This is a genomic window from Arthrobacter rhombi, assembly GCF_900163545.1.
In the GTDB taxonomy this organism is placed as follows: domain Bacteria; phylum Actinomycetota; class Actinomycetes; order Actinomycetales; family Micrococcaceae; genus Arthrobacter_H; species Arthrobacter_H rhombi_A.
In genome coordinates this window covers 1-56,115 of sequence record NZ_FUHW01000014.1, presented here as the reverse complement: position 1 = coordinate 56,115, position 56,115 = coordinate 1, and the positions used below count along the sequence as shown (strand labels likewise).

At 64.9% G+C, this 56,115-nt stretch carries 53 protein-coding genes and 1 riboswitch (1 of these 54 only partly in view); of the genes, 26 read left to right on the top strand and 27 right to left on the bottom strand.

Annotated elements, in window-relative coordinates:
* The 3 genes from galT to FM101_RS03000 all read left to right on the top strand — a co-directional run.
* Window positions 1–907, top strand: the 3' portion of a protein-coding gene (galT, locus tag FM101_RS03010; protein WP_086995423.1) for a galactose-1-phosphate uridylyltransferase. It extends 242 nt beyond the left edge of the window; 907 of the gene's 1,149 nt are visible here — the last part of the coding sequence; its start codon lies beyond the left edge, outside the window; it ends in the stop codon at window positions 905–907.
* Complete coding sequence (gene galK / locus FM101_RS03005; RefSeq protein WP_086995251.1) at window positions 904–2,118, top strand: galactokinase; 1,215 nt, start codon at window positions 904–906, stop codon at window positions 2,116–2,118. The genes galT and galK overlap by 4 nt, the downstream gene beginning before the upstream one ends.
* A gap of 232 nt (window positions 2,119–2,350) precedes the next feature.
* A complete protein-coding gene (locus FM101_RS03000; RefSeq protein ID WP_086995420.1) occupies window positions 2,351–3,670 on the top strand; it encodes a short-chain fatty acid transporter in 1,320 nt (439 codons plus the stop codon).
* 168 nt (window positions 3,671–3,838) lie between these two features.
* Here FM101_RS03000 and FM101_RS02995 read toward each other — a convergent pair whose 3' ends face one another.
* From FM101_RS02995 to FM101_RS02975, 5 genes are all read right to left on the bottom strand, one after another.
* Window positions 3,839–5,047: an AI-2E family transporter gene (locus FM101_RS02995; RefSeq protein WP_086995248.1), complete on the bottom strand. Its 1,209-nt coding sequence runs from the start codon at window positions 5,045–5,047 to the stop codon at window positions 3,839–3,841.
* Window positions 5,048–5,104: 57 nt separating this feature from the next.
* Window positions 5,105–6,523 carry an NAD-dependent succinate-semialdehyde dehydrogenase gene (locus FM101_RS02990; protein ID WP_086995245.1) on the bottom strand — a complete coding sequence of 473 codons (1,419 nt, stop codon included), beginning with the start codon at window positions 6,521–6,523 and terminating at the stop codon, window positions 5,105–5,107.
* 140 nt (window positions 6,524–6,663) lie between these two features.
* On the bottom strand, window positions 6,664–8,160 hold the full coding sequence (locus tag FM101_RS02985) for a DUF5129 domain-containing protein (protein WP_158225974.1): 1,497 nt from the start codon (window positions 8,158–8,160) through the stop codon (window positions 6,664–6,666).
* A 40-nt stretch (window positions 8,161–8,200) separates the two neighbouring features.
* Entirely contained in the window at window positions 8,201–9,262 is a 1,062-nt protein-coding gene (gene mgrA / locus FM101_RS02980) for an L-glyceraldehyde 3-phosphate reductase (protein ID WP_086995239.1), read from the bottom strand.
* Between the two features lie 93 nt (window positions 9,263–9,355).
* Entirely contained in the window at window positions 9,356–9,985 is a 630-nt protein-coding gene (locus FM101_RS02975; RefSeq protein WP_086995235.1) for a hypothetical protein, read from the bottom strand.
* 209 nt (window positions 9,986–10,194) lie between these two features.
* On the opposite strand from FM101_RS02975, the gene FM101_RS02970 reads away from it, so the two are divergent.
* From FM101_RS02970 to FM101_RS02960, 3 genes are all read left to right on the top strand, one after another.
* A complete protein-coding gene (locus FM101_RS02970) occupies window positions 10,195–10,539 on the top strand; it encodes a DUF6507 family protein (RefSeq protein ID WP_256382363.1) in 345 nt (114 codons plus the stop codon).
* A complete protein-coding gene (locus FM101_RS02965; protein WP_086995230.1) occupies window positions 10,539–11,843 on the top strand; it encodes a hypothetical protein in 1,305 nt (434 codons plus the stop codon). The genes FM101_RS02970 and FM101_RS02965 overlap by 1 nt, the downstream gene beginning before the upstream one ends.
* A 283-nt stretch (window positions 11,844–12,126) precedes the next feature.
* Window positions 12,127–13,221, top strand: coding sequence for a hypothetical protein (locus tag FM101_RS02960; RefSeq protein ID WP_143269184.1), 1,095 nt, complete (start codon window positions 12,127–12,129; stop codon window positions 13,219–13,221).
* 171 nt (window positions 13,222–13,392) lie between these two features.
* Here FM101_RS02960 and FM101_RS15695 read toward each other — a convergent pair whose 3' ends face one another.
* Window positions 13,393–13,563, bottom strand: a complete 171-nt coding sequence (locus FM101_RS15695) for a hypothetical protein (RefSeq protein ID WP_179204209.1) — start codon at window positions 13,561–13,563, stop codon at window positions 13,393–13,395.
* Window positions 13,564–13,838: 275 nt separating this feature from the next.
* Between FM101_RS15695 and FM101_RS02955 the strand changes: the two genes are divergently transcribed.
* The gene (locus tag FM101_RS02955) at window positions 13,839–14,615 is read left to right on the top strand and encodes an alpha/beta fold hydrolase (RefSeq protein ID WP_086995224.1); all 777 of its coding nucleotides are present in this window, start codon (window positions 13,839–13,841) and stop codon (window positions 14,613–14,615) included.
* Here the strand turns inward: FM101_RS02955 and FM101_RS02950 are convergent.
* From FM101_RS02950 to FM101_RS02930, 5 genes are all read right to left on the bottom strand, one after another.
* Window positions 14,605–15,825 (bottom strand): acyl-CoA dehydrogenase family protein, encoded by a 1,221-nt coding sequence (locus FM101_RS02950; protein WP_086995417.1) that lies wholly within the window; start codon window positions 15,823–15,825, stop codon window positions 14,605–14,607. The genes FM101_RS02955 and FM101_RS02950 overlap by 11 nt on opposite strands.
* Window positions 15,826–15,981: 156 nt before the next feature.
* A complete protein-coding gene (locus tag FM101_RS02945; protein ID WP_086995222.1) occupies window positions 15,982–16,695 on the bottom strand; it encodes a TetR/AcrR family transcriptional regulator in 714 nt (237 codons plus the stop codon).
* Window positions 16,696–16,721: 26 nt separating this feature from the next.
* Window positions 16,722–18,164 carry a DHA2 family efflux MFS transporter permease subunit gene (locus tag FM101_RS02940; RefSeq protein ID WP_241895482.1) on the bottom strand — a complete coding sequence of 481 codons (1,443 nt, stop codon included), beginning with the start codon at window positions 18,162–18,164 and terminating at the stop codon, window positions 16,722–16,724.
* A gap of 124 nt (window positions 18,165–18,288) precedes the next feature.
* Window positions 18,289–19,266 carry a PhzF family phenazine biosynthesis protein gene (locus FM101_RS02935; protein ID WP_086995216.1) on the bottom strand — a complete coding sequence of 326 codons (978 nt, stop codon included), beginning with the start codon at window positions 19,264–19,266 and terminating at the stop codon, window positions 18,289–18,291.
* An 80-nt stretch (window positions 19,267–19,346) separates the two neighbouring features.
* Window positions 19,347–19,889: an AMIN-like domain-containing (lipo)protein gene (locus tag FM101_RS02930; protein WP_086995213.1), complete on the bottom strand. Its 543-nt coding sequence runs from the start codon at window positions 19,887–19,889 to the stop codon at window positions 19,347–19,349.
* A gap of 453 nt (window positions 19,890–20,342) precedes the next feature.
* Between FM101_RS02930 and FM101_RS02925 the strand changes: the two genes are divergently transcribed.
* The 5 genes from FM101_RS02925 to FM101_RS02905 all read left to right on the top strand — a co-directional run bounded on the left by FM101_RS02925 (window position 20,343) and on the right by FM101_RS02905 (window position 25,874).
* Window positions 20,343–21,317, top strand: a complete 975-nt coding sequence (locus tag FM101_RS02925; protein ID WP_086995210.1) for a siderophore ABC transporter substrate-binding protein — start codon at window positions 20,343–20,345, stop codon at window positions 21,315–21,317.
* 15 nt (window positions 21,318–21,332) lie between these two features.
* Window positions 21,333–22,319 carry an ABC transporter permease gene (locus tag FM101_RS02920; protein ID WP_086995207.1) on the top strand — a complete coding sequence of 329 codons (987 nt, stop codon included), beginning with the start codon at window positions 21,333–21,335 and terminating at the stop codon, window positions 22,317–22,319.
* Window positions 22,312–23,379, top strand: a complete 1,068-nt coding sequence (locus FM101_RS02915) for an iron chelate uptake ABC transporter family permease subunit (protein ID WP_086995205.1) — start codon at window positions 22,312–22,314, stop codon at window positions 23,377–23,379. The genes FM101_RS02920 and FM101_RS02915 overlap by 8 nt, the downstream gene beginning before the upstream one ends.
* Window positions 23,376–24,131 (top strand): ABC transporter ATP-binding protein, encoded by a 756-nt coding sequence (locus tag FM101_RS02910; protein ID WP_086995202.1) that lies wholly within the window; start codon window positions 23,376–23,378, stop codon window positions 24,129–24,131. The genes FM101_RS02915 and FM101_RS02910 overlap by 4 nt, the downstream gene beginning before the upstream one ends.
* A gap of 264 nt (window positions 24,132–24,395) precedes the next feature.
* Complete coding sequence (locus FM101_RS02905; RefSeq protein WP_086995199.1) at window positions 24,396–25,874, top strand: S8 family peptidase; 1,479 nt, start codon at window positions 24,396–24,398, stop codon at window positions 25,872–25,874.
* Window positions 25,875–25,964: 90 nt separating this feature from the next.
* On the opposite strand, the gene FM101_RS02900 is transcribed toward FM101_RS02905, so the two are convergent.
* Together FM101_RS02900 and FM101_RS02895 are read right to left on the bottom strand one after the other, a co-directional pair.
* On the bottom strand, window positions 25,965–26,768 hold the full coding sequence (locus FM101_RS02900; protein ID WP_086995196.1) for an SDR family NAD(P)-dependent oxidoreductase: 804 nt from the start codon (window positions 26,766–26,768) through the stop codon (window positions 25,965–25,967).
* A 249-nt stretch (window positions 26,769–27,017) separates the two neighbouring features.
* Window positions 27,018–27,836, bottom strand: coding sequence for an MBL fold metallo-hydrolase (locus FM101_RS02895; RefSeq protein WP_086995193.1), 819 nt, complete (start codon window positions 27,834–27,836; stop codon window positions 27,018–27,020).
* A gap of 77 nt (window positions 27,837–27,913) precedes the next feature.
* Here FM101_RS02895 and FM101_RS02890 point away from each other — a divergent pair, with 77 nt between their 5' ends.
* Window positions 27,914–29,647 carry an SIP domain-containing protein gene (locus FM101_RS02890; RefSeq protein WP_086995190.1) on the top strand — a complete coding sequence of 578 codons (1,734 nt, stop codon included), beginning with the start codon at window positions 27,914–27,916 and terminating at the stop codon, window positions 29,645–29,647.
* A gap of 66 nt (window positions 29,648–29,713) precedes the next feature.
* Window positions 29,714–30,220 carry a GNAT family N-acetyltransferase gene (locus FM101_RS02885; RefSeq protein ID WP_158225973.1) on the top strand — a complete coding sequence of 169 codons (507 nt, stop codon included), beginning with the start codon at window positions 29,714–29,716 and terminating at the stop codon, window positions 30,218–30,220.
* Between the two features lie 32 nt (window positions 30,221–30,252).
* Here FM101_RS02885 and FM101_RS02880 read toward each other — a convergent pair whose 3' ends face one another.
* Window positions 30,253–31,206 carry an oxidoreductase gene (locus FM101_RS02880; RefSeq protein ID WP_086995184.1) on the bottom strand — a complete coding sequence of 318 codons (954 nt, stop codon included), beginning with the start codon at window positions 31,204–31,206 and terminating at the stop codon, window positions 30,253–30,255.
* A gap of 118 nt (window positions 31,207–31,324) precedes the next feature.
* On the opposite strand from FM101_RS02880, the gene FM101_RS02875 reads away from it, so the two are divergent.
* Together FM101_RS02875 and FM101_RS02870 are read left to right on the top strand one after the other, a co-directional pair.
* Complete coding sequence (locus FM101_RS02875; RefSeq protein WP_086995182.1) at window positions 31,325–31,891, top strand: DUF488 family protein; 567 nt, start codon at window positions 31,325–31,327, stop codon at window positions 31,889–31,891.
* A gap of 145 nt (window positions 31,892–32,036) precedes the next feature.
* Entirely contained in the window at window positions 32,037–32,378 is a 342-nt protein-coding gene (locus tag FM101_RS02870; RefSeq protein ID WP_086995179.1) for a carboxymuconolactone decarboxylase family protein, read from the top strand.
* A 42-nt stretch (window positions 32,379–32,420) separates the two neighbouring features.
* Here the strand turns inward: FM101_RS02870 and FM101_RS02865 are convergent, their stop codons facing one another.
* Window positions 32,421–32,921, bottom strand: a complete 501-nt coding sequence (locus tag FM101_RS02865; protein WP_086995176.1) for a MarR family winged helix-turn-helix transcriptional regulator — start codon at window positions 32,919–32,921, stop codon at window positions 32,421–32,423.
* A 101-nt stretch (window positions 32,922–33,022) separates the two neighbouring features.
* Here FM101_RS02865 and FM101_RS02860 point away from each other — a divergent pair, with 101 nt between their 5' ends.
* Window positions 33,023–34,918: an ABC transporter ATP-binding protein gene (locus FM101_RS02860; protein WP_086995173.1), complete on the top strand. Its 1,896-nt coding sequence runs from the start codon at window positions 33,023–33,025 to the stop codon at window positions 34,916–34,918.
* Between the two features lie 156 nt (window positions 34,919–35,074).
* Here the strand turns inward: FM101_RS02860 and FM101_RS02855 are convergent, their stop codons facing one another.
* Window positions 35,075–36,325: a phospholipase D-like domain-containing protein gene (locus FM101_RS02855; RefSeq protein ID WP_241895450.1), complete on the bottom strand. Its 1,251-nt coding sequence runs from the start codon at window positions 36,323–36,325 to the stop codon at window positions 35,075–35,077.
* Window positions 36,326–36,651: 326 nt separating this feature from the next.
* Here FM101_RS02855 and FM101_RS02850 point away from each other — a divergent pair, with 326 nt between their 5' ends.
* Window positions 36,652–38,037, top strand: coding sequence for an MFS transporter (locus FM101_RS02850; RefSeq protein WP_086995168.1), 1,386 nt, complete (start codon window positions 36,652–36,654; stop codon window positions 38,035–38,037).
* Window positions 38,038–38,083: 46 nt separating this feature from the next.
* On the opposite strand, the gene FM101_RS02845 is transcribed toward FM101_RS02850, so the two are convergent.
* From FM101_RS02845 to FM101_RS02830, 4 genes are read right to left on the bottom strand one after another with little or no spacing between them, the layout of a single operon-like run.
* Entirely contained in the window at window positions 38,084–38,761 is a 678-nt protein-coding gene (locus tag FM101_RS02845; protein WP_086995165.1) for a cation transporter, read from the bottom strand.
* Window positions 38,755–39,087: an ArsR/SmtB family transcription factor gene (locus tag FM101_RS02840; protein WP_198962448.1), complete on the bottom strand. Its 333-nt coding sequence runs from the start codon at window positions 39,085–39,087 to the stop codon at window positions 38,755–38,757. The genes FM101_RS02845 and FM101_RS02840 overlap by 7 nt, the downstream gene beginning before the upstream one ends.
* Before the next feature lie 54 nt (window positions 39,088–39,141).
* Entirely contained in the window at window positions 39,142–39,792 is a 651-nt protein-coding gene (locus tag FM101_RS02835; protein ID WP_241895449.1) for a metal-dependent transcriptional regulator, read from the bottom strand.
* Between the two features lie 53 nt (window positions 39,793–39,845).
* A complete protein-coding gene (locus FM101_RS02830) occupies window positions 39,846–41,108 on the bottom strand; it encodes an Nramp family divalent metal transporter (RefSeq protein ID WP_086995159.1) in 1,263 nt (420 codons plus the stop codon).
* Between the two features lie 93 nt (window positions 41,109–41,201).
* Here FM101_RS02830 and FM101_RS02825 point away from each other — a divergent pair, with 93 nt between their 5' ends.
* Window positions 41,202–42,314 (top strand): glutathione S-transferase C-terminal domain-containing protein, encoded by a 1,113-nt coding sequence (locus FM101_RS02825; RefSeq protein ID WP_086995156.1) that lies wholly within the window; start codon window positions 41,202–41,204, stop codon window positions 42,312–42,314.
* A 7-nt stretch (window positions 42,315–42,321) separates the two neighbouring features.
* Here FM101_RS02825 and FM101_RS02820 read toward each other — a convergent pair whose 3' ends face one another.
* The 3 genes from FM101_RS02820 to FM101_RS02810 form a co-directional block, all read right to left on the bottom strand.
* Entirely contained in the window at window positions 42,322–42,777 is a 456-nt protein-coding gene (locus tag FM101_RS02820; RefSeq protein ID WP_086995153.1) for a hypothetical protein, read from the bottom strand.
* Between the two features lie 32 nt (window positions 42,778–42,809).
* Window positions 42,810–43,268: a hypothetical protein gene (locus FM101_RS02815; protein ID WP_143269182.1), complete on the bottom strand. Its 459-nt coding sequence runs from the start codon at window positions 43,266–43,268 to the stop codon at window positions 42,810–42,812.
* 89 nt (window positions 43,269–43,357) lie between these two features.
* Window positions 43,358–43,750: a VOC family protein gene (locus FM101_RS02810; RefSeq protein WP_086995148.1), complete on the bottom strand. Its 393-nt coding sequence runs from the start codon at window positions 43,748–43,750 to the stop codon at window positions 43,358–43,360.
* A gap of 100 nt (window positions 43,751–43,850) precedes the next feature.
* Here FM101_RS02810 and FM101_RS02805 point away from each other — a divergent pair, with 100 nt between their 5' ends.
* Together FM101_RS02805 and FM101_RS02800 are read left to right on the top strand one after the other, a co-directional pair.
* Window positions 43,851–44,879, top strand: coding sequence for a ribonuclease HI family protein (locus tag FM101_RS02805; protein ID WP_086995145.1), 1,029 nt, complete (start codon window positions 43,851–43,853; stop codon window positions 44,877–44,879).
* Window positions 44,880–44,933: 54 nt separating this feature from the next.
* Window positions 44,934–46,079 carry a serine hydrolase domain-containing protein gene (locus tag FM101_RS02800; RefSeq protein ID WP_086995142.1) on the top strand — a complete coding sequence of 382 codons (1,146 nt, stop codon included), beginning with the start codon at window positions 44,934–44,936 and terminating at the stop codon, window positions 46,077–46,079.
* A gap of 15 nt (window positions 46,080–46,094) precedes the next feature.
* Here the strand turns inward: FM101_RS02800 and FM101_RS02795 are convergent, their stop codons facing one another.
* Together FM101_RS02795 and FM101_RS15690 are read right to left on the bottom strand one after the other, a co-directional pair.
* A complete protein-coding gene (locus FM101_RS02795; RefSeq protein ID WP_158225972.1) occupies window positions 46,095–46,910 on the bottom strand; it encodes an FAD:protein FMN transferase in 816 nt (271 codons plus the stop codon).
* Window positions 46,907–47,185: a hypothetical protein gene (locus tag FM101_RS15690; RefSeq protein ID WP_158225971.1), complete on the bottom strand. Its 279-nt coding sequence runs from the start codon at window positions 47,183–47,185 to the stop codon at window positions 46,907–46,909. The genes FM101_RS02795 and FM101_RS15690 overlap by 4 nt, the downstream gene beginning before the upstream one ends.
* A 180-nt stretch (window positions 47,186–47,365) precedes the next feature.
* Between FM101_RS15690 and FM101_RS02790 the strand changes: the two genes are divergently transcribed.
* Entirely contained in the window at window positions 47,366–48,127 is a 762-nt protein-coding gene (locus FM101_RS02790) for an SGNH/GDSL hydrolase family protein (protein ID WP_086995137.1), read from the top strand.
* 28 nt (window positions 48,128–48,155) lie between these two features.
* Complete coding sequence (locus tag FM101_RS02785; protein ID WP_241895448.1) at window positions 48,156–48,890, top strand: VIT1/CCC1 transporter family protein; 735 nt, start codon at window positions 48,156–48,158, stop codon at window positions 48,888–48,890.
* Window positions 48,891–48,895: 5 nt separating this feature from the next.
* Here the strand turns inward: FM101_RS02785 and FM101_RS02780 are convergent, their stop codons facing one another.
* Together FM101_RS02780 and FM101_RS02775 are read right to left on the bottom strand one after the other, a co-directional pair.
* Window positions 48,896–49,450, bottom strand: coding sequence for an RDD family protein (locus tag FM101_RS02780; protein WP_198962447.1), 555 nt, complete (start codon window positions 49,448–49,450; stop codon window positions 48,896–48,898).
* A 71-nt stretch (window positions 49,451–49,521) separates the two neighbouring features.
* Window positions 49,522–51,063: an amino acid permease gene (locus FM101_RS02775; protein ID WP_428844136.1), complete on the bottom strand. Its 1,542-nt coding sequence runs from the start codon at window positions 51,061–51,063 to the stop codon at window positions 49,522–49,524.
* 205 nt (window positions 51,064–51,268) lie between these two features.
* Window positions 51,269–51,367: riboswitch (glycine riboswitch) on the top strand.
* 188 nt (window positions 51,368–51,555) lie between these two features.
* Here FM101_RS02775 and gcvP point away from each other — a divergent pair.
* From gcvP to gcvH, 3 genes are read left to right on the top strand one after another with little or no spacing between them, the layout of a single operon-like run.
* Window positions 51,556–54,441: an aminomethyl-transferring glycine dehydrogenase gene (gene gcvP / locus FM101_RS02770; RefSeq protein ID WP_086995131.1), complete on the top strand. Its 2,886-nt coding sequence runs from the start codon at window positions 51,556–51,558 to the stop codon at window positions 54,439–54,441.
* A gap of 38 nt (window positions 54,442–54,479) precedes the next feature.
* On the top strand, window positions 54,480–55,607 hold the full coding sequence (gcvT, locus tag FM101_RS02765; RefSeq protein ID WP_086995129.1) for a glycine cleavage system aminomethyltransferase GcvT: 1,128 nt from the start codon (window positions 54,480–54,482) through the stop codon (window positions 55,605–55,607).
* Between the two features lie 39 nt (window positions 55,608–55,646).
* On the top strand, window positions 55,647–56,027 hold the full coding sequence (gene gcvH, locus FM101_RS02760) for a glycine cleavage system protein GcvH (protein WP_086995126.1): 381 nt from the start codon (window positions 55,647–55,649) through the stop codon (window positions 56,025–56,027).
* Window positions 56,028–56,115 lie beyond the last annotated feature (88 nt).

The window sequence follows — 56,115 nt, the reverse complement described above, 5'->3', positions numbered from 1 at the left end:
CCCTGCCGACGAATGCCCGCTCTGCGCTTCGGCCCCCGACCGGTCCACCGAGGTTGCTGCAGCACAATACGACGTCGTCGTCTTCGAGAACCGTTTCCCCTCCTTCGGTCCGGGGCAGCACGAACACGATCGCTCCGATGCGCTGGGTGCCACCTACCCCGCTGAAGGCCGCTGCGAGGTGATCGCCTTTGGTGCCGATCATGAGGACTCCTTCGGCGACTTGGGTCCACAACGGGCCCGGACCGTCGTGGAAGCCTGGGCCCAGCGCACCGCAGAACTTTCGGCACTGCCGGGTGTCGAGCAGGTCTTCGCCTTCGAGAACCGGGGCGCCCAGATCGGGGTGACCCTGCACCATCCACATGGGCAGATCTATTCCTACCCCTATGTCACCCCGCGGACCCTCACCCAACTGGAGCAGGCACAACGGCACCGTGCAAAAACGGGGCGCAACCTCATGCAGGACGTGTTGGACTTTGAAGTGGGAGAAGGAACCCGGGTGGTGGAGCGGACCGAGCATTTCACCGTTTTTGTGCCCTTCGCCGCCCGCATGCCCATCGAGGTCCACGTGGTTCCGAACCGGCACGTGGCGGACCTGGCGGGACTGACCGGCGAAGAACGGGCCGATCTGGCAGAGGTCTACTTGCGTCTGATCCGTGGCGTCGACGCCCTCTACTTGACCCCTACCCCGTATATCGCCGCATGGTTCCAAGCCCCCGTCAGGCATCCGGGCGCCGAGGAACTGCGTCTGCACCTGCAGCTGACGTCCCCGCGTCGGGCGGAAGACAAACTGAAATACCTGGCAGGATCGGAAGCCGCGATGGGGGCCTTCATCGCCGACGTCACTCCCGAGACCACTGCAGAACGCCTGCGCGTGGCGCTCGGAACACTGAACGGAGCCACCTCATGAGCCAGCCGGACACCGAGGTCCTTGAGGCCCTTTCGGCGGCCTTCTCCACCCTCTTTGGCGGCCGACCAGATGGCGTGTGGGCGGCGCCCGGTCGGGTGAACCTGATGGGGGAACATACCGACTACAACGAAGGCTTTGTGCTTCCTTTTGCCTTGGAGAATAGTGCCCGGGTCGCCGTGACCCTGCGGCCCACGGGGCCGGCACGGCTGCGGGCAGCCTCCCTGCAGGGGGCAGATCCTGCCGGAACCGGGCAGGCGGCCCTGGCCGGCGAAATTGCCGAGGTGGATCTGACCGATCTTCACCCCGCAGGCGTCGCCCCCTGGGCCAGATATTTGGCAGGGGTCATGTGGGCCCTCCAACAGCGGGGGCACCCCGTGCCCGGGCTGGATATCCTGCTGGATTCGGACGTCCCGTCGGGGGCCGGGCTCTCTTCCTCGGCGGCCATTGAATGCGCGGTGGCCCTGGCCCTGGACGAACTGCTGGAGATCGGCATCGAACGCGAAGAACTGGTGTTGGTTTGCCAGCAGGCGGAGAACGACTTCGTGGGGGCGCCCACCGGGATCCTGGATCAGTCGGCTTCCCTGCTGGGCACTTCGGGCCACGCATTGTTTTTGGACTGCCGCAGCAGGGTCTCCCGGCAGGTGCCGCTGGATCTGGTGGCCGAATCCCTGGTGTTGCTGGTCATCGACACCCGCGTCGTCCACGCGCACGAGTCCGGCGGGTACAAGGATCTTGTTGCGGCCTGCGCCCGCGGTGCTGCAGGGCTGGGGGTGGCCGCACTGCGTGATGTGGGTCCCGAGCGGCTGCCGGAGGCCGCCGAGGTCCTGGACGCCCCGACCTTTTCCAGGGTGCGCCATATTGTGACCGAGAACCAACGGGTCCTGGAGACGGTGGCGGCATTGGAGGCCGAGGGGCCGCGAACCATCGGTGCCCTGTTGAACGCCAGCCACGCTTCGATGCGTGATGACTTCGGGATCTCCTGCGTCGAACTCGATGCTGCCGTCGAGGCCGCCCAGCAGGCCGGGGCGCTCGGAGCCCGGATGACCGGGGGCGGATTCGGTGGTTCGGCGATCGCCCTCGTCGATGCCGCCGCAGCGCAGACGGTGGGGGACGCGGTCCGTGAGCGCTTCGCCGCCGATGGGTACGGGAGTCCGGAGATCTTCGCCGTCCTGCCCGGCGCCGGCGCCCGGAGGCGGGACGGGCGGGCATGAAGAAGGCCCCGGCTTTCGGGGGGAGAAAGCCGGGGCCGGATTCATCACTCGCACCTGATGAGGTACTTAAAACACTAAGGTCCGAACCTAGTTGTTCGCTGTGCGTGCGGTGGGGGTTGACTGCAAACCACGGGTAATGTGGCGAGCGTCACCCACTCCTGAAACCCGCGAGGTGTTTTTAGTGCGCAACCGCACCGCTACCGATCAGCAAGGCACGGTCCTGTCACGGGCCATGCGTCCGGTCAACCATCTGGTCGAAAAGTTCATTCCCTCGGCGCTGGTCTTCGCCATCGTGCTGACCTTCATCGTCGCCGTCCTGGCGTTGGCCCTGACCGGTTCCTCCCCGGTACTGATTATCAAAAGCTGGGGTGACGGGCTGGCCGGGTTGCTGGCCTTCATGACCCAGATGGCTCTGGTGCTCCTGCTGGGATATATCCTGGCCAACACCCGTCCGGTCCGCAGGCTTCTGGGGTTTCTGGGCGGGATCCCCCGTTCGCCGATCCAGGCCTACCTCTTCGTCTTCCTCGTGGCGGCCGTCGCCTCGCTGATCACCTGGGGCCTCGGGCTCGTCGTGGGAGCCCTGCTCGCCAAGGAGGTCGCAGCCCAGGGACGCGAACGCGGAATGAAACTGCATTTCCCGATGCTGGTGGCCTGCGGGTTCGCCGGATTCGTTGTCTGGCATATGGGCTACTCGGGTTCGGGGCCGTTGACAGCAGCCACCCCCGACTCCTTCATTGCCGAGGAGTTGGGTGCACCGCTGCCGATCTCGGAGACCACGTTCTCGAGCTGGAACATGATTGCTGCCGTCATCACGATCGCCGTCGTCGCCCTGGCCCTGTTCTTGATTGCGCCCCGACAGTCGGACAAGATCGTGGAGCTGACCCGTGATGCTCGTGAAGCGGGGGTGGTCGTCGAGGAGGAGGTCCTCACACCCGCGGACCGTGTCGATGCCAGCCGGCTGCCCACCTTGCTGTTGGGCATCATGCTGGTGGCCTACCTGGTCATCCATTTCGCCCAGGGTGGGAGCCTGACCCTGGACATCGTGAACTGGTCTTTCCTGGCACTGATCTTGTTGTTGGTGCGCCACCCGTTCGAGCTGGTGGCCCTCACCAAGGACGCTGCCTCGAACGTCGGGGAGATCCTGCTGCAGTTCCCGCTCTATGCGGGCATTCTGGGCATCATGCAGGGGAGCGGGTTGATTGTGCTGGTCTCCAACGCCTTCGTGGCGATCTCGACGCCCCAGACCTTCGGGGTCTTGGCGTTCCTCAGCGCCGGAGTGGTGAACTTCTTCGTCCCCTCAGGCGGCGGCCAATTCGCCGTTCAAGCCCCGATCATGCTCACGGCGGCCGAACAACTGGGAGTGGACCCCTCGGTCCCGATCATGGCCGTGGCCTACGGGGATCAGTGGACCAACATGATCCAGCCGTTCTGGGCGTTGCCGCTGCTGGCCATCGCGGGGCTGAAGATGCGTGACATTCTCGGATACACCACGATCGTGCTGATCGCTTCCGGGCTGGTCTTCGCCGCGACACTGGTGATCGTCTCGCTCTAGGCGGGGGAAAGCGCGGAACATGATGAAGGCCCCAGTCCGGGCAGGACTGGGGCCTTGCTGTTTCATCACTCGCACCTGATGAGGTACTGATAACTCTAGGGGCCGAAACTTTGAGCTACCTGTATGCCGCGTGGGTATTGCCCGGGATCGGTGTCTCCGGCCGGGAGGCTACTCCCCGTCGGCCGTCGCGGGCTTGTATTCCTCGACGGCTTCCGGGTCCCGTCCGGTCCAGATCTTCACGATGGCCCAGCCGACGGCGGTCAGCGGGACCGACAGTACTGCGCCGACGACGCCACTGAGCACGGTGCCGACGGTCAATGCGAGCAGGATGACCAGCGCGTGCAGGTGCAGGGCCTGACCCATGACGACGGGCTGGAGGAAGTTGCCTTCGAGCTGGTTCACCAGGATCACCACGCCGAGCACGATCAGGGCGACCACGGGGCCATTGGCCACCAAGGCGACCAACGAGGCCAGGATGCCGGCGAAGGTGGCTCCGACGATCGGGATGAAGGCGGTGATGAAGACGATGGCCGCCAAGGGCAGGGCCAAGGGAACCTGCAGGATCCACAAGGCGATTCCGATACCTGAGGCGTCAACGAAGGCGACGATGGCCGTGCCGCGGATGTAGCCACCCAGGGTGTGGATGGTGCGGTATCCGCTGGCGCGCCAGTGGGCGTCATGGCTGCGCGGGACCCAGGACAGGAAGAAGGCCCAGATCTTGTCGCCGTCCTTCAGGAAGAAGAACAGGATCACCAGCAGGAGGACCAGCCCGGTGAAGAAGCTCCCGGCAGCCGAGATCCCCGACAGTGCGCCGGCGCCGAACTGCTTGCTGGTCAGGAAATCGGTGACGACACTGACGCCTTCATCGATCTGCTTTTGGCCGATCTGAATGGGGAGGTCCTTGGCCAGGTCCTGCAGTTGACCGAAACCCTCGACGGCCTGATCCACGAGCCCCGACCATTCGGCGCGCACGGCGAAGACAATGGCCGTGCCGATCCCGCCCAGGACCACCAAGGACCCCAGGAAGACCGTCCAGGCGGCCAGCATCGAGGAGAGGTGTCGACGCATGAACATCACCAGTGGCCACATGGCACTGGTGAGGATCAGGGCGATCAACAACGGAAGCACCACGACGCTCACCTGGGCCAACCCGACGACTGCCACACCGGTCAGAACGAGCACCAGCAGGATCTGAGCGGCCCGGGTGGCGTTGCGGCCCAACGCGTTGGACCACAGCAGAGCCACCCGGTCGGCGGGGGCCACCCGGGAATCCGCGGGCCCCAGCGCATCGAGCTGGGCGTGGCGCGCGCCGGGACTGACGGGAAGTGCCGGGGCAGAGCTGCGCCCGGAGCGGCGGCGGAATAATCGAAGACTCATCGGATGACCTCTGGTTTCATGACCACCACTCTAGGCGAGCAAACGGGCGCTGACCTGCTAATCCGCGATGTAGAACAGACGTTTGTTCACGAATTCGTCCATTCCTAGTGGGCCCAGCTCGCGACCGTAGCCCGAACGCTTGACCCCGCCGAACGGCAAGTCGGCGTCCTCGCCGATGCCGTTCACGTTGGCCATGCCGACCTGCAGCCGGTGAGCGAGCTTGCGGGCCCGCTCTTCATCGGTGCTGAAGACCGCGCCGCCGAGACCATATTGGGTATCATTCGCGAGCTTGATGGCCTCTTCGTCGGAGGAGACCTTATAGACGACGGCGACCGGGCCGAAGAGCTCTTCGCGGTAGGCCCGCATATCCTTGGTGATGCCGGTCAATACGGCAGGGGAGTAGTAGCAGGATGGTCCGTCATGGAGGGTTCCGCCGGCGTGCAGGGTGGCGCCCTTGGACACGGCGTCCTGCACCTGCTCGTGCACTGCCTCGGCTGCGGCGCGGGAAGACAGTGGGCCGAACGTACCAGCATCCTCCGTGGCCGGGTCCCCGGGAACCAGACCGTTGGCCTGCTCGGTGAGACCGGCCACGAAATCGTCGTAGATATCCTCCATGACGATCATGCGCTTATTGGAGTTGCAGGCCTGGCCGGTGTTTTCGATCCGGGTGTCCCAGGCCAGCTTGGCCGCTGCCTTGACGTCCTCGGAGTCCAGCACCACGTAGGGATCTGAACCGCCGAGCTCGAGCACGGCCTTCTTGAGGTTTTGTCCGGCCAACTGGCCGATGATGGCCCCGGCTCGCTCGGAACCGGTCAGTGAGACCCCCTGGATCCGCGGGTCGGCGATGATGTCGGCAATCTGATCATGGGTGGCGAACAAGTTCACGTAAGCACCTGCCGGAACGCCGGCATCGTCCATGATCTGGGCGATGGCCATGGCCGAACGGGGGCAGGTTTCGGCGTGTTTGAGCACGATGGTGTTGCCGAGCATCAGGTTGGGTGCCACGAAACGGGCGACCTGGTAGTACGGGTAGTTCCACGGCATGATGCCCAGCAGCGGGCCGACGGGCAACCGCTGGACCACGGCGCGGCCACCACCGATGGCGTTGATCTCCTGATCGGCGGCCAGGGTGGGGCCCTCGGTGGCGAAGTAGTTGAAGATGTCGGTGCAGAATTCGGCTTCGCCCTTGGACTCCGAGAATGGCTTGCCCATCTCCAGGGTGATCGTCGAGGCGAGCTCATCGGCACGTTCGGTGAACAGTTCGGCGACGCGCTTGACGACGACGGCCCGCTCGGCGATGGGCAGGGCGCCCCAGGATTCGTAGGCGGCCTGGGCGGCGTCCACGGCCTGAACGACCTGGGCATCGGTCGCGGTTTCGAAGGTCTCGACGACCTCGCCGGTGGCGGGGTTCTGCACGCGGTAGCCGGACGGGTTGGACTGCTGGGCGGTGGTGGTCACTGCCGGTCTCCTCTTCATTGAAACTCACGGCGCCCTCGGCGGAGGCCGCACGGACCCATCATGTCGCGGATACCCGGGTTTGTGAATCGAGTCACTGCATCTGCACATTTTGGCGGCCCTGCTTCAGTGCAAGGGCCCGGGATGCGGGTGGTGCGGTTCTAGAAGCTCGAGGAGCTGCCGGAGCCCGAGAAACTACCGCCGCTGCTGCCGTAGCCGGAGGAGGACGAACTCTGGGCGCTGGCCACCGATGCCTGGCCGGAGGTGTAGCCGGTGTTCATGGTGGCGGCGCTGAAGTAGAAGACCCCGGGGTAGGACGTGGTCAGGATGCTGGTCCTCCGGGCGCGTGGCCGGGTGGATTCTTCCTGGGCCTGTTTGAGCTCCTGGCGCATGAGTTCTTCCTCCGCGGTGGAGGAAGCGTGGGCGGTGATCGCCGCCTCGGCATGGGCCTGGAAAAGTTCCGAGAGTCGTGCACGGGTGTCCCGGAGGGTATCGAGCCCCTCGTCGGGGGTCATGCTGCCGTCGGCCAGGCCGGCACGCCAGGAGGGCAGGGCAGCCTGGATCTCATCGCGGAAGGACAGCAGCGATGCGGCAGTTGCTTCGTTGGGGTCCGCTGCGGAGGTCTTGAGCACCTCGTCGATGCCGTCAAGGTCCTCGCGCAGATCGCGGGTCTGGTTCTCCCACGCCTCGTCCCAGCTCGAGTCATGGTTCAGGAATGAGTTGGCGTCGGCGATGACATCGTCGAGCTTGTCCAGGGAGACGGCTGCCTCGGCGAAGGCCTCCGCCTGGCGGACGCCTTCGACGGTGGAGCGGACCCTGGTTGGCACCGTCTCAAGGTCGCGGCGTTGGCCGGTCAACTGGGTGTACCGGGTGCGGAACTCCCGATACCGCTCCAGGACCCGGGCACCGTAGGCGGATTCGGTGGGAATGGTCCGGGCGTTGAGTTCGGTGATGTCCAGGTCCATCGTCACGTTGGCGTAGGCCTCATCGCCCTGGGCGAGTGCTTCGGCAAACGAGCGCCGGTTCTTGCGTTGTTCGTTCAAGACCAACACCACCACGGCCCCGACCACCAGGACGCCCAGCCCGCCGAGGACGAACGTCACCGGGTGCAGGTACCACGGCCGGTTGATGATCCGTGCTCCGGCCTGGACCGCATCAATGGCCCCATCCGTCCACTGGGCGTCGGCCAGGAGGTCCTTCGCCGCATCCTGGATATCGGATTGGGCATCCATGCTGACCTTGCGGTCCTCGCCCAGGTAGGTGCCGATATGCCGGCCGTCAGGGTCGATGGCGACGATGAAGAGCCCGTCGGCCCACTTCTGTCTGTCGGCGCTGAGCCATTCGGGGTGGTGGTCCCGGGCGTAGGCCAGGACCCGCTCGTTGAAGATGTCATCCTTGGCCCCCCGTTGGGTGAGGACGACGACGGTGGTGGGGCTGCGGAAGCTGGTGTCCTTGATGGCCGGGACCAGCTTCGACTCGTCGAGGATGCCTGCGGTGTCCGTGACGACGACGTCCTTCGGGGGGTTTGCCTGGGCGGGCGAGCCGACGCCCACCAGGGCCGCCACGGCCAGCGCGGCCGCTGCCAGGAGCCGGGCCAGGCGGGCTCCCGCCGTCGTCGTTGGTTCCCTGTCCCTGACAGGTCGCAGGTCGGTGTTCACCCGGTGGCCTCCTCGTCGGTGCTCGGTTCCGCCGCCCCGACTAGGACTGGGAGAAACGGCGCCAGATATCCACGCTATCGGCACCGTTGGTGATCCCGTCAATGAGTTCCAGTTCCTCCGTGGAGAAGGAAGTGTTCTCCACGGCCGAGAGGTTCTCATCCAATTGCCGGGTCGAGGAGGCCCCGATGAGCACCGAGGTCACTCCGCCCTCGCGCAGCAGCCAGGCGATCGCCAGCTGGGCCAGGGTCTGACCGCGTTGTTCGGCCAGCCGGGCCAGCTCACGGACCGTGGACAGGTTCTCCTCGGTGAGCCCGGCCAACGAGGACCTGCCTCCGGAAGGGACCGCATTCTTGTCGTCCAGATATTTTCCGGTCAGTAGGCCCTGCGCCAAGGGGGTGAACGCGATCGAGCCCATCCCCAGTTCCTTCAGGGTGTCCAGCAGCCCGTCCTCGACCCAGCGGTTGAGCATCGAGTAGGAGGGCTGGTGGATCACCAACGGTGTACCGAGTTCACGGGCCACGGCCTTGGCGGCGGCGGTCCGCTCGGGGGAATAAGAAGAGATGCCGACGTACAGGGCCTTGCCCTGGCGGACCAGTTGGTCCAGGGCGCCCACGGTTTCCTCGATGGGCGTCTGGGGATCGGGGCGGTGCGAATAGAAGATGTCGACGTAGTCCAACCCCATGCGCTGCAGGGATTCGTCGGCGGAGGCACGGAGATACTTGGCCGAGGCCCAGTTCCCGTAGGGCCCCGGCCACATGTCGTAGCCGGCCTTCGAGGAGATGATCATTTCGTTGCGGTAGGGGCGGAAATCGGTGCGCATCATGCGTCCGAAGTTCTCCTCCGCCGAACCGGCGGGTGGGCCGTAGTTGTTCGCCAGGTCGAAGTGGGTGATCCCGTGGTCGAAGGCGTGGCGGAGGATTTCGCGCTGGGTGTCGAAGGTCCTGTTGTCACCGAAGTTCCACCACAGGCCCAGGCTCAGCGGCGGCAGCAACAGGCCGGAGTTGCCGACCCTGCGGTACTGGAGGTCGTCGTAGCGCTCGAGGGCGGCGACGTACGGATCGTGGGTTTCCGGGGTGCGCGGCGTGCGGACGTCATCAGCCATGGGGTGCTCCTGGGGATGGGAAGACAAGGTCAGCCCCATGCTACGCGGTGCCCGGGGCGTGACACCGCAGTGATCGATACCAGGCGGTGTCCCTTAGCTGACGAAGGGCAGCGCCCCCGCGAGGACGCCGATCATGAAGGCAGGCAGCGGAACCCACGACCACCAGGTGGTAGGAAAGCCGGGGTGTGAGGTGTCGGCAGCAGGCCGTGGTGGTGGCGCCAGGAACAGGCAGATCAGACCGAAGACCACTAACAAGACGGTCGTCACTGCCGCGCCGGCCAGCGTGTTTCCGAGGAAGACTCCTTCGGGTAGCGCCTCGGTGGCAGCCGCCTCGTGGAAGGCATCGAGGACGGAAGTGGCACTTGAGGTGCTTGGCAGCCAGCAGATGACAAAGAAGGCGATTGAAACCACCGCAGCGGCAATGGTCGTGAACCGTACCCCGGGACTGACAACCTTGCTTGCATCGGGGCGCATGAGTCGAAGCCAACCGAGGTAGGCGAGGATCGGAACGAAGGTGAAAAGCAATATGCCCGCGGCGAAGCGGATCAGCTGGATGATGGACAGGCTGCCTGTTTCGGCCATTTCCGCCCCGGTGATGTCCCCAGCGATGGACAAGACGGGAGCCCGGAAAGCCGCGAACCACAAAAGTGCCACTGCGGAGCCCACCAGCGCGGCGATGAGCCGGTTGCGGACAAAGGAGAGATAGGGGTTTCTCATGGCCATGACGTCGTAATCGTTCCTTGGGCTGGGGAGTGCTGCGGCATCAGTATAAGCGGGCCTGCCCGTAGCCAACGGGTAGGTAGGGGCGGCCACCATGGGGAGAACTCCCCATGGCGATGTCGGCCAGCTGTGCCATAACCTATATCTGAAACAGTAGCTTGTGGTCGCGCTCTCTCCGTGGCCCAGATCTCGGCGGAGAGGCACAACGCCCCATGACAACGTACGACCTGTCACCCGACGCTATGAACAACGTTGCAAGCAACGTTGAAGTCGAGCTCGATTTGCTTCCAGGGTTAAGGAAGACGCTGAGCAGCACCTTGGACGAGGCCGCGGAGGCTTGCAAGATGCAAGACATCACGGCTGCTCTGACCGGAGTGTGGAGCGAGATCCTTGCTTTCCAAGCCGAAGCGGCCCAGACCCGCATCGAGAATGCCTGTTCGGCCATCCGAACCACGGCAGCCGCCTATCGCAGTGGTGACGAGAAGATGATGGAGGAAGCATCGCGGGCCGCGGATGATGCCCCCAACGTGTTGATCGAAGACGGGAAGGACATCTGATGGGGCTCGATACAGCCGGTCTCGAAGGATGGCCGGACCCGGCTTCCATCAGCGCGGCAGCGGCGTCCGTGTCCACCGCCGGAGGCAAATACGACGACAAAATCGAAAACGCAGCTGATGATTGGACACCCATCGGTTCGGCCTACCGCCAGGGGGCTGGGCGTGGCGAGGTCCTGCGGGCGTTTTCCCCGGTCAAGGATCATGGCGAGGCCATTCGGACCGCTTCAGGGTTCGTGCGTGATGCCTTGGATGACTTCGCCGCGGATGTAGTTGCCCTGAAGGCACGCCGCAAGAACGTGCTGCTCCGGGTCGATGCCTTCAATACGAAAGTGGCAAACGATGAGGAAATGCTTGACTACGGCTACTCATCCGAAACCGGCATCCAAGCCACCATCGATGCCATCGCGCAGGACCTCAAGGACCGGGCCAACGAGTGTGCCCAAGCGCTCAAGGACATCACCATCAAAGCCAAACCAGGTGGGGGATTCCTCGCTTCTCCAGAGGGAGGGCTAGTCACTGGCAGCATCTCCAAATATATGAAGTTGAATGAGGTTGCTTCTTTCAGTTACACGGAATTGCACGTCAACGTCCAGACATACACATTTTCCCACCAAGACAAGAAGCTCCGGCCATGGGTTCGGTTGTGGAACAACGGCAAATTTGACCCCGGGGCGGGAGTTTGGCGCTATGACACCACGACCCACCACGTGACCGTGATCAGCATGGAGGAAATCGAGCGGAAGGGAACCTGGAAGCCGAACTGGACGCCGACTGATACTCGTTGGCGGCAATGGATCGAGGGGAAATCCAAGTGGTACGGGAACTACGCAGCCAACCGGGCGGGCCACTGGCAGCAGCCATCCAGCGCTTCGTGGCTGGATGATTTCAAGAATGCGGGCAAAGGAACGAAATTCCTCAAGGGAGGAAACGTCGCACTTTCTCTTGCGACCACGGGGCTGACATACGTCAACGAACGCGACAAGGAATATAATCGGCTGCTCCAAGAGAATCCAGGCTGGTCGGACGACAAGATTTCCGACCGTGCCCGGGAGGTGGGAGCAGTGAAGACCACCGCCAAGACAACAGTTGACTTTGGCGCGGGCATGGCTGGTGCCGCAGTGGGCACGATGATCGGCGGCCCGGTGGGGACCGTCATTGGTTTCGGCGTGGGTATGGGCCTGAGCTATTTGTCGAACAAGTCGGGGGCCTCCGATTTCGTCGCCGACAAGGCGGTTGAGGTGTGGGATGGTGCCAAGGATATGGGCGGGAAAGCAAAGGATTGGGTAGGAGGTCTCTTTGACTGAGCATGGTGCGAACGGGGACCGGCCCGGCGCGGCTGGTGGAAGCGACATGTCGGATGGGCCACTGGCTCGGCTTCGACTAGGGCTTGATGTCCCTGGACTGTGGACTGTTGTGGAAGTGGCGGACGCCGTCGTGGTTTCCCATCCCGACGTGGAGGGGTTTTTCCGACCAAATCTTGTCGTTCGGCGGACCCTTGATCATCGTTCTTTGCCGGAGATCTCCGCGGCTGCCCTCAAGACCGCTTTGCTGACGTTGGAGAATTGCCACGTTTTCGCAAATGAACCGATGATTTTGAATGGGCACCCCGCGCGAGCGCAGCGGTTTGTTTGTGACGCAGGAGGGTATTCCCTGGTCGTCGATCGGTGGCTGACAACCGATGGCGTCAGCGCGATTGAGCTGACGGCAAGCTATTCCGTGGTGCAGTCCCTGGACATGACATTGGCCATGTCCAATATCGCGGCTTCGTTACGGGTCGAACCATCGGAGGAAACGGAGGCAGGGGCGTCTCCGGCTGAACGCTCGCCACGCCTCGACGATTTTGCCGGTGGGGTTGCTGGCCAACCGCTGGAGACGCTGGACAGGTTCTCCAGCGGACAGCACTACGTTTCCGAGGGCCCCGTGCTCTCGCTGTCGACCATCAACTTTTTGACGGAGCGTTCAGGGGAGCGACGGGTGGGGCGGCTCGAGTGGAAACGGTATGCGAATGAGGTGGATGAGCTGCGACGTTCGGGACTGATGGACTCCTCGGGACGGTTTTCCGGGGAACTGCTCTCCTACCTCATCCCGGTCAGGACCTGTCGATTTACCCTGCAATGCGCGGGTGAGCAGCCGGGAGAGGGCAGTCACCTGACCCTGTGGGTCGGTGATGGTGCGGTGTTGGTCGCTGCCGGGTCGTCGCACGCGGCGCTGGTGTTCGGCAACCCGGAGGGCAGGGTTCCCGAGGGGTATGCACGGCTTGATCTGGTGGGCATGGAGGGGGTCCCCGGAGTCGTCGCTTCGTGGGCTGGAGTGGCTCCGGCCTATTCGGTTCCCGCCCGGAGCCCTGAGGTCCATGGTGAGGCACTGAACCGACGGATGGAAGGGAAGACCCCAGTCCCACGCGATGATGCGGCACTGAGGCGGATGTGGGATCAGCCCTGGTTCAGATGGTCATGGCGGATTGAACCCTTGGGTGCGGGAGCGGATCTGCTCAATGCGGCGGCGGCCGGCCACTATCTCCCTGTCGCCGTGGCGGATGGAGCAGTTGCCTTGGGCGCCCTGAAGTCCGGGGATCTGTGGGATGGGCTGGTGCACACCTATGTTTCGGCCCTAGCGGAGCTCCCTCCGCGGGAGGCATCGGGTGAGGCTCACCGGGGTGGGAACCAGCGCGGACGCGATTGAACGGCAGACGTTAAAGGAGTGAAGCACCGGCCATAGCGGACAAGGAGGCGACAAACCGCTATAACCGGTGCTTCTGATCACTCGCACCTTTGAGAAGGTTCCTTCAGCTTAACCAGCGAAACTTGGAGCCAGCTGTGCGCCCCGTGTCAGCTCGGTGGGAGTGTCTGGAGATTAGTAGTTCGACGGCGGATCGGAAGCCGGGAAGGACTCCTCTTCCCATTCATCAACCCGCTCGTCATCGTGGTCGTGTTGCGCCTGACGTGCCTTCTTCGCCGCGTCTTCCGCACTCTCGAGTGTGGTGTTCGGGCCGTCCGTGGACAGTCCCCCGGTATTTTCGCTCATGACGTCCTCCCTCGTTGACGGGGCCTATGCCACCAGTCTCGTCCCGAAAGAACAGGGTGTCGAGGGTGGGCCGCCGCTTAACGAGATGAGCACCGACTGGATCGATAGTTGGGGGGAATCATCGATGGTCCAGCCGGTGCTCTCATCACTCGCACCTTCAAGAGGTACTTAAAAACAATAAGGTCCAAAGCTTGGCGTTTGCTGGAAAATGCTGATCAGCCACGTGTGAATCACCGCTGGGTCGCCACCCATGTGCCGCCCGATAGCCTGTGGGGATGGTTGAAACGCAGAATCCCCGGGACGGAACCACCATCTCCTATGACGTGTCAGGGCAGGGGCCCGCGGTCGTCCTGCTGCACGGCTCGGCCCTGTCACGGGCCATCTGGCGCGGACTGGGCTACGTCAAGGCACTGGAGGGGTTCACCGTGGTGCGGATCGATCTGCGCGGACACGGCCGCAGTTCCAAACCACACCGCCCGCAGGACTACGCCATGGACCTGCTGGTCGACGACGTGCTGGCCGTGCTCGACGCCGAAAAGCTGGCCAGTGCCGCGGTCGTTGGCTATTCCTTCGGGGCGAGGGTCGGTTTCTCGCTGGCCGTGGCGGCGCCAGGGCGGGTCGAGAAACTCGTGACGCTCGGCGGGACCTTCAAGGCGCAGGGCGGCCAGATAGCCGACGTGTTCTTCGACGGCTATCTGGAAGCCCTGCGCACCGGCGGGATGCAGGCCTTCGTTGACGGGCAGCGGCTGGATCCGCAGACCCGGTTTGCCTTCATGAATAATGATGCCCAGGCCCTGCACGCCTACTTCGAACGCACCGAGATCGAACCCGGAATCGATGAGTCAGTCGTGGCAGGACTCGAGCTGCCGACCCTGGTGATCGCCGGCACCCGGGACCGTCAGCGTTATCTGGACTCCCGGGCCGCGGCGGACTTGATGCCTGCGGCCCGGTTCGTCCCTTTGGAGGGCCAGGCGCATGGTTCGACGCTGGCCGCAGTGGACGAGATCCTGCTCCACTTGCTCCCGTTCCTGAGCGAACCTGCTATTTATTGAAGGCCGAGAGTCCGGTGATCGACCGACCGATGATCAGTGCCTGGACGGTTTCGGTGCCTTCGTAGGTGTGGATGGCTTCGATGTCAGCGAAGTGACGGGCCACCCGGTTCTTCAGCAGGATGCCGTTGCCGCCCAGGAGGTCGCGGGCGTTGGAGGCGATCTGGCGTGCGGTGCGCGTGCACGTGTATTTGGCCAACGATGCCTGGGCTCCGGTGAGTTCGCCGCGTTCTTCGCGGCGGGTCATCTGCATCACCATCAGCTGCATGGTAGCCAGTTCCGAGTGCATGCGGGCCAAACGTTCCTGCACGACCTGGGCGGCCGCCAGCGGGCGGCCGAACTGCGTGCGCTGGGTGGCGTACTGCACCGCGGATTCGTAGCAGGCCATGGCATGCCCGACGGCGGACCAGGCGACTCCCAGCCGGGTGGCGAAGAGGACCTTGGCGGTGTCCTTGAAGGAGTTGGCCCCGGGCATGACATGGCTGTCGGGGACGAAGACGTTCTCCAAGCGGATATGCGCCTGCCAGATGGCGCGCAGGCTCAGCTTCCCCTCGATGGTGGTCCCGGTGTAACCCTCCCACTCCTGCTGCACGATGAAACCGCGGACGTTGCCCTCATCGTCGCGGGCCCAAACGACCGTGATGCCGCCGGTGGAGCCGTTGCCGATCCACTTCTTCTCACCGTTGAGGACATAGCCGCCGTCCACGCGCGTGGCCCGGGTCTCCAGGGACACCGAATCGGATCCGTGCGTCGGTTCGGTGAGGGCGAAGGCACCCAGGACTTCGGCCCGGGCCAGCTTCGGAACCCAGTGGGCGATCTGTTCTTCGGAGCCGCAGTAGGCGACCGAGCGCAGGGCCAGACCCGACTGGACGGCACCGATCGTGGCGACCGATCCGTCGGCGCGGGAGAGTTCCATGTTCACCAGTCCGGCGGCCAGGGTGCTCATCGCCGGGTAGCCGTCAACGTCGATGCCGTCGCGCAGCAGGTCGAGTTCACCCAGCCGGGTGGCCAAGTGGAACGGATAGTCGGCGCGGTCCCAGTAGTCGTCGATCTCCGGACGCACTTCGTCCAGCCCGAAACGGCGGGCGCGATCCCAATAGTCGCGGTCCTCCGCCGGGATGTTCTCCTGGTCGAAGAGGCCGGCTGGGTCGACATCGACCTCACCCCAGAGCTCGTACTCGGGTTCGATGACCCCGAGAGGGAATTCGGCCATCGGGCTGGCCTGCGTCGGCTGGGAGGAGGTGGTTTCTGAAGTGCTCACGGAGTGTCCTTCGGCTCTGCGTGGCCGGCCGTCGGAGCGTCGCCGGTCACGGGGAATCAATCCGTACCAGCATCTATGAAACTGCGGTTCAGGTCAAGACACCCAGTGTCAGAGGGTGGATGGTGGGTGGCCGGAGGGCTGATCGAGGGCACGGCGGACCGCCTCGATGATCTCCTCGGTGCCTGTGCCGCTGCTGGATACGGTGACGACGACGCCCGGAGATGGGCTGCCCTGTTGCGTCTCGGGTGCCTGTTCCTGGAGCCGCGGCACATGCAGGGCGGCCAGCTTCGCCAATTCGCTCACCAGCCCGGCACGCAGGCCGTCGTCACAGGTATTCAGCCAGCTGCGCAGGAAGGCGTTGTGCACGGCGACCACCGAGGCCGCATAGGAAGTGATGGCCAGGTTGACGTCGTCGAGTCCGGGTTCCACATCCAGGGCTGCACGGAGGCCGTGACGGAAGGCGCGTTCGTACCGGTGAGTGCTCACCAGCTCCCGGTCGCGCAGGGCGGGAACTTCCTGCAGCAGTTCGAAGCGCAGCAGCGAGGCTTGGGGCCGGCTGGTGTGGTGGTCGAAGACCCAGAGGGCTGCGGCAGCCAGCCGGTCGGCCAGCCGGCGCCCCGGGGCTGCCAGCTCGCGGTGGACTCCGGCAATGACGGTTTCCATATCCGCGAAGACCATGTCCTCCTTGGACAGGTAGCGGCGAAAGAAGGTGCTGCGGCTGATCCCCAGCACTGCTGCCAGCTGGTCCACACTGGTGGCATCGAACCCGCGTTCGACGAGCAGGCGGAGGGCTTCCTCGGGAACGGTGACGATGTTCTCCATGCCGGTGAATCTAGCACGGCCGGCACTCACCGCCGTGCCGCCTTCCGCCCCGCTGGGGGTTGGAAGAAGAGGCAGACCAGTGCCGCGAAGATGGCCACCAGACCCGGCAGGAGCAAGGACTGTCCCAGGGCCGTGGAGAATGCGCCGTGCAGGAATTCCGGGACCGCCTGGCCCATGGTGGCTGCCGGCCCGTCAGGGGTGGCGGAGGACCCGCCGCCCGCGCGCCCGGTGCCGGCCAGCGCCGCGGTGGACTCGATGCTGATACGTGACTCCATGATGAAGGCGATCAGGGCCGAGCCGAGGAGGGAGCCGACCTGGCGGGTGGTGTTGTAGACCCCCGAACCGGCACCTGCGTTGGTTTGACCCAAATCGCGGGTTGCCGTCAGCGAGACCGAGGGCCAGATACCGGCACTGCCGATACCCATGACCACCGGCGGTAGCAACAACACCCAGAAGGGGATGTCAGGGCTGAGGATCAGCCCGTAAACCACGATTCCACCACCGAAGAGCAGGAATCCCGGAACGGCCAAGAACTTGGGGTCGATCCGGTTGGTGAGCTTGCCGGCGAAGGGGGCCAGCACCCCCGAGACGATCGCCATGGGGGCGATCATCAGTGCCGAGAGCGTCGGGGAGAGCCCGCGCACGGACTGCAGGTAGAGGATCATCGGGAAGTTCAACGCGATGATGGCCAGACCCATCGCCGTGATCGCGATATTGGCCAGCGAGAAGTTCACGTTCCGAAACAGGCCCAAGGGCACCAAGGGCTCGCGCCGGTTGAAGCGTTGCCACAGGATAAAGCCAGCCAGGACGACGATTCCCGAGATGATCAGGCCCCAGACGGTGATCGGGCCGATGATCGTTCCCCAGTTATAGGTGTTGGCCTCCTGGATGCCGAAGACGATCAGGAACATGGCGACAGCAGAGAGCACGACGCCGAACAGGTCGAAGTTCCGGCTGTGCCGGGGCAGCTGCGGGACCTTGAGCCAGACCCTCCAGATGGCCAGGGCGCCGACGGGCACATTGACGAAGAAGATCCATTCCCAGCTCAGGGTGTCCACGAGTACACCACCGAGGATTGGTCCGGCCAGGGTGGCGACACCAGCAACGGCGCCCCAGACACCCATCGGGGCACCGCGCCGTTCCGCGGGGAACATGCGGGTGATGAACGTCATGGTCTGCGGGGTCAGCAGGGCGGCCCCCAGCCCCTGGGCCACGCGGGCGGCGATCAGCATCCCGATGCTGGGGGAGAGCCCGCACCACAGCGAGGACACGGTGAATAGGGCCAAACCGATCAGGTACAGGTTCTTGGGGCCGAAACGGTCCCCCAGCCGCCCGGCCACCAGAAGCGGAACCGCGAAAGCCAGTAGATAGGAACTATTGACCCAGATGACACCGTTGATTCCCGTATCCAGACCCCGCATGATCGCCGGCATGGCCGTGGCGACGATGGTGGAATCGACCAGGATCATGAAAAAACCGATGACGAGGGCCCAGAGGGCAGACCAAGCGGCGCGGTCGTCGGGGGCTGTGTGCGCGGGGGTCTGGGTGTTGGTCACCGATAGAGGATACTCCGGTGCCGGCGCACCTGCCGGATCAGTCCCAGCCCACGGTTCCTTCGATGCAGGTGACGACATCCCCGGCAACGAGGACTCCGCCGTCGTGCTCCGAGAGCCTGAGGTATCCGGCACGTCCGAGCCGGGTGCCTTGGCGCACGGTATAGGAGGGGGAGACGAGGCCCTCCGGGATCATCCACTGGGCGATACCCGCGTTGAGGCTTCCGGTGGCCGGGTCTTCGGGCATTCCCTCGCCCGGGCAGAAGGCTCTGACCTCGAAGTCGGCAGGTATGGGCCGGACCGCGGTTTCGAAGGCGGCGGCGTCTTCGGCGGGCAGGAGTGGTTCGAGTTCGGCGCGGGTACCCTTCGGGCGGTCCTCGGCCCTCTGTGAGTAAGGGGCTGCTTCGACCCCCGGGGCCAGATGGGGGCCGATCACCCCGATTTCCAGCCCCTCCAACGCCACGAAGTCAGGCTCCACAGCCAGTACGGCATCGGCGTCACGGAGCATCAACACCGCCCACTGAGGGCCGTTGGCCACCCATTGATGAGCCACGACGTCTTCTGCTTCCAGGCCCAATCCGGTCAGTGCCCAGTCCAGAACATCTGCTTCCAGGGGCCCGGTGCGGCGCAAGGGAGGGGAGAGGAAAGCCAACTGCTGCCGGCCCTCACCATCGCGGCCCACGGTGTGAACTTCGACGAGCCCGGCAGCGCATTCCTGGATGATCACCCCGGGGTGGCGCGGACGCCCGCCGGCTTCGAGCCAGGCATGGGCGGTACCCAACGTGGGGTGTCCGGCGAAGGGGAGTTCCGTCGTGGTGGTGAAGATCCGCACGCTGTAATCGGCTGCCGGATCCGTCGGTGGGAGGACGAAGGTGGTTTCGGCGAGGTTGGTCCAGTTCGCGAAACGCAGCATGGCCTCCTCGTCCAGACCTTCGGCGTCGAGCACGACGGCCAGGGCATTGCCCAGATAGGGGGTGGAGGTGAAGACGTCGACCTGGCGGAACTGTCGTTGGGGCATGGCGCCATGGTGGCACACCGAAGCCGGCGAGGGGGCTTCCCCGCCGGCTTCATGACGTGATGTTCAACGAGTCGAGGGCATCACCACCGGTGGGCGACGTCGATGACGAGACGAGATCCGGTCCCCGGACCGTCCAGGATGAAGGCGCGGAAGGGCAGTCGGGCGCGAACACCGAGGCCGAAGGACGTCTGGCCTTCGAAGCTACCCAGATAGGCCACCTGATCGAAGGTGCGGTAGTCGGAAACGTTGGCCACCTTGCTGCGATGGGCGGGGGCGTAGGAGGTGCTGGCTGGAGAGGGAAGGAGGATCTGCAGGTCGGCGGCACCGATCAGTGGCACGTGCTTGCCCTGGCCTTCGGTGTAGACGGCTTTCACGTACTTCACGTCGTATCCCTTGATCTTGCCCTTCAGGTCGATGACGAGCCGGTCGTAGCAGGCGTGCTGTCCGGTGCGCACCCCGGTTACCCGGGCCGAAGAAGAAGTTCCGTGGGAGTCGGCGAGAGAACCCCAGGTGATGCCGCAATAGGGGGAAGCAGCGGTGGCCGAGGCGGCGGGTAGTGCGGGGGCCAGCCCCAGGCCCGCGACCAACAGTGCGCCGGCTAGACCGACTTTGATGGCCTTCATGATGGTTTTCCTTCCAATGATCCTGCGGTGGATGATGCTCCATGGTGCTCCTCGAAACGGCCCCGCGGAAGAGGGTTAATCACGTTGGTGCATAAATGTGATCCCGAGATCGAAATACTCGGATTCCAGCACCGAACGGCCTCAAGGTGGCGGCGTTTTGGTCACGGGAAAGGGGGTGGATGGCGCCCGGCGTCGACCTGGTCACGAGCAGGGTTTTTGGCGTTCCGCGCCCGCCGCCCCGGATTCACCCCGCGTCGGCACCGATGGGGCGCGTCTGATGGTGCACGCCTGGTGAGCGGGCCCGCGTACTACCCGGAATTCGGGAATTCAACAACCCGGGAAAAGTGACAAGAATAACATCAACCTAAATGTGCGTTATCTACTCAGGGTGGGCTAAGTTGGACCGAAGTCCCATCCGGTGGCCCGCATGCTCGGCCTCATTCGAAGGAAAATATGTCCTCCCTGAAACTGCGCCTGGGGGCGCTCCTGGGCGCTTCTGCCCTCGCTCTGACCGCCTGCGGAGGAGCCTCCGAGGCTTCGGCCGATGCTTCCGATGGAGCGACGGTGAGCATCGAAGACAACAACGGAACGCAAGCGGTACCCAACCCCCCGGCCTCGGTGGTCGCCACCGACAACCGCACGTTCGAGACCCTCTCGGACTGGGGCGTGGAACTCTCCGCCGGTGCCGTGGCCCTGATGCCGGACACCATCGACTACACGAATGATGACTCCATCGTGGATCTGGGGAACCACCGCGAACCGGATCTTGAAGCCGTCGTGGCCGCGGAACCCGATCTGATCGTCAATGGCCAGCGCTTCGCCCAGTACCACGAGGACTTCGCCTCGCTCGTCCCCGATGCCACGATCCTCGAACTCGACCCCCGCGAGGGCGAACCCTTGGACGCAGAGCTCAAACGCCAGACCGAGGTGCTCGGCGAGGTCTTCGGCAAGCAGGACGAAGCACAAAAGATCAACGAGGACTTCGACGCCGCCATCGAGCGGGCGAAAGCCGCCTACGACGGCAGTGAGAAGGTCATGGCGGTCATTACCTCGGGCGGGGACATCGGCTACTCGGCACCCTCCAATGGGCGCACCCTCGGGCCGGTCTTCGACATGCTGGACCTGACGCCGGCACTGGAAGTCGAAGACTCCAGTGATGACCACCAGGGAGACGACATCTCCGTGGAAGCGATTGCCGATTCCAATCCGGATTGGATCCTGGCCATGGACCGCGATGCGGCCGTCGCAGCCGATGAAGCCGGCTATCAGCCGGCCAACGAGCTGCTGGATTCCTCCGCTGCCCTGAAGAATGTCACGGCAGTGAAGGAAGGCAAGGTCATCTACATGCCGGCCGACACCTACACCAACGAGGGCATCCAGACCTATACCGAGTTCCTCAACAGCTTCGCCGACGCCCTCGAGGGCTAACGGCGAGGACCACTCATGATCACCAGCACCACCGGACGTGACGTTGCCCAGAAGGGCCGGCTCTTCGAGCCTTCCCTTCTGGTCGGCGTCCTCGTCGTCGCTGCCCTGCTCGGATTCTCGCTGCTCACCGGTGTCTATGACATCTTCGGTGCACAGGACGGTGGGGAGATGTTCGCCATCACGCGGATCCCGCGGACGATCGCTCTGGTGCTTTCCGGGGCGGCGATGGCGATGTCGGGGTTGGTGATGCAGCTCCTGACGCAGAATAGGTTCGTCGAGCCCACGACGACCGGGACCACCGAATGGGCGGGGCTGGGCCTGCTGGCCGTGATGATCTGCGCCCCCGGGGCAGGCATCATGGCCAAGATGATCGGGGCCGTCGTTGCCGCGTTCATCGGCACGATGGTGTTCTTCCTCTTTCTGCGCAGGGTTTCACTGAAGGCTTCGTTGACCGTCCCGATTGTGGGCATCATGCTCGGCGCAGTCGTCGGGGCCGTTTCGACCTTCATCGCGTTGCAGACCGATATGCTCCAGAGCCTGGGCATCTGGTTCGCGGGTAGTTTCACCTCGGTGCTGCGGGGGCAATACGAAGTGCTGTGGATCGTGGCCCTGGTCGGGGTGGCCGTCTTCTGGGTGGCCGACCGCTTCACGGTGGCCGGACTCGGCGAGGAGGTCGCCACGAATGTGGGGCTGAACTACAACCAGATCATGCTGCTGGGCACCGGGTTGATCGCCGTGGCCACCGGCATCGTGACGGTCGTGGTCGGCAACCTGCCGTTCCTGGGGCTCATCGTGCCCAATATTGTTTCCATGTTCCGCGGCGACGACCTGCGCGGGAACCTGCCGTGGGTCTGCCTGCTGGGCATCGGCATCGTCACCGTCTGCGATCTGATCGGACGCACGATCATCATGCCCTTCGAAGTTCCCGTGTCCTTGATCCTGGGGATCGTGGGTGCAGTGGTCTTCATCGGCCTCCTGTTGAGGCAGCGTCGACATGGCTGATACCGCTTCCCCTTCACGGGTGGGTTCCTCCCTCCGGCACCAGAACCCGGATTCCGCCCCACGGAGCTCCTCGGCCTTTCCCACCAGGCGGGCGCGACGGCGGTACCTGATCGTGGTCACCGTATTGACCCTCCTCGCCCTGGGTTTCGGTGGCGGGCTGCTGATCTGGGACAACCCCATGCCCGCCGGATCGGCCGGCTATTGGCGGATCGCCGGGCTGCGCGGAACGAGCGTCGTGGTCATGCTCGTCGTCGCCTTCTGCCAGGCCATGGCGACCGTCAGCTTCCAAACCGTGACGAACAACCGCATCATTACCCCGTCGATCATGGGCTTCGAATCGCTGTATGTGGCGGTCCAGACTGCTGCCGTGTTCTTCCTCGGGGCTGCCGGGGTGACCGCGGTGCAGGGCCTGCCGCAATTCGTGGTGCAGGTGGCCATCATGGTGGGACTCTCGTTGGCACTCTATGGCTGGTTGCTCTCGGGAAAATACGCGAACATCCAGGTCATGCTGTTGATCGGCATCATCATTGGTGGGGGACTGGCCTCGGTGTCCACGTTCATGCAGCGATTGCTCTCACCCAGTGAATTCGACGTCCTTACTGCCCGCCTGTTCGGTTCGATCTCCAACGCCGATGCGGGCTACCTGCCGGTGGCGATCCCCTTATGCCTGGTCGCCGGAACCCTGCTGTGGGCGAACTCGCGGAACCTCGATGTCGTTGCGCTGGGGCGGGACGCCACGATCAACCTCGGCCTGGACCACCGACGGATGGTCATGCGGACCCTGCTTCTGGTCTCCCTGCTGATGGCCACCTCCACCGCCCTGGTGGGGCCGATGACGTTCCTTGGTTTTCTCGTGGCCACCCTCGCCTACCAAATCGCCGACACCTATGACCATCGGCTCGTCTTCCCCGTGGCCGTACTCATCGGGTTCGTGACCTTATCGGGGGCCTACTTCATCATGAAGAACCTCTTCTACGCCGAGGGCGTCGTCTCGATCATCATCGAAGTCATCGGCGGCTCGCTCTTCCTGTACTTCATCCTGCGAAAGGGCCGCCTGTGATCACCCTGAACGACGTCGGCAAAAGCTACGGCAATGGCACTGAGATCGGGCCGGTCAGCTTCGAGATCCCAGCGGGGGGCATCACCGCGCTGGTCGGTCCCAACGGTGCCGGCAAATCGACGCTGCTGACGATGATCGGACGTCTACTCGGCCTGGACTCCGGGGCCATCGAGATCGCCGGCTATGACGTTTCCAGTACGGCGTCGAAGGATCTGGCCAAGATTGTGTCGATTCTGCGCCAGGAAAACCACTTCACGACCCGGCTCACCGTGCGCCAACTGGTGGGCTTCGGCAGGTTCCCGCATTCGCGTGGACGGCTGACGGTTGCCGATGAGCAGGTCGTCTCCGAAGCCATCGACTTCCTGAATCTGCACGAGCTGGAGGGCCGATACCTCGACCAGCTCTCCGGGGGCCAGCGGCAGCGAGCCTATGTGGCAATGGTCTTGGCCCAGGACACCGAATACGTCCTGCTCGACGAACCGCTGAACAATCTGGACATGAGGCATTCGGTGCAGATGATGCAGCATCTGCACCGTGCTGCGCGGGAGCTCGGGAGGACCATCGTGGTGGTCATCCACGACATCAACTTCGCTGGGCACTATGCCGATCACATCTGCGCCGTGAAGGACGGGCGCATTGTTGACTTCGGGCCGCCGGAACGAATGATGACCAACGAGGTGCTGAGCCAGGTCTTCGACACCCCGGTGGAAGTCATTGAGGGCCCCCGCGGGCCGCTGGCCGTCTATTACTGAGCGGTAGGGTTTCTCACGCACTTGCGTAAACCAATGATCCGGTCGGTCTTTGCGGTGATGGCGCGGCAGGTTTCGGGATAGACGAAACTTTGACAATCACAATATTTGTGTACTGTAAACACTATATTTGAATACCTAATTATTAGTTTTCAAATAAGGCTTTCATATTTCGTCACCACCTGCTTATTATCCGTAGCGTGACCCGGACCTGGCTCACAGTGGAGCCGCCGGGCACAGACAGAAAAACGAAGCAAGGAGTGCAACATGGGTAAGAAACCCATCAGATTGACCCGCGCCGTGGTTTTGTCCACGGCAGCGTTCGTAGGATCCTGTTCGCTGATCGGGGGGCTGACCGGCCTGCCGGCCACCGCCGCGACACCGGCGTCCGGGCCGACCGTCTCGAGCACCGTCGAGGTCGCCGCCGTTGCGAACACCGCTCAGGCCGCGACGGGAGCCCTCGAAACCGGGACGTCTTACGACCAGTTCATCGTCTCCTATAAGGACTCTGCGAGTTCCGCGACCAAGCAGGCCCGCGTGAACTCCATGGGGCCCGCCGCCCAGGAAGCCGGCGTCTCCGTGAAGGAATTGCGCCCCACTGCCACGGGTGGCCACGTGTTGAAGACGAACGAGAAGCTCTCCAGCGCCGAGGCGAAGCAGTTCATGCTCGACGCGGCCAAGACCGGGACCATCGACTCCATTGAACCGGATGCGATGATGACGATCGCGGCGACCCCGAACGACACCCACTACGGGCAACAGTGGGACTTCCACGGTTCCAACGGCATGCGCACCCCGTCCGCGTGGAACTACTCCATCGGCAGTGGGGCCGTCGTGGCCGTCTTGGACACCGGCATCACCAGCCACTCCGACCTGAACGCGAACGTTTTGTCCGGCTACGACTTCGTCTCCGATGCTTCCTCAGCTCGTGACGGAAATGGCCGAGACTCCAACCCTGCCGACGAGGGTGACTGGGTCAACCCCGGTGAATGTGGTTCCGCCAACGGCAGCAACTCCTCCTGGCACGGCACCCACGTCGCCGGCACCGTCGCCGCCATGACGGACAACAGCAAGGGTGTTGCCGGGGTAGCCCCTCGGGCCAAGGTCGTCCCGGTGCGGGTACTGGCCAAATGTGGTGGCTCGCTCTCGGATATTTCTGATGCCATCGTCTGGGCCTCGGGCGGAAACGTCTCTGGCGTCCCGTCGAACCCCAACCCGGCCGACGTGATCAACATGTCCCTCGGTGGTGGCGGTGCATGCGGCTACACCTACCAGAACGCCATCAACTCGGCAGTTTCCCGCGGGACGTCCGTCGTGGTGGCCGCCGGCAACGAATCGCAGAATGCCGCCAACTCACGTCCGGCGAACTGCAATAACGTGATCACCGTCGCGGCCAGCAACAAGTCCGGTTCGCGGGCCTTCTACTCCAACTACGGCTCCTCCGTGGACGTCACCGCCCCCGGTGGCGATACCTCCACCCGTGGTGGCGGCATCCTGTCCACGATCAACTCCGGACGGACGACCCCGAGCGGTGAAGCCTACGCCGAGTTCCAGGGCACCTCGATGGCTGCCCCGCATGTTGCCGGTGTGGTGGCGCTGATGCGGGCCAACAACCCCAACATGAGCCCGTCATCGGTGGAGTCCTCGCTGAAGTCGGGGACACGCTCCATGCCCGGTGGTTGCACGGGTGGTTGTGGTGCCGGCTTGGTTGACGCAGGAAAGGTCCTCTCCTCGATGGGCTACTGATTTCCTGTAGGACCCGCAATCCGCTGGCCGGGACACCTTCTTCACGGTGTCCCGGCCAGCTTGCCGTCGTGCAGGTGGTGGCGTGTTGGCTCAGCGGCCGCGTTGGGCCAGACGGGCGACCAAGGCATCCGGGGCGACCCGTGCCAAGAATGTGATGATCTTGTACTTCGTGCTCGGGATGGACACCGAACGTCCGGCCATGGCGTCCGTGAGGCCGCTGCGCACCACCTCTTCGGGTTCCAACCAGGACCAGGAGGGGATGGACTTCTTGTCCACCTTCATCCGGTCGTGGAATTCGGTGTGCACAAAGCCGGGGCAGATGGCCGTCACTGAGATCCCACGGTCGTGGTAGAAGACGTTGGCCCACCGGCTGAAGTTCACCAGGAACGCCTTGGATGCCGAGTAGGTGCCACGCGGAGTGAAGGCGGCGACGGAAGCGACATTGATGATCCGCCCTCCACCGATCTTCGCCATGGTTCGCAGGGCGGCGTGGGAAAGGATGAGCGGGGTGCGCACGTGGATGCCGACGTGGGCTAGTTCCTCTGCGAGGTCGTTGTCGGCAAAGTTTCCGGCCAATCCGTACCCGGCGTTGTTCACCAGCGTGGTCACCGGTTGGTTGGAATCGGCCAGCCGGTTGGCAACCTGCTGGACGCCGGCTTCGGTGACGAGGTCGGCGCTCAGGGTCTGCACTTGGACGGCATAGCGTGCCCGCAGGCTCTCGGCGGTGGCGTCGAGTCGTTCCTGGTCGCGGGCCACGAGAACCAGGGAGTACCCTTGCGCCGCCAACTGTCGGGCGAACTCGGCGCCGAGTCCCGACGTGGCTCCGGTGATGAGTGCAGTCACTGATGGATGGGCGGAGTAGTGCGTCTCGGTATGCTGTGTGGGACTGGCCATGCCTTGACTGTAGCGGGGTGCGTGGGCCAGTCCAAGGAGGCTGCGCGGGTGAGGCGAAATCGTCACCAGCGGGCAATAGAGTAGGGAAACTTTGCGTAATATCAGCCACCAAGGCTAGCCTAACTACAGAAGAGTTTTCCGGGGTGTCCCCGGCGCGAACCGTCAGGGAGACCAGCGTGGATTCAAGCCGCATCAACGGGTGGGCCCTGTCCTGCCCGGTAGTGGTCAGATATGCCGGCGGCTAGCAGCCTAGGGTGCCGGGGTGACGCCGGAGAGGTAGTGCAGCTGGGCCTTGACGGAATGTTCGGCGGCCCCGCGAACCGCAGGATCGATCTCGGCGTACACCAGATCCGTGACTTCGCCGGCCCCCGGCTGTCGCGAGGAATCGCCGCCGGTGAGCCGGGCGACCGCTTCACGGACCTGCTCCAAGCGTTGAAGGCGGTGGGAGGCGTACTGCTCGATCACGGTGCCCAAATGCGGGTGCATGGGGCCATGGGCAGGAAGCATGACTGCCGGACCGAAGCCGGACAGAACATCGAGGCTGGCCAGATAGTCACCGAGCGTTCCGTCGGGGAAGTCCAAGATGGTCGTCCCGCGCCCCAAGATGGTGTCGCCGGTCAGCACCGAACCGTGGTGTCCGTCGTCGAGCAGCAGGAAACACAGCGAATCGGAGGTGTGCCCGGGCGTGGCTACGACCTGGACGTTCACCCCCGCTACGGTCAGCACTTCTCCGTCGCTCAGGATCGGGGCGTCTCGGCAATGTTCGGCCCTGGCCGCGCGTACCGGGGCTCCGGTCAGTTCGTGCAAGCGGTCGATCCCCTCGGTGTGGTCGGGGTGCCGGTGGGTGATCAGGATCAGCTCGACGCGCCCCGCGGCGGCCAGGGCTTGGAGGTGGCCCTCATGGGCGGGCCCCGGGTCCACGACCACCACGGGGCCGCCCACGGAGCCGGCGGCGTGCAGGAGGTAGGAATTGGTGCCCTCCAGCGTCATCGGGCCGGGGTTCGGCGCCGTGATCAGATCGGCGCAGGACGTCATGTGCTGGAGAGAAGAAGGCGTCGGCTGTGGCATGCCGACAGTCTAGGGCAGCCGAGCGGACGTTTCCTGTGCCAAGACATTCCGAGAACCCCCTTCCCCCTAAGGAACGTATGCAGACCCTGACAACGGAGAACCTGTCCTTATCCCATTCGTCCGACACCGTGGTCAACGGCGTGAACGTGGAGATCCCGGTGGGTGAAATCACCACGATCATCGGGCGCAATGGTGCCGGAAAATCCACGTTGCTGCGCGGCCTGGCCGGAAAGCAGAAACCGGATGCCGGCACGGTGCGGATCGGCGGAACCGATTTGCACGACTACCCGGTCGATGACCTGGCCAGAATCGTGGCTCTGCTGCCGGAAGACTCCGACGGCCAGGAAGCCGCCGCAGTGCGCGAACGGATCGCCGACGTGTTGGCCCGTGAATCGGAGGTGCTGCTCCTGGACGAGCCGACAACGCATCTCGATATCGCCCAGCAACTCGAGGTCCTCGACGCCATCGCCGCCGTGAACCGTCGGCGGGGGACGACAGTGGTCATGGTCCTGCACGACCTCAATCTTGCAGCCCGCTACGCGGACCACCTGCTTGCACTGCTGGAAGGAAACATCGTGGCCGCCGGGCGCCCATCAGATGTCCTCACCTCCGAATTGGTCCACGACGTCTTTGGGCTCCGGGCACGGGTGATTCCTGACCCGGTGGTTGGAACTCCCTTGGTGTTGCCGATTGGACGCCACCGGTTCCGCCGCCCCGAAACCGGGCACACCGGGCAACCCCCAGCAGCCCAGCCTGCCGAAGCGCTTCCGGCGAATGAGGCGCCGGAGGAATCCGTCGTCCTCCCGACGCCCCGTCGCCCGTCCGTGGAGGTATGCCCGACGCTGGCCTTCAGCCTGGAGATCGTCGACGTCCAGGATCTTGGCCCCAGCTTCCGCCGCCTGACCTTGGCTGGGCACCAACTCGAACACTTCGGCACGGGTGGGCATCCCTTGGACCTGCGCATCAAGGTCCTCGTCCCACCAGCGGGTGAAGGGGCCGTGGCTCATCTGCGCACACTTTTCGCCGATCTGGCCCCCGGCGGACTGATCAGCGAGGAAGACTCGACCGGCTGGTACCGGGCCTGGCTCGCCAAGGACCCTGCCGAACGCGGTGCCATGCGCACCTATACGGTGCGTTCCTTCCGCCCCGCAGGCCACCCAGGCAATGCAGGGGCGTCCCCGGAAATGGACCTGGATTTCGTGCTGCACGTGCACCGCGAAAAGGGGGTGCTGGTCGGTGGGCCCGCTTCCGTGTGGGCGGCCGAAGCCCGAACCGGCGATGAGGTCATCATCTTGGGCCCCAACCGGGCCCTCTGCGGGCACGACTACGGGGGCATCGAATTCCGGCCCGGTACGGCGCGACGAATTCTGCTGGCTGGAGACGAAACGGCGGCTCCAGCCATCTGCTCGATCTTGGAATCACTACCACCGGGGATCACCGGAGACGCGTTCATCGAGGTCCCCTCGGTGGAGGATATCCAGGGTTCCTTTACCCGCTCCGGTGTCACCGTGCAATGGCTTCCGCGTGGCATGCAAGCCCCGGGCACGCTCCTGGAGGCGGCAGTGCGTTCGGCGGTCGCACTCCCGGGGGCCGGTGCCGTGGACCCGGGCAATGATCTAGAGGACGTGGACGTCGATACCGACATCCTGTGGGAGACCACAGCCGGAGCGGGCCAACCCTTCTATGCCTGGCTCGCCGGCGAGGCGGGAGTCATCAAAGCGATGCGACGCTATCTGGTCCGTGAGGTGGGAATCGACCGCAAACAGGTCTCCTTCATGGGGTACTGGCGCGCTGGACGGGCCGAAGCCTAGGGCCGAATCCGCGTCGTGGCCCGTCATGCAGGGCGGGATTGCCGTCCGGCGTGGGAAAATATGGGAATGATGCACACCCAGGTCCGCCGGGCCATGACCGAGGACTGGCAGGCGCTGCGTGCCGTGCGGCTCCGGGCACTAGCGGACGCACCATCGGCCTTCAGTTCCAGCTGGGAACACGAATCGGCTTTCGAAGAGGAACGCTGGCGTCACCGCGCGGAACAGGGCAACTGGTTCCTGGCTTGGTCGCCGCTCTCGACGGGGCCCGCCACACGGATGGCTGACGGGCTGGCGGGAGCCGTCCTGCGGCCGGGGACCGGGGGCTGCGAACTCATCGGCATGTGGGTGGATCCTGCGGTGCGTGGCCTGCACGTCGGTCGGGAACTGGTGGCCGCGGCAGCCGGGTGGGCGCGCCGGTCCGATGCCGGACGATTGGATCTGTGGGTGGTCACCGAGAATCTGAGCGCCCGCGACTTCTACCGACGTCAGGGGTTCTTCGAAACCGGGGAGCTGCAGGAAGTTTCCGGCCGTCCGGAGGCGGTGGAACTGGGCATGTCACTGCCGCTGATCTGATCGGGGCCCACCACGGGAACCGGTCCCGGAGCTCATTCCCGGGACGGTGCATCCAGATAGCTGACCTGCGTCAGGGCCTCGGAGAGCTCCCAGAGCCGCCGGGCGCTCTCTGGGTCCTGCGCAGCTGCCGCCCGCTTCGCTGGCCGGGGTGCCCCGCGCCATTCCCCGGGCCCACCCGGGCCGAAATACTCCCCTCCGTGCACCCCGGGGTCCGAAGCCGCGCGCAGTGTCGGTCGGGCACCTTGGGCCGGTCGTGGCATGACGGCGTTGAACAGGGCCCGCGCCGGGCGCAGAGAAGGTCGGTCAAAGACGTGGCCGAACAGGTCGGTGCCCACCACTCCGGGATGGGCGGCGACGGCGAACGTTTCCTGGCCGGCGGCCCGCAAACGTTGGTCCAGCTCGTAGGTGAAGAGCAGGTTGGCCAATTTCGAGCGGTTATAGGCGGCTACGGGCGTGTAGCCGCCCTCCAAGAAGAGGGGATTCTCGAAATCCATGGTCCCTCCCCGGTGGGCCAGGCTGGACAGCGAAATGACGCGGGAACCCGGTGCCGCAGCCAAGGAACCCAGCAGCAGGCCGGTCAGGGCGAAGTGCCCCAGATGGTTCGTCCCGAATTGACGTTCGTGCCCGTCGGCGGTCAACCCGTAGGGGGTCATCATGACGCCGGCGTTATTGACCAGCAGATCCAACCGGTGGTGGGAGGCCATGAAGGCCTGGGCGAAGGAATGGACCGTGGACAAAATCGATAGGTCGAGCTGAACGACTTCCGTGCGGAGCTCGCCGACGGACGCCAAGACCTCCGGTCGCAGTTGATCGACAGCTGCCCTTCCCTTGTCAAGATCGCGGCAGGCCAGGACGACGTGCGCGCCATGGAGGAGCAGTTCACGGGTCGTGGCGAATCCCAGGCCGTTATTCGCGCCGGTGACCACCGCCGTTGTTCCGGTCAGATCGCCGATATCCCTGGTGCTCCAGGTCCTATTGCCAGGCATTGGGGGTCTCCTGCCGATTGGTTCGAACGGGCGGCCCCCAGCCTAGGGCCTTCGACAACAATCTGCGTTGTGGTGCATCCTAGGCAGGAGAGCATCCACGTCACGGATCGGGGGCGATATGGCAGCGGAACGATCGGGGAACGAACCGGCGGGGACCATGTGGACCATCGGTCATTGGACCTGCCCTCCGGCGGTGGTGGCCGCGACCCTGGAATCAGCGGGGATCGAGCTGCTCGTCGATGTGCGCAAGATGCCCGGATCGCGTCGGAGCCCGCAATTTGATGAGGAGCAGATGCCCGGGTGGTTGGCAGAATGCGGTATCGAATATCACCACCTGCCCGAACTCGGGGGCCGCCGGCACCGGCAGCAGGACATCGACCCGATGATCAACGCCGGTTGGCAGAACGCCAGCTTCAAAAATTATGCGGACCATACGCTCACCGAGGAGTTTGAGAACGGGGTGGACCGGCTGCTGCGGTGGGCAGGGGAGCGGCGTGTCGTGGTGATGTGTGGGGAGCCGATGCCGTGGCGTTGCCACCGGCTGCTGATCGCCAATGTCCTCGCTGCCCGGGGGTGGAAGGTCGTGCACCTGTCCAATACCTCGAAACCGACTGAGCACGAACTGGGCCGCTGGGGTGCTGAACCAACAGTGGACGACGACGGGGTGGTCACCTACCCTGCCTGAGGGCAGTGACTTTGTCCGTGCCACCTGCCTACAGTGAAAGTGGGCTCCGCACACCCGTGGAGCCCGCCACCGGTTGGTGACCATCCCCGTGCTTCACGGGTTCGGAGGTGCCGGCGCCAGCCGCACTTCAGGAGAGGACCCAACGATGTCAGATGATCTCTTCCCCCAGGCCACCCCTGCGGTGGCCAAACGTCGCAAAGAGTTGACGCCAAACGCCACCCAGGCCTTCGAGGACTTCAGCAAGGCGGTCTTCGCCGAGGGGGCCCTGGACGAGCAGACCAAACAGTTGATCGCCGTTGCCGTCGCCCATGTCACGCAGTGTCCTTATTGCATCGAGGGTCACAGCAAACTGGCCCAACGCAAGGGGGCCAGTTCCGAGCAGATCATGGAGGCCATCTGGGTGGCCGCCGAGATGCGGGCCGGTGGTGCCTTCGCGCACTCCACGATCGCCCTGAACGCGATCGGGGAGGTCCCTCACCAGCATTGAGCCGGAGCAAGGGGGGCGGTGACCGCCGCTGCTGGGACCGTCCTAACGGTGGTGGGCCACCGGTTCATCCCCGGCCAGAACGCCCAGCAGCCGCGCCAGTTCATCGCGCTCACCCGAATCCAGGCGACCAAAATACTTGGTGGATTGTTCGCGGCGCGATTGGTGGATCCGGGAGCGGAGTTCCTGTCCGTCGGGGGTGAGGCGGATCAGGACGGCCCGGCGGTCCAGCGGGTCAGGAGCCCGCTCCACCAGCTCCTTGGTTTCGAGCTGGTCGATGACCTCGGTCGCCGAACGCGGGGCGATCCGCAGCAAATCGGCCAGTTGTTTCAACCGCAGACTGGCCTCAGGGGTGGTTCCCGACCCCTCGGGTGGGCCGGGTCCACAACCTCGAGCCAACATATTCAGGGCCCGCCATTGGTGTGGGGTCAGTTCGAAGGGCGCCAATTCGTGCGTCCACCGGCGACGCAACCCCCGGAAGGCGGCATGAAAAAGGTCGCCCAGATCGGGATCGTCGGCCAGGCCAGGGGGCGCGTCAGCGGTCATACCGTCAGTGTACTCATTTGCGTGGTTTCCACATAATGAGGTAACCTCTGCATAGTTGCCGGGCATCCCGTGCGACTCCTTCAACCCAGGAGGTGCTGCCGATGAAACCGGCACGGACTCCAGAACTCCCCTCAACCCCGCGCGCCGGAACCAGTCGGGGAACCCCCGGCGGCCCGGGCCCCGGCAAAATCAGTGCCGACGACCGCAGCCAGCTCGCCCGCCATCCGGTGAGCCTGCGTCGGGTCGCCGCCCTCTTCGCTCCGCACCGGAGGATGATCACGCTCCTGATGCTGCTCATCAGCATGGCTTCCGTGGCCGGCCTGGCCCAACCGTTTCTGATTCGCGCCATCATTGATGACGCCATCCCCAACGGGAACACCCCGCTCCTGGCCTGGCTGACCGGGGCGATGGTGGTCATTGCTGCCATTACTGCCCTGATCGGCGTCGTCCAGACCTGGATGGCCACCGATATGGGGCAACGGGTCATGCATACCCTGCGCACCGGTATGTTCACCCACCTCCAAGCCCAGTCGCTGGCCTTCTTCACCCGGACCCGTGGCGGAGAAATCCAGTCGCGGCTCACCAGCGACATCGCGGGGATGCAATCGGTGGTGACCACCACGGCAACGTCCATCGCCACGAATCTGACCACCGCCGTTGCCACGGCCATTGCCATGGTCGCCCTGTCCCCGATGCTCAGCATCCTCTCGCTCATCGTCATCCCCCCGGCGGTCTTCCTGAGCCGTCGGGTCGCCCTGCTGCGGCGCGATATCACCGCCGATCGTCAGGCAGAGTTGGCGAACCTCTATACCCAGGTCGAACAGGGCCTGTCGGTATCCGGGGTGCGTCTGGCCAAGACGCTGGGCACCACCGAACGCGACGCGGCGGATTTCACCGCCAGTTCGCACCGGCTCATCGGCCTGGAACTACGTTCGCAACTGGCAGGACGCTGGCGGATGGCCACCATGCAGATTGTCTTCGCTGCGATCCCCGCGGCCATTTATCTGGCCGGCGGTTTTCCCGCGGCCACCGGTGATATGAGCATTGGCACCATCGTTGCTTTCACGGCATTGCAATCCACTATTTTCCGTCCGATCATGGGCCTGCTGAACGTGGGGGTCCAGTGGGTCACGGCCATGGCACTCTTTAGCAGAATCTTCGAATACCTCGATCTGATCCCGGAGATCACCGCCCCCGAACACCCCGTGCAGATCGACCCCGGCGCCGTCCGCGGGGAACTGCGCTTCGAAGGCGTGGGGTTCTCGTACGACGGCGAAGCCCGGGCCCTGGCCGATATCGATCTGGTGGTGCCCGCGGGGACCGCGACGGCGATCGTCGGGGCGACGGGTTCGGGGAAATCCACTCTCGGGGCCCTGATCCCGCGACTGCACGAGGCAACGATCGGACGCATCACCATCGATGGAGTCGATGTCAGGAAGCTGGCTCCTGCCGACCTGGCTCAGATCGTCGGTGTCGTCTCTCAGGAGTCCTATCTGATCCACGCTTCCATCCGGGAGAACCTCCGTCTGGCCGCCCCCGAAGCCACCGACGACCTGTTGTGGGCTGCCCTCGAAGCCGCACAGATCGACGAGCTCGTCGCCTCGCTGCCGGATGGGCTGGACACCTTCGTCGGAGCTCGGGGACACCGGTTCTCGGGTGGGGAACAGCAGCGACTGGCGATTGCCCGGACCGTTCTGCGCAATCCTCGGATCCTGGTCTTGGACGAAGCGACGTCGGCGCTGGACAACACCACGGAGGCCCAGGTTCAGGCCGCCCTGGATCGGTTGGCTGCCGGACGGACCACGGTGACGATCGCGCACCGTCTATCCACGGTGGAACGGGCCGATCAACTGGTGGTCCTGGACTCGGGACGCATCGTCGAACGGGGGACACCTGCCCAATTGCGTTCGGCCGAGGGGCCGTTCGCTCGCCTGCTGCGCGCTCGTGCCGAGGCTGACGGACTGCAAGTGGCCGGGCCGGCTCGGCCCGTGATATGAGTAGGCCCCTGGAAACCAGAACTGGTTTCCAGGGGCCTTTTCATCACTCGCACCTTTTTGAGGTACTGACGAGCTTAGCCATGACAGCTGGGAGTCGGCTGTGCGGAGGGTAGGAGTTAACTGGCGATCCATCGCTGGGCGGAGCCCCCGGTTGTCTTAGAGGAACGGGCGCAAGGGGATCAAAATGACTTCGCTGACTTTGGCCGCCGGGTTCTGCTTGCTCCAGCCGGATAACGTCAGTTGCCGGCAATTGGTGCTGTCGACCAGGAAGATCCGCTCCATTTTTTCGGCGAATGCCGGATCGTGGATCTCCAGATTCGTTTCGTAGTTTCCGGTCAGGCTCAATCGGTCGATGTTGGCAGTGCCGATCGTGGACCATTGGCCGTCGATGGTGGCGGTCTTGGCGTGGATCATCGCGTTCCTGTACAGCAGCACGGAGATCCCTTCCCGCAGCATGGCGGTGAAGAACCCTCGGGCGAGCCAGTCGGCCAGGACGTGGTTGGAATCCTCCGGAAGGATCAGCCGGACGTCGACGCCCCGCCTGCTGGCGGCGAGCAGCGAATCAAGAATTTGCCGGTCCGGGATGAAATAGGCGGTGGTCATGTAGATCCGGTCGCTGGCCCGGTTAATGGCGTCGAGGTAGACGCCCCGGATGGGGTACACCAAATGGGAGGGCATGTTGTTGGCCGTACGAATGTGCGGATCCCAGGTCAGTGCGGGCTGGTGAGGGATTTCCGGCCGACCGCATACTGAGTTCCAGACATCCAGAAATGCCTGGCGCAGTTCCCAGACCGCGGGGCCTGTGAGGCGAAGATGGGTGTCGCGCCATTCGGTGGCGTACAGATCACCGATGTTATAGCCGCCGGCGAATGCGGTTTCGCCGTCCACGACCAGCAATTTGCGGTGGTCCAGGCCGGTGCTTCGCAGTGGGGTGAACAACCGGGAGGGGCGTAGCACGGGGAAGCGGTAGACCCGGATCTTGGGATGAAATTGGTAGAAGGAGCGGGGGACGACGAGGTTGGCGAAGCCGTCATAGATGACGAATACTTCGACGCCACGCCGGGCGGCCTCGTTCAAGGCTTCCTTGAACCGTTGCCCGGTCGCATCGGATTTCCAAATGAAGGTCTCAAGGAAAACGTGTTCCCTGGCGCCTCGGATGGCGGCCAGCATATCGGCGTAGAGGTCCTCACCGTAGGTGTAGATCTTCGTCTCGGATTCCTGGACGGGGGCATCGAAAACTCCTGGGCGCGGGAACCCGACCCGTTGGCTCCGTTGGCGGCGCTTCAGGGCATCGAAGATCACCAGGCCAGCAACAACCGTGGCCTGTACGGCTACGAAGGCCAGGGCCAGTCGGGTGGTCGTTTTTTTCAAACCCGCCATCACGGGGGCTGGTATCACGGAAGGCATGGTGCGAGTTTAGTCCGATGTCACCGCCGGCGGCCGTGCGACTCGTTGAGCCCGAGAAAACTGCGACGCGGGCGGCCCCGGGGCCTTGTCCGCGGATGCCCCGCAGCCGGTGAGCAGACGGGCGTTGATCAGGACCCCATGCAGGGGGTTGACGGTGCGAGTGTTCCCCCTCACACTGGATAGTATACGATTTAGTATATTAAGTCGGAAGTTGTGGACGATCGCCAATGACGTCGATGCACGGCCGAAGACAGGCGAGGACGCCGGATAGAACGGGACCAGAGACAGACGTTCCGGGAACCACCAGACCAGTCCAGGAGTGAATCATGAGCAGAGCACGGCTGGACGCGCACGCACGCAAGACCCAGCGACGCGTCGCCTTCGCCACGATCGTCGGCACCACCATCGAGTGGTACGACTTCTTCATCTACGCCACGGCGGCAGGCCTGGTCTTCGCCCATGTCTTCTTCGCCCCGGCAGGGGAGTCCATCGGCTTATTGCTGGCGTTCGCCTCCGTGGGCATCAGCTTCCTCTTCCGTCCCTTGGGGGCCTTCCTTGCCGGGCACTACGGCGACAGGATCGGCCGGCGCCCGATGCTGGTCATCACGCTGATCATGATGGGCGCCGCGACGACGCTCATCGGTGTGTTGCCGACCTATGAGACCGCAGGGATCCTGGCTCCCATCTTGTTGCTGTTGCTACGGATCCTGCAGGGGATCTCAGCTGGCGGGGAGTGGGGAGGCGCGGTGCTGATGGCCGTCGAACACGCGCCGGCGGACCGTCGCGGTCGGGCCGGTGCCTTCCCCCAGTTGGGCGTCCCCCTGGGCCTGCTGCTGGCGACCGGCGTCACCGCAGTGATGACCGGATGGATTTCCCCCGGCGAAGCCTTCGTCCAGTGGGGCTGGCGTGTTCCGTTCCTGCTGAGCGTCGTGCTGATCGCCGTCGGATACATGGTCCGTCGAGCCGTGGATGAATCCCCGGTGTTCCAGGAGATCGCGGAGAAGAAGCAGCAGACCAAAGTGCCGATCGCCGAACTGTTCCGCAAGCATTGGCTGTTGGTGATCCTTGCTGCGCTCGTCTTTGCGGGCAATAACGCCGCGGGATACATGGCCACCGGCGGATTCATCCCCAGTTACGCGACCAGCGATGCCGTGGGACTGGATCGGACGGACGTCCTGGTGGCCATGACCTTCGCCGCTGCCATGTGGTTCATCTTCACCTTCGCTGCCGGAGTGCTGGCCGACAAGATCGGACGCAAGCGCACCTACCTGATCGGCTTTGGCATCCAGTTGCTGATGGTCTTCCCGCTGTTCTGGATGATCGATACCGGCTCGTTGCCCCTGCTCTATCTCGCGCTGGGCCTGTTCACGATCGGGCTCGGCCTGACCTACGGGCCGCAAGCAGCGTGGTATTCCGAGATTTTCCCGGCCTCCGTGCGATTCTCCGGAGTATCGATCTCCTATGCCCTCGGGGCGATCCTGGGCGGGGCCTTCGCCCCGACCATCGCCCAGGCCCTGATCAACGCCACGGGCACCGGCGCATCGATTTCGGTCTATTTGCTGCTCATGACCGTTGTGGCCATCGCCGCGGTCATGATCCTGCGGGATCGGCCCGGGATCAATCTGTCGATCAATAATCAGGCCGAACAGGAGGTGGGGGCGACGGTCTTCGATCAGCGACGCGCCCCGGCGTTCCAGAAGAGCGGGGACTAGGCGCCCAGGCTGTGGAGGGGCCCGTGCCGGACCATGATCGGGCACATCAACAGCAGTGGGGGTCCGATCCTGCCGGTTCACTCTCTCCGCTGATCGCCGACATCGGCTGCTTGCAGGCATCGCCGCGCCAGGCCTCGAGTCCTTCGCGGAGGGCGACGACGGCGATGACCAGCCCTGCCACGGGGTCGGCCCAGGCCCAACCGAAGAGGGTGTTCAGGAGCAGGCCCAGAAGGACGGCGGCCGAGAGGTAAGAGCAGATCAGCGTCTGCTTTGAGTCGGCGATGGCCGACGCGGAACCCAACGCCTGACCCGTCCGGCGTTCCCACAAGCTGAGGAACGGCATGATCAGCAGACTGACGGCGGCCAAGGCGATGCCCACGGTGCTGTGTTCGGCTTCCCGGAGACCCGCGAGGGTCAGCACCGCATCGATGCTGATGAAAACCGCCAGGCCGAAGAAGGAAAAGGCGATCAACCGCAGCGCCGTCCGCTCGCGTTTCTCCGGATTCGGGACGGAGAACTGCCAGGCCACTGCCGCGGCGGAAAGGACCTCCACAATGGAATCCAAACCGAAGCCGAGCAGGGCCACCGATGAAGCTGCTGCCCCGGCGACCACGGCGATCACTGCCTCGATGACGTTGTAGGTGATCGTCAACGCCACAATCAATTTGATGCGGCGCTTCAGGATTTCGTGGGATTGGTATCGGTCCTGGGGAGTTCTCAGCATGTGCATCCGGGGCCTTCGCAGCAGTCGGGCTCCATGCGCAGCGCAGCCCTGAGGAGTTCGTCCATGGCGGCTGCCAGATGGGGATCACTGAGGCGATACCAGGAACGTCTGCCCTGGGGGATCGCCTCGACGAGGCCACAACCACGCAGGCAGGCCAATTGGTTGGACATGACCTGCCGGGAAACGTCGAGGGCGTCGGCCAGATCGGAGGGGTAGGCCGGCGCCTCACGCAGCGCCAGGAGCACACCGACGCGGGTGGGGTCCGATACTGCGTGCCCAAAGCGGGAAAGGGCGGCAGTATGCGAGGCGGTAGCGGTGGAGATCATCCATCCACAGTACAGCGTATGCTGAATTCACGAAACTCTTGACGGAGGGCCGTGTCAGGTCGTGGAGATCACCCAGAGTCCCCGGGTGGCTTCGGAGCGCAGCACTACCCGGGCGCCATCCTCGTGAGGTGTCAGGACCATGGAACCGGCGGTTTCGGCCTCCGCGATGTCAACCACGGCGCCCGGACGCAGCCCGTGCCGAGCGAGCAGTCGCAGCAATCCGGGGTTCTCGTCCGAGATGCGAGTGACCTCGTAGGTACCCGGTTCCGCTTCTGCCAGGTTGACCGCATGCGCCGGACGCCGCGTGGTTCCGTCGACGGTGGGGATCGGGTCGCCGTGGGGGTCGCGGGCGGGGTGTCCCAGCAGGGAGTCGATCCGGTCGATCATTTTTTCTGAGACGGCATGTTCTAAGTTCTCCGCCTCATCGTGGACCTCCTCCCAGGAGTAACCCAACGTACCCACCAAAAAGGATTCGATGAGCCGGTGCTTGCGGACCATGGCCACGGCATGGCGTTCTCCGGCGGCGGTCAGGCGGGCCGGTTTATAGGGTTCGTGGATGATCAGCCCCTGGGCATCCAGTCGGCGCATGGTGTCTGAGACACTGGCCGCAGTGGTCCCGAAACGTTCCGCCAGGGCCTTCCCGGTGACCGGCTCTTGGCCCCATTCGGTGGCCGACCAAATGACCTTCAAGAAGTCCTCAGCCACGCGGCTGATTTCCTCCTCGCCAGGACCCGGAGGTGGTGAAGCGTGTTCTTCAGTCATTGGGCACCCGTCACGGTCAAATAGATCAGCAGGAAGTTCAAGGCCACGATCGCCGCGGTAATCGCCCAGGCGAAGAGCTGGGTGCCGAAGCTGTTGATGAATTGGCCCATCACCGAGCGCATGCCGGTGTAGCGGACCAGGGGGATGAGGGCGAAGGGGATGCCGATGGACAGGAAGACCTGGCTGAGCACCAGTGCCCAGGTCGGGTCGACCCCCACGGTGAGGATGACCAGCGCCGGGATCAGCGTGCTGACCCTGCGCGCCAGCAGGGGGATCCGCCGCTGCAACAACCCCGACATGATGGCCGAACCGGCGTAGCACCCCACCGAGGTCGAGGCCAGGCCCGAGGCCAAGAGCCCGACGCCGAAGATGACGCCGATGACCGGCCCCAGCGCCTCAACGATGGCTCCATGGGCGCCCTGGATGGTATCGGTGCCCTCCACTCCGCGCAGGCTCGAGGCCGCCAGCAACAACATCGCGATATTGACCGAGCCGGCCACGACCAAGGCCAGGACGACGTCCCACCGATTGGCGTGCAATAGCCGACGGATTCCCGACTCGGTGTGTCCTTCACCGTGGCGGTCACGGGCCAGGGAGGAATGCAGATAGATGGCGTGCGGCATGACCGTGGCGCCGAGCATGCCGGCAGCCAGCAGGACGGTGCCGGCCCCCTCGAACCGCGGGACCAGGCCGCCGGCTGCTGCTCCCCAATCCATGGGGCTGACCAGCAGGCCTGCGACGAATCCGATGGTGATTAGCGCCAGCAAGGCCATGATCACCAGCTCAAAGGGGCGTTGACCATGTCGAGACTGGATAGCCAGCAGGGCCATGGACACGATGCCGACGATCAGCCCGCCCACCGGCAGCGGCAGGCCGAAAAGGATCTGCAGGGCAATGGCCCCGCCAATGACTTCGGCCAGATCGGTGGCCATCGCAATGAGTTCCGCCTGGCCCCAGAAGGCGAGACGGCCGCTGCGCGAGAGCCTGGTGCCGAGGATCTCCGGCAGCGACCTGCCGGTGACCAGGCCCAACTTCGCTGAGAGGTACTGGATCATCACCGCCATGACATTCGCTGCAACCAGCACCCAGACCAGCAGGTAGCCGTGTTGGGCGCCGGCAGTCAGGTTCGCGGCCACGTTGCCGGGGTCGACATAGGCGATGGCCGCGACAAAGGCCGGGCCCAGCAGCCACACCAGGCGTCGCTGAGGGTGTCCCTGCTGTTCCACGACAGACGGTGCCGCCGAACCAGCTCGTTTCATCACACGAATCCTTAGAGTTAAGTCAACTTAACTTATCTTCCGAAGGCCCGATGACGCCAGCTGTATGACGTGATTCGGACGTAGGCTGGACCCATGAACGAGAACCGGTATTCCACCCGCGGTGCCTATGTGAGTCACGGTGAGGAATTCACCCGCGACACGAACTACATCGATGATCGGATCGTCGCCCATCCGGAGGCCGTCCGGGCTTCCGGTGGCGAAGGCGGCGGATCCATCGGGGATCCGGAGGCCGGGTTGTCGGCCGGCGCACAGGTTTGGCCGGTGGAGGCCGGCCGGTACCGGCTCGTGGCTGCCCGCGCCTGCCCGTGGGCGAACCGGGCGCTGATCGTGCGCCGCCTCCTCGGGCTCGAGGAGGCGATCGGCGTCGGGCTACCCGGGCCGACGCATGATGTCAGGTCCTGGACCTTCGATCTGGACCCTGGTGGTCGAGACCCCGTGCTGGGCACCGAATGGCTGCAGGAGAACTTCTTCCGTCGCTTTCCCGATTACCCGCGGGGCATCACCGTTCCGGCGATCGTTGATATTCCCACCGGCGGCGTCGTGACCAACGACTATCCGCAGATGACACTGGACTTCTCGACCCAGTGGAGGCAGTTCCACCGTGCCGGGGCCCCCGATCTGCTGCCCGCCGGACGCTGGGAGGAGATGGCCCCGGTCATCAAGCGGATCTTCACCGAGGTCAACAACGGGGTCTACCGTTGTGGCTTTGCCGGTTCACAAGAAGCCTACGACGAGGCCTATCAGCGGCTCTGGACTGCCATGGACTGGTTGGAGGAACGCCTGGCCGGTCAGCGGTATCTGATGGGGGACACCATTACCGAAGCCGATATCCGTCTGTTCACCACGTTGGTGCGCTTCGACCCCGTTTACCACGGGCACTTCAAATGCAACCGGAATAAACTCACCGAAATGCCGGTGCTCTGGGCCTACGCCCGCGACCTCTTCCAGACGCCTGGGTTCGGGGACACCATCGATTTCGTCCAGATCAAACGGCATTATTACATCGTGCACGAGGACATCAATCCCACCGGATTCGTGCCGCAGGGCCCCGATCTGGCGAACTGGCTCCAAGCCCACGGCCGCGAGGCATTGGGGGGTTCCCCCTTCGGTTCCGGAACGGCGCCCGGGCCGGTGAGGGCCGGTGAGGAAGTCGCTGCCGGGCACAACCCGCTGTACCCCGGCTAAGGCCCGGCTACCGGTTGCGTCCGGGCTTCCTCTGAACGTCAAGACCCTTCAGGAACAGGTTTTTCTGCACCTGGTCCCAGCCGTCGGAGGTGAGTGCGGAGGCGTCGAAGTCGTCCGCTTCGATCTTGGCCGAGATCCCATAGAACGACGCGTCGAACGGCATGCCTCCGCAGACGATGTGATCTTCTTCAGCGATGATGAGACACAGACCCTCATCCGCCGTTGCGCTCTCAGCGGCGTCCCCGGAGGCCGCGCGGGCCACATAGAACGAGAGACCGTGCACCGTGGCAGCAAACCGCGGGGTATCTGGCTCAAAGCCGCCCACATGGAGCCCCGGCGGCAATTCATCCTGTGCGGTGGCTGGCTGATCGAGCAATTCGATGCTCTGGATCGCAGGGCTGCTACACCCGGCCAGTAGCGGCAAGGAGAGTGCCAGTAGTGGAACCAGAAGGTGACGTCGCATGGGGCCAGCGTCCCCGATGGGTAGAAATCTGGCTACCCCTCGCCCTCGAGATTCGGGTGGCGTGGGGGTGTCCTGCTGCTGTGGTCCAGGCCTTTGATGAACAGATTGCCCTGCACCCGTTCCCAACCGTCGGAGGTCAGCATCGAGGCGTCGAAGTCATCGGGGACGAGTTGGGCCGAGACGCCGAAGAACCGGGTTTCGAGGGGTGTGGGTCCGCAGGTGATGACCTCCGGTTCGGCCACGATGAGGCAGGCGCCCCAACCCGGGGGGAGGTTCCCCGTACCGCCCGACAGGGGCGGACGGGCCAGATAGAACGAAAAGCCTCCGGTCCGGGCGGCTAATCGGGTGGTGCCCGGCTGGAAACCCGCCACGGCGGCGTCCGGAGGCAGGGCATCCTTCGAGGTGGCCGGCCGATCAAGCAGAGCGATGCCAGGACCGGATGAACTGCAGCCGACGAATAATGGCAGGCACAGCAACACTAGTGGAGCCATCAGCCGACGGTACATCTGAGTCTCTTCCCCGGATCATGAATTTTCAGCCACCTTATCCGGAGCCACCGCGGAGCCGTGTTTTTATCGCCTCAGTTGTTGGCGACAAAAAACTCCAGTGCGGTTCCGTCGGGATCCTTCACGTTCAGAGCGAGCCCTGAATCGTCCTCGACGATTCCGCTATGTGCCATCCCCTGGGCCTCGAGATGGTCTTGCCATGCTTGCAGCCCCTTCCGGTCGGCCACGGCAAAACCCAGATGGTCCAGACCGGCCGCACGCGGGTTGAAGGCCTGGGCCCCACCACCGCCGTGCTGGGTCAAACCGACCATCGTCCCGTCGGGGAGGCGGAACATCCTGCGCACCAGATCGGGGCCTTCAAGGCTTCCAACCGGGGGCTGCGACCAGAGTTTTTCGTAGAAGACCGCGCTGGCCTCGAGGTCGGAGACCGTGATGGCGACGTGGTGGATTCCGCTGAATTCAGGCATGGCCCCAGTCAAGCAGACACGGGAGCCATGACCACACCTGAGGCGCTCTGAGCTTCGCCTGGGCAGTGATTCTTCGGGGCGCCGTGGCAGGATGGAACCCATGACGATTACCGCCGCAGCAGACGGCTCCGCGCTCGGAAACCCAGGACCGGCCGGCTGGGCCTGGTACGTCGACGACTCCGCGTGGCGGGCCGGTGGGTGGCCTCACGGGACGAACAACATGGGCGAACTGATGGCCGTGCTGGATTTGTTCCGTTCCACCGAGCATGTTGCCGAAGAGCACCTGCACATCCTGTGCGATTCCCAGTACGTCATCAATTGCATCACCAAGTGGATGCCGGGGTGGAAGCGCAAGGGCTGGAAGAAGGCCGACGGCAAGCCGGTGCTGAACGTGGACCTGCTCAAACAGATCGACGACGTCATCACCGGCCGCGACTACAGCTTCGAATGGGTCAAGGGACATGCCGGGCACTACCTCAACGAGGCCGCCGATGACCGGGCCCGGGCAGCAGCTACCGCCTACCAGACCGGGCGGGGCAGCGACACGGGACCGGGCTACCCGGGTTCCGGGCAGCCGGCAACCGACTCCGAGGCCACCGCATCCATCACTGTTGCTGAGCCGGCACCGGCTCCGGCCGAACGCCCGGAGCAGGACGATTTGTTCTCCTCCCTCGAGGACCCCTCGGAAACGGGCCGCGGGAGCGCGGAAATTGACGCCGTGGTCGCCCTGGAACGCGAGTTGCTGGACCCGCGGGTTCGCAGCGAAGTCGGCCAGCTGAACTTTCTGCTGCATCCGGACTACCGCGAAGTCACGGCGCAGGGGACGGTGAACGAACGAGATACGGCAGTGACCGTCTTGTCCTCGGGGGCCACGGACCTCCAGGAATCCACCGAACAGGAGGGCGAGGACGACGACGTCGTTCAGCAGGTCGGCTTATCGGCTTCGGCAGCCGCTCCCGGCAGTGAACGTGCCGTCGAGCTGCTCGAGGCCATCCGCTTGGGTGGGGAAGCCATCCACCTGACCTATCGGCTGGTCGGAACGGAATCGGCGCTCGCCGTCGGATCCCTCTGGCAGCGTGAAGAGCAACGGTGGCGCCTGCGTTTCCGCCAGGAAACACCAGAACTCTAGATCCCCGAACGCCGGGAAACCGTCCCCGGAACCGGCAGAGCCCAGGAGAGCACCGTGAACGACCCGCGATTCGCCCCCGTCACCGAACTGCTGGAATCCTTCGCCGCGGCAGACCCCGACTACTCGGCGCAACTCTGCGTCTACGCCGGCGGGCACCCCGTCATCGACCATGCCGTCGGGCCCCATGCGGAACTGGACTCGTTGACCGGGGTCTTCTCCGCCTCCAAGGGTGCCGCCGGCATGGTCATCGCCCTACTGGTGCAGGATGGCCAATTGGACCCCGGCGAGCCCGTCACCACCTATTGGCCGGAATTCGCAGCCCACGACAAAGGCACCATCACGGTAGCGGAACTGCTGAGCCACCAGGCAGGGCTACCCGGGGTCGACGGCGGCATGGAGGTGAGCCACTACACCGAATCCGCTCTCGGCGCGGCCCGCTTGGCCGACGCGCCAACGGTCTGGAAACCCGGGTCAACGCATCAATACCATGCGTTGAGCATCGGGATCTTCGCGGAGGAGCTGGTCAGGCGGATCACCGGGCAGACGTTGCAGCAGGTCTACGAAACCCGCATCCGGGCACCCTTCGGCATCGATTTCTACCTCGGCCTGCCCGACGGTGAGGAACCACGTTTCCGGGAGGTGCTCAAACCCGCGCAAACCCCTGAGCTTCCCTTCATTGATCCGTACGGTCCCCTGGGGCTGGCATTGAACTCCACGGCGGGCTTCGATATCGGCGAGGGCGTCAGCTACGACCTGCTGGACCTGCCCAACTACCGACGGATCAGGGCCTCGGGCCTCGCGGCCGCCGGCGGAGTGGCCAGCGCGCGCGGGCTGGCACGGCTCTACGCCGCGGCCAGCACCGGGGTCGTGCGGCAGGACGGGGCCGCCGACGGGCCCTTCCTGGCCGAGGACACGCGCCGGAAGGTGGCCGCCGAGCAGGTGTTCGGCATCGACCGGGCGAACGGGCTGACCGGGGCGTTCGCCCTGATGTTCATGAAATCCATCCCCCGCAACGACTTCGGCTCCTGGCAGTCCTTCGGCCACGACGGGGCCAACGCCACACTGGCCTACGCGGACCCCGCCTATGGCATCGGATTCGGCTATGTGCCCGCGCGGGCCGAGGAGAGCGGCACCGGTACCCGGGGTGGGCAACTCAGCGTGGCCGTCCGCCACGTCCTGCTCTCCCTCGCCGCCGGCTGAGGACGGACGAGGAATTCAGGCCGGCTGGTGCAAGGGCCAGGTCGTGGAGGCGAGCCATTCGCCGTCGTGCCCGCAGACCAGGACCGCGACCCCGAAGTCGCGAACGGCAGCATCCAGGGTGGATGCTCCGCCGGCAACAATCGCCTGCGACAGGACATCGGCGGTGACTATTTCCTCGGCCAGCACACTGACCTGCAAGTAGGCGTTCGGAGGGTGGCCTGCCTGAGCGGAGGTGGTGGCCAGTGCCGCGGTGAAGCCGGGGGTCCCTGCCATCGGCACATCGGCGACCAAGGACGTGGCATCGAAGGGATCGGTGATCCCGGCCCGCCAATGTCGACCATAGAACGGGTCGGTCCCGGCGGGTTCTGCCGGGAAGGGCGAACCGCTGCATAGGACGTCGCCGCCGACGGTCACCGACCAATGAGGCAATTCAAGGTCCATCATGGCCTGTCCGGCGTGGGCGACGGCCCAGCTTTTGACCAGACCGCTCAGGTCGACCGGTCCGGTGGCCGTATGAGGGGTGTAGGCGCCGTCGGTTGCCTGACGCCACATCGTCGCTTGTTCATAGAGCGAACGCAGCCGGCGATGGGCATAACGAAGCTCGATGTCTCCGCGGCGCAGGCCCTCCACCGGGCCGTGGCCGTTCACACCGAAGGAGGTGTGGGCGTCGGCGAAGACGCGTTGCATCGTCTCCACGGCGGCGTCGATCTCATCGGCCTCCAGCGGCGCGCTGATGCTGACCGTGGTGCCCAGTGCCTCGAACGTCCGGTGGGCCAGTTCCGGGACTTCGAGATCTGCCGTCATCTCAGCTTCTTCCTCTGCGAGGTTCATGCCCGGACACCGTCGGCAACCGGAGGGCCCGGCCTGCTGATCAGCTGGACCGGCTCCGAGCCGCGCAATTGTTGGCGGCGCACACTGGACAAGGTCGAGGGCGCCGCAGCCAGCCGGGTCGTCGTTGCCGCCGAGGAACCGCTCGCTGCCGACCCGAGACGGTAGGGGGCAGGAGTTGGCGTTGCCTGGGCGACCGGTGGTGTCCCGCCGACCCAACCGGCGGCCAACACCCCGGCGGATGCCACGGAAGCGAAGATGGCCTGGCGGATGTTCACGAGGTGGTCCTTTCGCGGACGGATTCCTGTCGGTAGTGCATGAAACCAGCCTGTCGAACCGAACTGTGAAGACCCTGTGACAGGGCCCCCAGATGGCTCCGCCGTCGCATTTTTCGCCGAGGGCGGATTCACGCCGGTCTCCGGCGGGCATCCGTGCCACGGCGGACGTAGGGTGGACTGGTGGAATTCGAGAAACGGTATTTGGCCCTGGGCGACTCCTTCACCGAAGGCGTCGGTGATGAGGACCCCACCCGTCCCCATGGCGTCCGAGGCTGGGCCGACCGGGTGGCCGAGCAGCTCTGTGCCGCCGATCCCGCTTGGGGTTATGCGAATCTGGCCGTCCGCGGCAAGAAAATTCGTCAGGTCATCGACGAACAGCTCGAGACGGCGTTGGCCATGGAACCGACCCTGGTCACGCTCTACGCCGGGGGCAACGACATCCTGCGCCCGCGCGTGGATATCGACGCCCTCATGGCCGGATACGACGATATGGTGTCCCGTCTGCGCGCCTCGGGGGCCGCCGTCGTCCTCTTCACCGGTTTCGATTCCTCCGGCTCGGCGGTCTTCGGCAAAACCCGCGGACGGACCGCGATCTACAACGAATGGGTGCGTGAAGCAGCCGATCGCCATGGTGCCGTCATCGCCGATTACTGGCGCTGGCGCGAATTCAGCGACTTCAGGTACTGGGCGGTGGACCGGCTGCATATGGGCACCCCCGGGCATACGCTGATGGCCAAGAAGATGCTGGCCCTGCTCGAGAGCACCGATGCGATCGCGACCCCTGAACTGGACACCGCGACGGCACGAACCCGGAGGGAACAACTCGCTTCCGACGCCCGTTGGGCCCGCGAATTCGTGGTGCCGTGGATCGGACGCCGTGTGCGGGGGACCTCCTCGGGGGACTTGATGGGCCCCCGCTACCCCGGCTACATCCGGCTCTGAAGGACGGCGCAGTGGTTGACTGATGGCCATGAGGCAATCCAGTAAAGTAAACCAGCACGACGGCGAACCGCATGAAGGCGGGGGGCTGGCCGAACGGCTGAACTGGCTGCGCGCCGGGGTCCTGGGTGCCAACGACGGGATCGTCTCCACCGCCGCCGTGGTGGTCGGGGTGGCCGGAGCGACCACGGCCACCGGACCGATCCTGGCCGCCGGTGCCGCCGCATTGATCGGCGGAGCGGTGTCCATGGCGCTGGGCGAATACGTTTCGGTCTCCAGTTCTGCGGATTCGCAGCATGCCCTGATTGCCCAGGAGCGGAGGGAACTCGAGCAGATGCCCGAGGAAGAGCTCTCCGAACTGGCCTATCTTTATGAGCAGAAGGGGTTGAGTGCCGCCACGGCGCAGAGGGTTGCCAGCGAACTCACCGCCCATGACGCCCTAGGGGCGCACCTCGAGGCGGAACTCAAGATTGACCGCGACGATGTGGTCAGCCCATGGAGTGCCGCGGCGGCTTCCGCGGTGTCCTTCACTGCCGGGGCGTTACTGCCCTTTCTGACGGCCGTCCTCTTGCCCGTCGACTGGAGGATCCCCGTGACCTTCCTGGCCGTGCTGTTCGCCCTCGCGGCGACCGGAGGCATCGGCGCACGTCTCGGGGGAGCTCCGATGCTCAAACCGGTGACACGGGTAGTGGTCGGTGGGGTCTTGGCCCTGGGGGCCACCTTCCTCATCGGCACCTGGCTGGGCCAGAGCGGGGCCGTTGGCTAGCGGGATCAGCCCTGCTTGATGACCTGGGTGCCGCCGGCGAACTGATCGAACCAACTCTGGCGTTTCACGGTGTCGCTGTTGATGGTCACCGCGATCACGATCGCGGCGGCCAGCGAAGCGAGCGAACCAAGGATGGAACCGATGAGCGGCAGGATTCCGAGGATCCCGAACCCCATCCAGATATTGCGCTTGATCGCCTCGGTCATATCCGGGTGGCCACCGTTGGCCCCGACGACGTGCAGTTTCATGATCATTTTGCCCACGGTCTGTCCCCGGCTGGACTCCATGAAGGCGAAGTAGCCGACGTAGATGACGGCGCTAACTACCGCCGATACCGCCGTCGCACCGAAACTTCTGCCACCGAGCCCGAATCCGGCACCTCCGGCCCCCATGATCGCGCCGGTAATGATCAGGCCGACGACCAGGAAGTTGACGATCAGCAGGATGACGCCGTCGATCAGCCGGGCCAGGAACCTATCGGTGAGCTCCCCGGGGCGTGTACCCGTCGGGGGCATGGCGGGGCCGGTGGGTTGGGGCGGGGGAGGTGTTGGATCGCTCATGGCCCCACCATACGCAAGGATGCGCCCCAAGACCATGGTTGGACATGATCTTCATTTTCGGGCTGAGTAGGCTATATGCGTTTCCCGTCACGCTTGGTGGATGGTGGAGGGGGAGCCTGGCGGGCGGGGTGCCGGCGGTCCTGTGCGTAGGAGGCAGCCGCCGTGGAACGCCGCCGTCCGTAGGACAGGTAGGCGACGGCGCCGAGCGCCATCCACAGTCCGAAGACGGTCCAGGTGGTGCCCCCGAGGTTGGCCATCAGGAACACGCAGCCGGCAACCGCGAGGATCGGTGTCACCGGGTAGAGCGGAACACGGAAGGTACGGGGCAGATCCGGGCGGTTGCGGCGCAGATAGATGACCGAAAGACTCACCAGGCTGAAGGCGAAGAGCGTGCCGATGCTGGTGGCGTCGGCCAGCTCGCCCAACGGCACCAACCCCGCGGTGACCATGATGATCCCGCCGGTGATCAACGTGTTCACCACAGGGGTTCCGGTCCGCGGGTTGAGTTTGCCGAAGATGCGGGGAACCATCCCATCGCGGGACATGGCCACCAGCACACGGGTCTGGCCGTAGAGCACCGTGATGACGATGCTGATGATCGCCACCACCGCACCGACGGAGAAGACCAGGGCCACCCAGGCCTGGCCGGTGATCTCTTCGAGGACCTGCACCAGGGCGGCCTCCTTGCCGACGAACCACTGCCAATCCTTGGCGCCGACGGCGGCGATGGCGACCAAAATATAGAGCACGGTCACGATGATCATTGAGGCGATGATGGCCCGCGGTAGATCGCGTTGGGGGTTCACCGCCTCCTCGCCGGCGGTCGATGCGGCGTCGAAGCCGATGTAGGAGAAGAACAGGCGGGCAGCCGCTGCCGAGACCCCAGCGGTGCCCATGGGCAGCAGCGGGGCGAAGTTCCCGGTCTGGAAGGCGCTGAAGGCGATGACCACGAAGAAGAGCAGCACGAGGATCTTCACGAACACCAGCACCGTGTTCACCGTCGCGGACTCCTTGGCCCCGCGCATCAGCAGGACCATGGCCAGGGCGACCACCAGGACGGCGGGAACGTTGAACAGGCCGCCGTCGGCTCCGGGGGGATTGGTCAGCGTCGCGGGCAGGTCCAGCTGGAAGACCCCGGCAAGTTCGTTGACGTACTCCCCGGCGCCCACGGCGATCGCGGCCACCGAGACCCCGTATTCGAGCAGCAGGCACCAGCCGCAGATCCAGGCCAGGCCTTCGCCCATGGTGGCGTAGGTATAGGAGTAGCTGGACCCCGAAACGGGGACGGCGCCGGCCATCTCCGCGTAGGACAGGGCCGAAAGCAAGGCGGCGATCCCGGCGATCGTGAAGGAGATCCAGACGGCTGGTCCGGCCATCGGTACCGAGGAACCCAGGACGACGAAGATGCCGGTACCCAGCGTGGCGCCGACGCTGATCATGGTCAGTTGCAGCACACCCAGGGTTCGGCGCATGGTCCCGCCACCGGAACCATGGCCAGCGTCGGCCTGCAGTGTTTCGACGTCCTTGCGCAGCAGGAGCTGTCGGCCCAGCGTCAAGGGCGGGCGGAGTGAGGGTGGGGCAGAAATGCCCGAGGCAGGATGGTTCGATGAAATCTGCAACTGCGTCCTCGGCGGGTTCGGGTGGACCCGCGGTTAGGCGGCGCCCGTCGGATCGCGGCAGGTGCCGGTGTCGGCAAATGAACTTACATATTTTCGCACCACCATGCATGAATATGAAAATCGGCGTTCTGTCCCGAAGGTTGTCCGTGGCATGGATCTCCACGTATCATGAAGGGGTGCCCATCAGGGCACACGCCTATGACTTGCGGCGGGAGAGTCCCGTCAGATCCACTGGCGGGCGCCGTAGGAGCAATACCCTCCCCGGGAATCTCTCAGGCACCCGTACCGCCGCGCAGAGGCAACTCTGGAAAGAAGACGCATCGCCGGCCGGGGGCACCTGGCCATCAAGCGAAGCGCTCACCGACGGTGCAAGCCGCGGCCGGGACACCGGACGTAGCGGAATCTCTCAGGTCCAATACAGAGTCGGGGAGGAACCGAAGCTCATTCGGTGTGCACCACACATCGACCACACTTGGAGTTCCCCTGATGACCGAGACCACGGCCCGTCCCACCACCAGCACCGCCGGCGAACTTTCCTTCGCCGACCGTCATATCGGCCCCCGCGGCGACGCCACCGAGACCATGCTCCGGCAGCTCGGCTACGCGACCCTCGACGACCTCGTCGACACCGCAGTGCCCGCAGACATCCGCCAGGCGAAGCCGCTGGATCTTCCGGCCGCCCGCTCGGAGGCCGAGGTCCTTGATGACCTGCGTGCCATCGCCGCGAAGAACATCGTCAAGACCCAGATGATCGGCCAGGGGTTCTACAACACCATCACCCCGCCGGTCATCCTGCGCAACGTCCTCGAGGACCCCGCCTGGTACACCGCTTACACCCCGTACCAGCCGGAAATCTCCCAGGGCCGGCTCGAGGCCCTGCTGAACTTCCAGACCATGGTCTCCGACCTGACCGGACTGCCGATCGCCAATGCCTCGCTGCTCGATGAAGCATCGGCCGTCGCCGAAGCCGTCCTGCTCATGCGCCGTGCCAATAAGGCCAGGGCGGAAGCCAAGACCGTCCTGGATGCCGATCTGTTCCCGCAGACCATCGCCGTGGTGAAGGGCCGCGCCGAAGCGCTGGGCTTCGAACTCGAAATCGCCGACCTCTCTCAGGGGCTCCCCGACGGCGAGATCTCCGGCATCGTGCTCCAGCAGCCGGGCAACTCGGGCCGCGTCGTCGATCAGACGGCAGTGATCGCCGCGGCCAAGGAGCGCGGCGCGATGGTCACCGTCGCCGCCGACATCCTGGCCCTGACCCTCATCGTCCCGCCGGGCGAGCAGGGAGCCGACATCGCCGTGGGCAACACCCAGCGCCTGGGCGTCCCGCTGTTCTTCGGCGGCCCGCATGCCGCCTACATGTCGGTGCGCGACGGCCTGGTGCGCTCACTGCCCGGTCGCCTGGTCGGAGTCTCCAAGGACGACACCGGACTGCCCGCCTACCGGCTGGCCCTGCAGACCCGTGAGCAGCACATCCGCCGCGAAAAGGCCACCTCCAATATCTGCACCGCCCAGGCACTGCTGGCCATCACCGCCTCGATGTACGGCGTCTACCACGGCCCCGAAGGCCTCAAGGCGATCGCCCAACGCGCCCACCTGCGCGCCGGTGCCCTCGCTTCGGTACTCGGCGACGCAGGATTCGCCCTGGCCAACGAGTCCTTCTTCGACACGCTGACCCTGCAGGTCCCCGGCCGGGCCAATGAGCTGGTGACCGCCGCCGAGGAACACGGCATCAACCTGCGCCGCCTGGACGCCGACACCGTGGGCATCTCCACCGATGAAACCACCACCACCGCCCACCTGGTGGCGATCGCCGAAGCCTTTGGCGTTGCCGACGCCGCCGGGGCCGTCGAGGCCGCCGAAGCTGCCGTCACCGAGGCGCTGCCCTCCGACGTCGTGCGTTCGAGTGAGTACATGACCCACCCGATCTTCCACACGGTCCGCTCCGAAACCCAGATGCTGCGCTACCTGCGCCGCCTCTCGGACCGCGACCTGGCGCTGGACCGCACCATGATCCCGCTGGGCTCGTGCACCATGAAGCTCAACGCGACCGCCGAGATGGAATCCATTTCCTGGCCGGAGTTCGCCTCCATCCACCCCTACGCCCCGTCCCACCAGACCCAGGGCTGGCGTGAACTGATCGAGGACCTGGAAGCACGCCTCTCGGCCATCACCGGCTATGCGGGGGTCTCCATCCAGCCCAACGCCGGTTCGCAGGGCGAATACGCCGGCCTGCTGGCCATCCGCCAGTACCACCTGGCCAACGGCGACGCCGAACGCACCGTCTGCCTCATCCCCGCCTCGGCGCACGGCACCAACGCCGCCTCCGCCGTCCTGGCCGGACTGAAGGTCGTAGTGGTCAAGACCGCAGCCAACGGCACCATCGACTCCGCGGACCTGGACGCCAAGATCGAGGCGAACCATGATTCCCTGGCGGGCATCATGATCACCTACCCCTCCACCCACGGCGTCTACGACGCCGATGTGCGCGAGGTTTGCGATAAGGTCCATGCCGCCGGTGGCCAGGTCTACATCGACGGCGCCAACCTCAACGCCCTGGTCGGCCTCGGACAGCCGGGCCAGTTCGGCGGCGACGTCTCGCACCTGAACCTGCACAAGACCTTCTGCATCCCGCACGGCGGCGGCGGACCCGGCGTCGGTCCGGTCGCCGTGGCCGAGCACCTGGTCCCGTTCCTGCCCGGCGCCCCGGCCGGCGAAGCCACCGAGCGCACCGGCACCGCCGTCGCGGCAACCACCTACGGTTCGGCCGGCGTGCTGCCCATCTCCTGGGCCTACGTGGCCATGATGGGTGCCGAGGGTCTGACCAACGCGACCAAGAACGCGTTGCTGACCGCCAACTACGTGGCCTCCCGGCTCAACGAGTACTTCCCGGTGCTCTACACCGGCAATCAGGGCCTGGTCGCCCACGAATGCATCCTCGACCTGCGCGATGCCACCGCCAAAACCGGCATCACCGCCGAGGACGTGGCCAAGCGCCTGATCGACTACGGCTTCCACGCCCCGACGTTGGCCTTCCCGGTCGCCGGCACCTTGATGGTGGAGCCGACCGAGTCCGAGGACCTGGCGGAAATCGACAGGTTCATCGACGCCATGATCGCTATCCGGGCTGAAATGGAGCAGGTCCTGGCCGGCGAGTTCACGGCCGAGGAATCCCCGCTCCGTTTGGCCCCGCACAGTGCGGCAGCCGTCGTCTCCAGCGACTGGGACCGGGCCTACACCCGGGAACAGGGGGCCTTCCCGGTCCCCGGGCTGCGCCAGGACAAGTACTTCGCCCCGGTGGGACGCATCGACGGGGCCGGCGGCGACCGGAACCTGATCTGCTCCTGCCCGCCACCCGAGGCATTCGAAAACTAACCCGAATCCCCGGAACCCGACGAAAGGCAGCCTGAGCTGTGAGCACCGATACCACCACCACGCCGAAGCAGACGCCCCTGCACGGCGAACACGAGGCCCTGGGCGCGAACTTCACCGACTTCGGCGGCTGGGACATGCCGCTGAAGTACCGCTCCGAATTGGCCGAACACCAGGCGGTGCGCGAAGCCGCGGGCCTCTTCGACCTCTCCCATATGGGCGAAGTCCGGGTCGAGGGTCCCGAGGCCGCGAAGTTCCTGAACAGTGCCCTGGCAGGGAACATCGCCATCATGAAGATCGGCAAGGCCAAGTACTCGGTGATCTGCAACGCCGAGGGCGGGATCATCGACGACCTGATCACCTACCGTCGCGCCGAAGACACCTTCCTCGTGGTCCCCAACGCCGGCAACGCCGACGTCGTGGCGGCGGCCCTGGCCGAACGCGCCGCAGGCTTCGACGTCACCGTCACCGACGAATCGGCGGATACCGCGCTGATCGCCATCCAGGGCCCCGCAGCCGCGGGGATCCTCACCGGGCTGGTCACCGGCACCGACGTGCAGACAGTGAACGAGATGAAGTACTACGCGGCAGACGACGTCACCGTCGCCGGGATCAACGTGATGCTGGCACGCACCGGCTACACGGGCGAGGACGGCTTCGAGCTCTACCTGCCCAACGCCGAGGCCGTCGCCTTGTGGAAGGCACTGCTCGAGGCCGGAACCGAGGCAGGGCTCACCCCCGCCGGACTGGCCAGCCGTGACTCGCTGCGACTGGAAGCCGGAATGCCACTGTATGGCAACGAGCTGTCCACGGACATCACCCCGTTCGACGCCGGCCTGGGACCGATCGTCTCCTTCAAAAAGGAAGAGGATTTCCTCGGGCGCAGCGCACTGGAAGCGAAAAAGGCCGAAGGCGTGGCACGCAAGCTCGTGGGCCTGAAGGGCCTGGGGCGTCGAGCCGGGCGTTCGCACTACGCTGTGATGAAGGACGGGAACGTTGTCGGTGAGGTCACCTCGGGTCAGCCCAGCCCCACGCTGGGTTACCCGATCGCGTTGGCCTACGTCGATGTCGAACTCGCCGAGGTCGGCACCGCACTGGACGTCGACCTGCGCGGCAAGCCGCAGCCCTTCGAGGTTGTCGCCCTGCCGTTCTACGCCCGCCAGAAGTAAACCCCCACACGTACTGGAATCCAGAGACAAGGACAACACATGAGCAAGGTTCTTTCGACCCTCCGTTACTCCGCCGAGCACGAGTGGGTTGACGACTCCACCCCGATCAGGGTCGGGATCACCCAGATTGCCGCCGACGCCCTCGGCGACGTCGTCTACGTCGACCTGCCAGAGGTCGGCTCGACCGTCACTGCCGGGGAGACCTGCGGCGAAGTCGAATCCACGAAGTCGGTTTCCGATCTCTACGCGCCGGTGACCGGCACCATCGTCGAGACCAACCCGGCCGTCGAGGACAACCCGGCACTGCTGAACGAGGACCCCTACGGTGGCGGTTGGCTGTTCACCGTCGAGGTCTCCGAAGAGGGCCCGCTGCTTTCGGCAGCCGACTATGCCTCGGCCAACGGCGGCGATGTCGAGTGACCATCGAATCTGCACAGGTCGTCTCCTCGAGCCTGACGGCCCCGCTGGCGGAGCTTGATCCCGAGGTCGCTTCGCGGATCGATGCCGA

What these genes read in the sequence shown, in the direction of transcription:
- FM101_RS02995 (WP_086995248.1), bottom strand. Translation starts at nt 5,047, where the DNA reads ATGAGTCTTCGATTATTCCGCCGCCGCTCCGGGCGCAGCTCTGCCCCG.
- FM101_RS15695 (WP_179204209.1), bottom strand. Translation starts at nt 13,563, where the DNA reads ATGAGCGAAAATACCGGGGGACTGTCCACGGACGGCCCGAACACCACA.
- FM101_RS03000 (WP_086995420.1), top strand. Translation starts at nt 2,351, where the DNA reads ATGCGTCCGGTCAACCATCTGGTCGAAAAGTTCATTCCCTCGGCGCTG.
- FM101_RS02950 (WP_086995417.1), bottom strand. Translation starts at nt 15,825, where the DNA reads ATGGCCGAATTCCCTCTCGGGGTCATCGAACCCGAGTACGAGCTCTGG.
- FM101_RS02860 (WP_086995173.1), top strand. Translation starts at nt 33,023, where the DNA reads ATGAAACCGGCACGGACTCCAGAACTCCCCTCAACCCCGCGCGCCGGA.
- FM101_RS02880 (WP_086995184.1), bottom strand. Translation starts at nt 31,206, where the DNA reads ATGCCTGGCAATAGGACCTGGAGCACCAGGGATATCGGCGATCTGACC.
- FM101_RS02915 (WP_086995205.1), top strand. Translation starts at nt 22,312, where the DNA reads ATGGCTGATACCGCTTCCCCTTCACGGGTGGGTTCCTCCCTCCGGCAC.
- gcvP (WP_086995131.1), top strand. Translation starts at nt 51,556, where the DNA reads ATGACCGAGACCACGGCCCGTCCCACCACCAGCACCGCCGGCGAACTT.
- FM101_RS02930 (WP_086995213.1), bottom strand. Translation starts at nt 19,889, where the DNA reads ATGAAGGCCATCAAAGTCGGTCTAGCCGGCGCACTGTTGGTCGCGGGC.
- FM101_RS02970 (WP_256382363.1), top strand. Translation starts at nt 10,195, where the DNA reads ATGACAACGTACGACCTGTCACCCGACGCTATGAACAACGTTGCAAGC.
- gcvH (WP_086995126.1), top strand. Translation starts at nt 55,647, where the DNA reads ATGAGCAAGGTTCTTTCGACCCTCCGTTACTCCGCCGAGCACGAGTGG.
- FM101_RS02920 (WP_086995207.1), top strand. Translation starts at nt 21,333, where the DNA reads ATGATCACCAGCACCACCGGACGTGACGTTGCCCAGAAGGGCCGGCTC.
- FM101_RS02845 (WP_086995165.1), bottom strand. Translation starts at nt 38,761, where the DNA reads ATGCTGAGAACTCCCCAGGACCGATACCAATCCCACGAAATCCTGAAG.
- FM101_RS02875 (WP_086995182.1), top strand. Translation starts at nt 31,325, where the DNA reads ATGGCAGCGGAACGATCGGGGAACGAACCGGCGGGGACCATGTGGACC.
- FM101_RS02840 (WP_198962448.1), bottom strand. Translation starts at nt 39,087, where the DNA reads ATGATCTCCACCGCTACCGCCTCGCATACTGCCGCCCTTTCCCGCTTT.
- FM101_RS02795 (WP_158225972.1), bottom strand. Translation starts at nt 46,910, where the DNA reads ATGAACCTCGCAGAGGAAGAAGCTGAGATGACGGCAGATCTCGAAGTC.
- FM101_RS02870 (WP_086995179.1), top strand. Translation starts at nt 32,037, where the DNA reads ATGTCAGATGATCTCTTCCCCCAGGCCACCCCTGCGGTGGCCAAACGT.
- FM101_RS02895 (WP_086995193.1), bottom strand. Translation starts at nt 27,836, where the DNA reads ATGCCACAGCCGACGCCTTCTTCTCTCCAGCACATGACGTCCTGCGCC.
- galK (WP_086995251.1), top strand. Translation starts at nt 904, where the DNA reads ATGAGCCAGCCGGACACCGAGGTCCTTGAGGCCCTTTCGGCGGCCTTC.
- FM101_RS02925 (WP_086995210.1), top strand. Translation starts at nt 20,343, where the DNA reads ATGTCCTCCCTGAAACTGCGCCTGGGGGCGCTCCTGGGCGCTTCTGCC.
- FM101_RS02805 (WP_086995145.1), top strand. Translation starts at nt 43,851, where the DNA reads ATGACGATTACCGCCGCAGCAGACGGCTCCGCGCTCGGAAACCCAGGA.
- FM101_RS02850 (WP_086995168.1), top strand. Translation starts at nt 36,652, where the DNA reads ATGAGCAGAGCACGGCTGGACGCGCACGCACGCAAGACCCAGCGACGC.
- FM101_RS02855 (WP_241895450.1), bottom strand. Translation starts at nt 36,325, where the DNA reads ATGCCTTCCGTGATACCAGCCCCCGTGATGGCGGGTTTGAAAAAAACG.
- FM101_RS02825 (WP_086995156.1), top strand. Translation starts at nt 41,202, where the DNA reads ATGAACGAGAACCGGTATTCCACCCGCGGTGCCTATGTGAGTCACGGT.
- FM101_RS02820 (WP_086995153.1), bottom strand. Translation starts at nt 42,777, where the DNA reads ATGCGACGTCACCTTCTGGTTCCACTACTGGCACTCTCCTTGCCGCTA.
- mgrA (WP_086995239.1), bottom strand. Translation starts at nt 9,262, where the DNA reads ATGGCTGATGACGTCCGCACGCCGCGCACCCCGGAAACCCACGATCCG.
- FM101_RS02940 (WP_241895482.1), bottom strand. Translation starts at nt 18,164, where the DNA reads ATGATCCTGGTCGATTCCACCATCGTCGCCACGGCCATGCCGGCGATC.
- FM101_RS02815 (WP_143269182.1), bottom strand. Translation starts at nt 43,268, where the DNA reads ATGGCTCCACTAGTGTTGCTGTGCCTGCCATTATTCGTCGGCTGCAGT.
- FM101_RS02955 (WP_086995224.1), top strand. Translation starts at nt 13,839, where the DNA reads ATGGTTGAAACGCAGAATCCCCGGGACGGAACCACCATCTCCTATGAC.
- FM101_RS02890 (WP_086995190.1), top strand. Translation starts at nt 27,914, where the DNA reads ATGCAGACCCTGACAACGGAGAACCTGTCCTTATCCCATTCGTCCGAC.
- FM101_RS02975 (WP_086995235.1), bottom strand. Translation starts at nt 9,985, where the DNA reads ATGGCCATGAGAAACCCCTATCTCTCCTTTGTCCGCAACCGGCTCATC.
- FM101_RS02865 (WP_086995176.1), bottom strand. Translation starts at nt 32,921, where the DNA reads ATGACCGCTGACGCGCCCCCTGGCCTGGCCGACGATCCCGATCTGGGC.
- FM101_RS02990 (WP_086995245.1), bottom strand. Translation starts at nt 6,523, where the DNA reads ATGAAGAGGAGACCGGCAGTGACCACCACCGCCCAGCAGTCCAACCCG.
- FM101_RS02945 (WP_086995222.1), bottom strand. Translation starts at nt 16,695, where the DNA reads ATGGAGAACATCGTCACCGTTCCCGAGGAAGCCCTCCGCCTGCTCGTC.
- FM101_RS02780 (WP_198962447.1), bottom strand. Translation starts at nt 49,450, where the DNA reads ATGAGCGATCCAACACCTCCCCCGCCCCAACCCACCGGCCCCGCCATG.
- FM101_RS02935 (WP_086995216.1), bottom strand. Translation starts at nt 19,266, where the DNA reads ATGCCCCAACGACAGTTCCGCCAGGTCGACGTCTTCACCTCCACCCCC.
- FM101_RS02810 (WP_086995148.1), bottom strand. Translation starts at nt 43,750, where the DNA reads ATGCCTGAATTCAGCGGAATCCACCACGTCGCCATCACGGTCTCCGAC.
- FM101_RS02960 (WP_143269184.1), top strand. Translation starts at nt 12,127, where the DNA reads ATGATTTTGAATGGGCACCCCGCGCGAGCGCAGCGGTTTGTTTGTGAC.
- FM101_RS02900 (WP_086995196.1), bottom strand. Translation starts at nt 26,768, where the DNA reads ATGGCCAGTCCCACACAGCATACCGAGACGCACTACTCCGCCCATCCA.
- FM101_RS02885 (WP_158225973.1), top strand. Translation starts at nt 29,714, where the DNA reads ATGATGCACACCCAGGTCCGCCGGGCCATGACCGAGGACTGGCAGGCG.
- FM101_RS02785 (WP_241895448.1), top strand. Translation starts at nt 48,156, where the DNA reads ATGAGGCAATCCAGTAAAGTAAACCAGCACGACGGCGAACCGCATGAA.
- FM101_RS02965 (WP_086995230.1), top strand. Translation starts at nt 10,539, where the DNA reads ATGGGGCTCGATACAGCCGGTCTCGAAGGATGGCCGGACCCGGCTTCC.
- FM101_RS02905 (WP_086995199.1), top strand. Translation starts at nt 24,396, where the DNA reads ATGGGTAAGAAACCCATCAGATTGACCCGCGCCGTGGTTTTGTCCACG.
- FM101_RS02830 (WP_086995159.1), bottom strand. Translation starts at nt 41,108, where the DNA reads ATGAAACGAGCTGGTTCGGCGGCACCGTCTGTCGTGGAACAGCAGGGA.